This window comes from Paraliobacillus sp. X-1268, assembly GCF_003426095.1.
GTDB lineage: Bacteria > Bacillota > Bacilli > Bacillales > Amphibacillaceae > Paraliobacillus_A > Paraliobacillus_A zengyii.
Window position 1 is genome coordinate 1 of sequence record NZ_QJSK01000016.1, and the last position, 57,671, is coordinate 57,671.

Here is a 57,671-nt window from a genome sequence, read left to right on the forward strand (position 1 = left end):
GCGTTCGTCCTGAGCCAAGATCAAACTCTCCATAAAATGCGAGCTTGCTGCTCAAATACTTAACTAGCTTGTTGTTTCTACTTACTTAACATACTGTGTGTTTCGTTCAGTTTTCAAAGATCAATTTTTCGTTATCCTTTTTCAAGGCAACTTATACATTATAACATCTACATAATGTTACGTCAATACTTTTTTTCGTTCAAACAATCATGTTATAAAAACAATGTTGTTATAGCCAACGTTATTTCGTCAGCTAAATAATTATAACACGGTTTAAAATAAAGTCAACAATGAATTTATTAACTTAAACTTATTTGTTATCACCTCGAAAAAGCAATAGAGTTCAATATACCATACAATCATTTACATTGTAAATAACAAATTAGAATTAATTAAACGATTTTAAGAGATAAGATCTACTTCCTTCTATATAAAACTATACCTCAAAATGATTTGTTAAAAGTACCTACTAGGTATGTATTCCCTAACTTCACTTTTCTTAGTCAGGTTATTTTCTTTTTTTTATAAAAATCAACACACCTATGACAACCATAATACTAAGTAGAGCATATAATACCGTCGAGTAACTTTCCATAATACGAACTATATCATGCCATGATTCACCTACATAAGCACCCAGTCCGACAAGTACACTATTCCAAATCAGAGATCCTAATGTAGTTAATAGAAGAAACGGAATCACTCGCATTTTGGCCAAGCCTGCTGGAATGGATATTAAACTACGAATAAGCGGAACAAAACGACATAAGAAAACACTCCAACCACCATATTTATTAAACCAACCGATTGCCCGATCGACATCAGTTTCTTTTAGACGAAGTATATGACCACGTTTTGCAATGAATTTTTTTAACGTTTCGATGGATATCGACCAACCAATAAAATAGAGTGCGATCGCACCTATCACTGATCCCGCTGTTGATGCAATGATAACTCCCACTACTGACATTGTTGTTGTTATCGTTAAAAAGCCGCCAAATGTAAGAATAACTTCTGATGGAATCGGTGGGAAAATGTTCTCAATTGCAATTAAAAAAGCAATACCTAGATAACCATAACTATTCATTACTGTCATTAACCAGTCTTCCATGCTTATCAATCCCATTCTACAATTACTTTATGTACTCTTTAATCAGTTAAAGCACGTTCCACTTTATTCTACTAATAGATATTCATATTATGCCGGAATTTATATTCTATACATAGTACAAAAATTAGTTGTTTTCCCTTAGAAACCAAAAATCCCTATCCATGTATATAAGGATAGGTAAATTACCATTTTTAGTTTATATCAAAACTGTTTATTTAGATAAACCAACTGTTTGTTTGCTTTTTAATTCTGGAAAAGCATCAAAAATACTCGTAATTAGTTTGTCACAGCCAAACTTTAGTGTATCTGTTGTTGGTAGTTTATGATTTAATTCATACTCTGAAATTGTTGTATTTAGTTCTTCATCCGTCATATTTTCATGATTTATCGTTATTGCGATTACCTTTGATTTAGAGAATGTTTCTATAAGATTTATTTCACTTTCAATCGTGGGCATTTTCTCATAACTGAAGTCACCTGTGCGTTCTCGTTTAGGTGCGTGCTGAACAATAATTGCTCCAGGTCTAGATCCTCTAATAATTCCACCTGAACTAATGTATGCAGGGTGGCTTAACGCGCCCTGGCCTTCAACGATTATGATATCTGGTTTGTCATTATCATAAGCACGCATGATTTGATGTTCAATTTCACCAGTCATAAACTGTGATGGAACAGCATCAATAGCAACGCCATACTTCGCACCTTGTATAATACCAGTTTGTCCGGTTGCAATAAATGCAACATTTAATCCTTTTGATAGCAAGGCATCTTCAAGTAATACAGAAGTAGTTCGCTTACCATTTGCACTATCAGTACCCAGTACTGCAACGACAGGTGTGTTAATATTTAGGATTCGACCTGAAAATAAGTGTAAATCTTTTTTTGCTGCAGGTTTTCTAACGTCAAGAATGGAAATTCCAAATTGTTTCGCCACAGTTGTGAATTCCTTATCATCTGTGAAAAATTCATGTAGTGGATTGATAATATTAATCCCTTTTTCCATTGCTCGTAAAACGATACTTCTTTCATCTTCCTTTAGAAATCCTTCAGATGGAGCAATTCCATATATAAATTGATTCGGTACTTTATCTAATTTTTCGATTGCATCTGTTAAGTTCTCAAATATTGGAATGCCATTTTTTTCTCCAACAAGTATTTCACCTGTATCCATTCCAGTCTTCGTACTATCAATAACACCAACAATCTCAAATTTTCTTGAGCTTCTTACCAGTCCATTGGCTGTCTTTCCATCCTTTGAACCAAAATTACTTTCACAATAAACTATCGCCGTTTCTTTCATAAGACTTTTTCCTCCCTAACATATCTTTCTAATCTATTTAACCTTCTAAAGAAAAAGTCTATATATCTTATTCTCACAAGATATAATTCTGCATTGCACAGTAAGTATAGCATACGCCTGACCCTCTAAGCTATACTATTAGGAAGAAAATGGATGCATTTCAAATTGTTTTTTAAAAACTTTAATTAAAAACTATATTTCCACAAATTCCAACACAACATAAATTAAGTCGAATTACTATCAACTGCGACGTAACAGAATTTCTTGACCCGCTACTCAAGTAAAATTGACTCCCTTTCCGCAGGCACGGCTTCAGCTAACTCGGAAACTAAGAACGTTTCCGAGTGGATCTTCAGCCCGCGCTGTTCCTGCAGGAGTGTCGTCAATTTCACTTGATACGCTAATATCCACCTTCCCATCACTAACAGAGAGTATAAATCTTTACATATAAATGAACTATTATTATTTTCATCTAGTTTAATCCATCTTTTCTGTCCATATTGATATCGTTTATAATTAGATTCCAGCGAAGGAAGCAAATGGTTGAGTCTCCTGTGGGAACAGCACAAACCGAAGATCCTCTATAGAAGCGTTCTTTGCTTCTATAGATAGCTAAGGTTGTGCCCACGGAAAGCGAAACCATTTGCTGACGTAGCGGATAAAGAAGTTTCACTACGTCGCAGTTTCTCTCAAGTCTGAATAGTGAATAGCAACACTGTTTGCGAAAAATCAAAATAAAAAAACTAGTAAATACTAGTTTTCTAAGCGGTAAAACGTTTTTGTGTTGTTGTATAACTGCTGATAGACTTCGCTGATTGGTAATTGCTTCAGTTCGGCAATTTTTGCGATTGATTGATGAATCATTTTCGGATGGGTTTTCTCTTTTGAAACGGGACCTTCGAACGGCCATGGTCCATCTGTTTCAACCATCATTTGATTGAGGGGATAGCTTGTAACAAGTGTTTGTATTTCTTCTTCATAGAGACAATCTGGTGTAATCGAAATAAAATAGCCATTGTCAATCATTCGATCAATTGTATGCTGATCCCCTTTAAACCAATGAAAATGCACATCTTTTAGATTGTGTTTTTCTAACAGATCACAAACAATTGGAGCATCGTCATAGACAGCATGCAAAACAATTGGCTTGTCCAGACGTGCAGCCTGTTTAATAAATTGTTCTAGTAATTCGACATAAGGTTCGTAATCCAAATTAGGTTCTTTCTGCCGTTTATAAAAAGGCAAACCTACTTCGCCGATAGCAACTATCTCATGTTGATACTGTTCTATTTGAGACAGTATCATTTCCAACTCAGTTGAGGTTGGTAAGAATTGTTCTGGATGAAAACCTATTGCCGGCTTAACTCGAGCATCTCTTCTGGCTAGCTTCATTACTTTTTCTGCCGAATGAACATCATTGGAAACACAGATCAGTGCCTCTACTTTCACTTGTTCCAACTCAGCTAGTATTTTCAGACGTTCAGATCTTGCATATAAATCCAAATGAATATGTGCATCAATAATCGGAAACATTAGATTGCCCCCTGCAACTCTTGATAAATAGATTTTTTCCATTGCAAAAATTCTTCCGTCAAAAAAAGATTCGGATCACGCGGACGTTCAAATGGTATGTTGAACTCCTTTTTTATTGTAGCTGGTTTGCTTGATAAAACAATAATCCGATCAGATAAGTAAAGTGCTTCTTCAATGTTATGGGTAACAAAAAGAATTGATTGACGATTCTCTTCCCAAATTTTTAATAGCCATTTCTGCATTTCCAATCGGGTGAATTCATCTAAAGCGGAAAACGGCTCGTCTAAACAAATGAAATCTTGTGGACTTAACAATGCACGAACGAAAGCAACGCGTTGACGCATCCCTCCTGATAACGCATATGGATATGTATCTTCATAACCAGACAGTCCAGCTTTAGCTAACATAGATCGTGCTTTTTGATAATCAGGTTTACCTTGAATCTCTGCACCTAAAACAACATTTTCTAAAATCGTTCGCCATGGAAATAGCGACGGACTTTGTGGTGTATAACTGATTGCTCCGCGTTTACCAGTAATCTTATTTCCATCAAGGTAAAAGTCACCAGTGTCAGGTGTGTACATGCCACCTATCAAATGAAATAGTGTGCTTTTTCCACTTCCAGACGGACCTAGTAAAGAAACGAATTCACCATCTTTGACTGAAAAAGATAGATCAGCTAGCACTTCTTGATCTACAAATGACTTTCCGATTTGTTTAACGACAAGTTCGCTCAATTGTTTTCCTCCTTCACACGTCCTTTAATAAATATCTTTTCTAAGCCAACAATAATTCCAAAGAAGAGCATGCATAAGAGCATAATAAAGAAAATAGCAACAAAAACACGATCCGTTCGAAAAGAGGACTGAGCTAATGTCATATAGACGCCAATTCCCTGATTTGCTCCAAGCCATTCGGAAATAACTGCGCCCATTACACTATAGGTTGCAGCGATTTTTAAGCCCGAAAAAACTGATGGTAGCGCATGTGGTAATTCTAGTTTCGTGAAGATCTGCCGTTTGGATGCACCGGCCATCTGCATGTAATGCAACAATTCGTGACTTGTTTGGCGAAAACCATCTAATGTCGAAACCGCGATTGGAAAGAAACAAACGAGTGTAATGACAATAAGTTTAGGCATTACCCCAAATCCAAACCAAATAACGAGCAGTGGTGCAAGTACGATAATCGGAATGTTTTGCGATAAAATCAATAACGGATAAAAGGCCTTTTTAAAGGTTGGTAATATATGCAAACTAATCGCCACCATAAGTCCCACTGATACGCCAATGGCAAATCCAATTACTGATAATTTCGTTGTAGAGATAAGGTGATGCTGATAGCCACTCCAACCAGCGATTCCTTCTTGAACAATTACAGTTGGTGCCGGTAATAGCCATGCTGGGATATCAAAAAGGTGACTAATCGTTTCCCATAATACGATAAGAACAGCAATGACGATAATTGGACTGATCGTTTTTGTTGTAATTTTTTTCATATTAGAAAGGCGATGTCAAAACTGGCACCGCCATCCCTCCCTTTTACTTAACGATACTTCTCTGTTAATACGTCCATTGATGCACCATCAGGCTTATAATAGACTTTCACTTGCGAAATAATACTCGGACAACCACGGGCAGCCATTTCTACATTCATTTTTTCTATAATTTGAAATAGCTCCGTTAATTCACCTTCCATTGTCGTTTCGAGTGGATTAACTTGGTACCTCACACCAGATGCTTCGATTACTGCGATTGCTGCGTCAACATATGGAATGACATCTTCGCCATTTTTTGTTTTTGGGATAATTTGAATACTTACAAGTGCATTAGCCATTTTTCGAGAGCCTCCCTTTTAATCTTCAGGTAAAAATTCATTCGTAAATGCATCATTCGCATTAAGTTCTGTCTCTAATAAATCATTTTCGTACATCCAATCTGCGTAATTTTCCCACACTTCAACATCTTGGACACCCCATTTAGCTGCGTCATCCTGATATTTTGGTGATAACCATGCTTGACTAGCCTTCACAAGTTCTGGGTCTAAATCAGGTACAGCTTCAATTAAAATATCTGCCGCTTCTTCTGGATTATCTATTGCATAATTATACCCTTTTGCTACAGCCGCTAAGAACTTTTCAACTGTTTCTGGATTCTCATCGATCATCATTTCATTCGTTGTAATGACTGGTGTGTAGTAATCTAATTTCTCTGAGTAATCGGTTAGATACTGCATGTTTAGATCAACACCACGAAGCTCAGCCTCAACACCTGTCCACCCATAATATATCCAAGCAAAATCAATATCACGTTCTACCGCCGTGAAGAAATCAGTATTTCCCATATTGATTATGTTCACATCTTCCACACTAGCGTCTTCTTGTTTCATTAGTGAGTCAATTACTGCTGCCTCAACTGGTGCTCCCCAACCACCATACGTTTTACCGGCATAATCTGCAGGTGATGTAATTTCTTTATCTACTGGAGAAGCAAATCCTGAAGTATTATGCTGAATAACTGCTGCAATAGATACAATCGGTATATCTTGTGTCCGAGCCTCTGTAATTGTTTCCTGTGCACTAATTCCAAAATCAGCTTTTTCCGCTGCTACAACTTGATCTGCACCAGATTCACTTGGCAATGTAATTTCTACATCTAAGCCTTCTTCTTCAAAAAAACCTTCAGCTTGCGCAACATAAAGCCCGGTATGATTTGTATTTGGTGTCCAGTCTAGCACCATCGTTACTTTCTCCAATTCTTGACTAGCTTGTTCGTCATTTGCACACCCTGTAATAATAAATCCAAGTGTAACCAATAAAAATAATACTTTCTTCATCTTAAAATCCCCCTTTTATTTGTGGAGGAACATATCCTTTTTCACGAAAAAAAATACGCTTAGGCATTAGCCTGGGCGCATATATAGTCACTTCTATTCGTGTTCATATATGTTCCCTACGCTGGTCTCAGCCAGATCAGGTTCCAAGGGTCAGTATCTATAACGGATACGATCTCAACCAGCCAAACTGGTCCCCCTACATTGAAACGTGCTATTTAATTAATTACACTACCAACTTTGCCATAGATTCGACTAATATTCAAGTACTATTTCATCATCATTAGTCATTTTTCTTTACTATTCAGTCTATACATAAGCAAATGATTTCATCTTTTCTACTTATTATGGCAGAATAAACATGCAAAGATTAATTAAATAACTGAGGTGTTCTAATGAAAATAGATGTATGGTCTGATTTTGTTTGTCCGTTTTGCTATATTGGGAAACGTCGCCTAGAACAAGCGCTCGAACAATTCCCGCAAAAAGATAGTGTTGAAATAGAATTTAAAAGCTTTGAATTAGATCCAAATGCAGCAGTATATGCAGGTAAGAGCATTCATGAAGCAATTGCTGATAAGTATGGGATGCCAATCGAACAAGCGAAAGAGACAAACGCTGGACTTGGTCAGCAAGCTGAAAGTGTTGGTTTGACATTCCATTTCGAAACAATGAAACCGACTAATACGTTTAACGCGCATCGCTTAGCAAAATATGCCAAAAGTATTGGTAAAGAAGCAATCTTGACAGAGAAACTATTGTATGGTTATTTTACCGATTCTGTTAATCTAAGTGAAACAGATGCATTAGTTAAGATTGCAGAAGATGCTGGGCTAGAGAAAACAAAAGCAATAGAAGTTCTTCAAGATGAAACAGCTTTTGCTAATGACGTACGAGCTGACGAATCATTGGCACAACAATACGGTGTGACTGGTGTACCGTTTTTTGTAATTAACGATAAATATGCAATTTCTGGTGCTCAACCAGTAGAAACATTTAAAGATGCCTTAAATACAGTTTGGGAAGAAGAAAATCCAAAGCCAAAATTTACGGATCTTTCAACTTCTAAAACAGAATTTTGTACTGATGATTCATGTGGCATTCCCGAAGAAAAATAATACGTGAAGGTTTCCGAAAAATCGGAAGCCTTCTTTTTTTATCTATGCTAAAATGAATGTTGCTAAAAACAAGGAGGACATCATAGAATAATGGCAACTTTATTACAGAAAAAACTAGGCTTATTACTAATCATATTAACCTTATTAACTGGCTGTGGTCTTCAAACTGATCTAAACAGGGAAACACAAACAGATTCGGATCTTCCTTCCGCAACTGTGGATCGTGTTGTCGACGGCGATACGGTCCATATTATCTTGGATGGTGAAGAGGAAAGTGTTCGACTTTTACTAGTTGATACACCTGAGACAAAACATCCTAACCTGCCAGTCCAACCCTACGGAGAACAAGCGAGTAAGTTTGCTAAAGAAAAATTGACAGAAGGCACTCAAATTCAGCTCGAATATGATGGTCCAAAGCGAGATAAGTATGACCGACTGTTAGCATATATATGGATAGACGGTGAACTTTTTAATGAAATGTTGTTGGAAGAGGGATTCGCACGTTACGCCTATGAATATGATCCGCCTTACACACATTCCGACCAACTAAAGGAAGCCGAAACTAAAGCAAAAGCAGCTGATCTTAACATCTGGAGTGAGGATGGTTATGTAACTGAAGATGGTTTTACAACAGTCGATATAGATGAAACAAGCTCAGATGTTTACTATCAAAATTGTACGGCAGTAGCTGAAGCAAATGCTAGTCCTATTTCAGAAGGAGATCCTGGTTATGGTACACATTTAGACCGAGATGGCGATGGTATTGGTTGTGAATGACATAAAAAATAGTAAAACACTGTATCTTCAATGGAGATACAGTGCTTTTTCATGAAAACTCTTAGGCTTTATTGCCATTAAAAAATGTTCGTTTCAAATACTTCTCTATTTCTACTATTATAAATACACTTAATCCGACTCCAATCGGAATTAACCAGAGTCCAATATCTAGTGCTGCTGTGGCAAAAATAGTTTGCATAAATGGTAAATACGTAATCGCAAGCTGAAGTAGAATTAAAATCGCACAAACAATAAATGCAATTTTATTCGTGAAAAAGCTTTTGTTTAGCGCAAATCCATGTTCGTTTCTAACATTAAATAAGTAAAACATTTTACCAAATACAACAATATTTAATGTCACTGTATTAGCTACTGCATGTGCATAACCATTATCTACCATTATTGCATTAGCAATCAAACCACCACCAGCTACAAGTGCTGCCACATAAAAGATTCGAAATACATAGTACTTGCTTAACAATTGTGTTCCCTTTTCTCTTGGCTTACGAATCATCACATCTTTTTCAGCAGGTTCATAAACGAATGCAAAAGATATAGTGATGGCCGAAACCATATTAATCCACAATAGTTGAACAGGACTTAACAACATGGAAATTCCCAGCAAAATACTTGCCATAACGATAAATCCTTCTGCTGCACTAGTAGGTAACAGGAATAATATCGTCTTTTTCACATTATCATAAACGCGACGACCTTCTTCTATTGCATCGACAATTGTCTTGAAGTTATCATCTGTCAGAATCATATTCGAGGCATCTTTTGCGACTTCTGTTCCTTTAATTCCCATCGCTACACCTATATCAGCTTTTTTAAGTGCTGGTGCATCGTTAACACCATCTCCGGTCATTGATGTTACTTCACCATTTTCTTGCAATGCTGTAACAATGCGTAATTTATTATCCGGACTTGTACGAGCAAATATAGCATAATCTTTAATAACAGAAGCTAGTTCTTCGTCAGTCATTTTATCGATTTCTTTACCTGTTATTGCTTGGTCATTTGTATGTAGACCAATTTTATTACCAATTGCGAGCGCAGTTTCTGGATGGTCACCTGTAATCATTTTAACTTGGACTCCAGCCGAGTGTGCGGCTTTAACAGCTTTAATTGCTTCTTCACGCGGTGGATCAATAATACCAGCTAACCCTAGAAACGTAATATCTGTGGATAAGTCATCATGTGACAGTGCTTCAACGTCATCAGCTACTTTTTTATAGCCAGCCGCAATGACACGTTGACCTTGTTTAGCCAATTGTTCCATCTGATCTTCCCAATAGTTACGATCAAATCCTTCCATATCTTCGACCATATTAAATAGTTCACCAGGCGCACCTTTAACGAATATATAGCGTCCATCATTTGGAACGTCAGATAGTGTCGCCATGTATTTATAGTCAGAGTCGAATGGAATTTTATCAACTTCTTCTGTTTCTGGTAAAGTTAGCGCTGTTTTTTCTGCTAACGTAATAAAACAGCCATCCGTTGGTTCACCACTAATAGCCCAGCGATCTTCTTCGTCTTTTGTTAAGGAGGATTCATTTGCAGTTTTCGTTGCAAGGAGAAACTTTTCGAGTAGCGGATCTTCTTTATCAGCGTTTGCTTGTATTTCTCCTACAGGTGCGTACCCCTCACCTGAAACTTTATAAGTATTTTCCGCTGTCACAACCGACTTTACAGTCATTTCATTTTTAGTTAAAGTTCCCGTTTTATCTGAGTTAATAACCGTTACTGATCCTAGTGTTTCGACAGAGGGTAAACTTTTTACAATTGCATTTCGTTTCGCCATCTTCTGCACACCAATGGCTAGGATCATTGACATAATGGCAGGCAATCCTTCTGGGATCGATCCTACTACCATTGCGATAACAGATAAGAATAACTCACCTATTTCGTAATCCCGGAAAAAGTATGCAAACGCAAAAAATCCAATTGCTATTATGACAACAGCAATCGTAATATTCTTACCAAAAGTAGCCGTTTGTTTTGTTAATGGTGTCTCCATTTCTTTTACTTCTGTCATGCTTTCATTGATTTTACCAATTTCAGTATCATTACCTGTTTCTACTACGACACCAACACCTGTGCCAGAAGTAACGGATGTACTGGAAAATGCCATATTGATACGGTCTGCTAATACGGTGTCAGCAGGTAAAGCTTCGATTTGTTTTTCTACCGAATCTGATTCACCTGTTAAGGCCGCTTCTTCCATTTTCAAATTATCTGTATCAATAATCCTAAGATCTGCAGGCACCCGATCGCCAGGAAATAAATAAACAATATCACCTTTAACAATCTCTTCTGCATTTATTTCAATTCGTTGACCACCACGTTTGACTGTAGCTTCGGCCGATAACATATTACGGATACTATCTAACGCTTTTTCTGCCTTGTTTTCTTGTAAGTAACCAATTAATGCGTTAACGATCACAACTGTACCGATCACGGCTGAATCAATATACTGGTTAATTAAAAATGTAATTATCGTAGCAGCAATTAGCACATAGATAATTACATCATTAAACTGTTTGATAATTTTCTTTAACGTAGACTCTTTCTTTACCTCATCGAGCTTGTTTTTTCCTTCTTTTTCTAGTCTCGCTTTTGCTTCATCTTTCGTTAAACCTTCATCTATATTCGTATCTAATCTTTTTTTGAGATCTTCTACACCTGTAGCATACCAACTTCGCATAGTTTCATCATCCATCTACGCTTCCCCTCCAAAGTAAGTTCTTCTTAACCGTTCCCAACAAGGAAGGGGAATAAACATTAACTTTTCACGATACTATCGTCCCATTCGCTACTTTTTCGTCTGGACTTAACAATACGACATCATCTGCACCAGGTACACCTCCGATCACAAGCACTTCAGATTTAAAGCCAGCAACACGCATAGCTGGAAAGTTTACTACTGCAACAACTTGTCGACCTACTAATTGTTCTGGTTCATATCTTTTGGTAATTTGTGCAGAAGACTTTTTGATCCCCAGTTCTCCAAAATCAATTTCAAGCTTTATTGCAGGTTTGCGTGCTTCTGGAAATGCATCCGCCTGCAAGACTGTCCCTATCCGTATATCTAATTTATTGAAATCGTCTATTGATGCCATCTGTATTCCTCCGTCAGCTTTTTTATAATTAAATCTACTAAATAATCATAGCCTGCTTCACCGAAATGGAGTCCATCATTTCTTATTCCTTTTAATTTTTGTTGGTATTTCTCACATGCCAACAACTCAGAGAATAAAGCAATATAACCAGCCCCCGTCTTTTCTGCAACATTTCTAACAACAGCTGCATACGTAGCGAGTACAGTATTCGTTCGCGCAAACTGAATCGATTCATCGACAGGGCTAGGTGTGATTAAAATTGTCTTCTTAGGACCAATCGTTCGTACAATTTTAAAAAGGTTCTCTTGATATGTATCTATAGCTATCATTTTGTGAAAAGCCGCGTCATTAGCGCCAAACATAACGGTAACCAAGTCTGGCTCCCTTAAAAGGACATCCGCTTCTAAGCGATTTATTGCGTCTACTGTATTATTACCAGAGATCCCTGCGTTAATAACGTGATAGTTCGCTAACTTTGCTGCTAGCTTAACTGTTAGCATCGGCTCATCGAATCCCTCATGCCTAGCCGTAATACTATCACCGAAGCAAACTAATTTTTTCATTTTCGTATCTTTCAATCAAAAGCGACCTCCATTTCAAAAGTCAGTGAGGTTAACTTATCGATTATATATTGAGCTTGTTCATTATAATCAGCTAAAAGTCTACCATTACATAATGGTGACTTTCGATACATTTTCCGAACCCTTATTGGATAACCTTTTCCTGATTGCTTGGGGTATATTATAATTCTATTTGGTTGATAGCTTACTATATTAATGATTTTATTTGCTTTCGTAGAAGGTGATTTTTTCAATATATTAACTACGTCAGCATCGATCATTCGAGTAAAATCAAATCTATCTGTTTCCGATCCAACTTCTTTCCAATGGCACCGAATCGCTTCAGCTAAAAGACGATCAATCCCAACCATTTTAGGGAATAAGAAAAGTTGATGATCTGCTAAAATTAATTGAAGTAGATAGAGCCCAGTTTCTTCATCGGTCTCTATTCCATGTTGTGAACAAGCGAGCTTTTTTAAAACATTCTTTGGCAGTACATCTAGCTTACCAGCCATATATGTATCTCGTAAGAAGCTATCTAAGTGGTCAATCCCTAAATTATTACCGATACCAGTTAAGGCTGAGTCCATATTTAACAAATTTATTATCTGTTCCGGATCAATGCCTCCATTAATTAAGATAGAGTTGATTTCTTTTTCTTTTATATACTGCACCGTTAACTGATGATGGTTAAAATCTAATATCTTTTCTACAGCATGAGAAAATGGCAAATGACCAATATCATGCAAAATAGCAGCTATACGTAACTCAATATTTTCCGGAAAGAAATAAGCAGTCAATTTCCAGACACCAACTGTATGTTCAAAACGCGAATGAACAACAGAAGATATCAAAGAACCCGCACCAAAATGTGCAAGATGTTTTAGACGCCTTAACGGACGACTTGCAAACAATGCCAGTTCAATGGAAGAGGCTCCCACATCAGGATATAGTGGTTCATGCAACAATACATTTTGATTAGACATTCATGCATCCCCTCTTTTTATAAAAATAATTTATTAATCTCTCTTAACGTACGTACCGCTTATAAAATCATGAATCGCACGTTTATCTTTTAAAAAAGCTACCATGAAAGCACTGATGATTATGGAGACGCCAAATGTAACGATTGAAAGAAGTTGATAACCAACTACCTCACGCAAAAACATATTCCAAAAGGTGACCTGCCCATCATCCGCATAACGTCTTATGTTTATCCGACATATCTTTTTACCAATACTATAGCCACACCATAATACTGGTAAGATAGTTGCATAAGCTGTAATGACTATTTGCCAAGTCCACTCTTGTGTTAAATCAATTGGAATCTTCCCCATTATTAAACCATATACCAAAGCAAAAACAGTAGTGATAATAATGCCATCCAACGCTCTAGCTCCTAATCTTATCCAAAAGCCTGCTGTTTGATGTTCTTTCATGATTCATCATCCCCTTTCTTAAAACAAGTTTTTTTAATTTTAACACATTCACCCATCAATTAAATTATAACTTTTTGATAATATTCAAACATTCATTTGAATAAGAAATACGAATAGTTTATACTATATTCAAATAGACATTTGAATATTTAGGAGGAGCCTTTATAATGGCAAAAAAAGATACGTGTGACATCTATTGTTATGACGAACCAAAAGTTAAACGTATACAAAATGAAATACAAAAAGAAGATATAGCTGGTATTGCTAAGATTTTCAAAGCACTTGCAGATGAAAACAGAGCAAAGATTTCTTTTGCTTTATGCCAAGAGGAAGAATTATGCGTCTGTGACATTGCTAATATTATTGGATCTACTGTCGCAACAGCATCTCACCATTTACGAAGCTTGCATAAGCAAGGAATCGTGACCTATAAAAAAGTTGGGAAATTAGCTTTTTATTCTTTAGATAATGAAGTAATTAAGCAAGTTATGGTTATGGCTTTATCCCATGAAAAGGATGTGCTTGCACATGTCTAAAAACGAAGAAACGACCTATCGTGTCCAAGGATTCACCTGAGCAGGCTGTGCTAAAACGTTCGAAGAGAACGTTCGACACCTGGATGGTGTTTCAAATGCAAAAGTGAACTTTGGTGCTTCTAAACTAACTGTCGAAGGCAATACAACAATAGTAGACTTAGAAAAAGCAGGTGCTTTTGAAAATTTAAAGATACGAAATGAAAATGAAAAACCTGTTAATCAAGAACCTTTTTGGAAGCAAAAAGAAAATCGGAAAGTATATCTATCCGCAATTCTATTGGTAGTTAGTTGGTTTTTAGGTGAGCATTACGGAGAAGCACATGTTATTCCTACAATTGGTTACGCCTCATCGATTATAATTGGTGGATATTCTTTATTTTACAAAGGATTAAAAAATCTAAGCAAGTTAAATTTCGATATGAAAACATTAATGACAATTGCAGTTATCGGTGCCGCACTAATTGGTCAATGGAGTGAAGGTGCGACCGTCGTTATTCTTTTTGCAATCAGTGAAGTATTAGAGCGTTATTCAATGGATAAAGCGCGACAATCGATTGAATCATTAATGAATATTGCACCAAAAGAAGCTTTAATTCGACGCCAGAATGAAGAATTGCTGATCCCTGTTAAAGACATTCAAGTGGATGACATTATGATCGTAAAACCTGGTGATAAGCTCGCAATGGATGGTTCAATAATATATGGCAAGTCAACGGTAAACCAAGCAGCAATTACTGGTGAGAGTGTACCAGTAACGAAATCAATTGATGATGAAGTTTTTGCAGGAACATTGAATGAAGAAGGATTGCTCGAGGTTAAAGTAACAAAACGTGTGGAAGATACGACACTAGCGAAAATCATTCATCTTGTCGAGGAAGCTCAAGCTGAACGTGCACCTTCTCAGGCCTTCGTTGATCGATTCGCGAAATACTATACACCAGCAATTGTCATCCTTGCTTTTCTAATTGCTATTATTCCGCCATTATTTTTTGGAGCTAGTTGGAATGAGTGGGTCTATCAAGGATTAGCTGTGCTTGTTGTTGGTTGTCCATGTGCATTAGTAATCTCTACACCAGTAGCAGTAGTTACTGCAATCGGGAATGCAGCAAAAAGTGGTGTTTTGATTAAAGGTGGGATTCATTTAGAAGAAGCAGGCGCTCTAAAAGCAATAGCTTTTGATAAGACCGGAACATTAACAAAAGGTATCCCAGCTGTAACAGATCTAGATAGTTTTGGCGGAAACGAAAATGACTTACTGACAATCACTGTAGCAATTGAGAAATCATCCCAGCATCCGTTTGCATCTGCAATTATTGGTCAGGCATATGATAAAGGTTTGAACATCAAGGATGTGGTGATCGAGGACTTCCAATCTATTACGGGTAAAGGTGTAAAAGCAAAAGTTAGTAACACATTATATTATGTCGGAAACCCAACTCTTTTTGAAGAACTACACCAAACATTTGATAGTAATATCAAAGCAAAAATCACACATATGCAAACAGAAGGTAAAACTGTCATGTTATTAGGAACAGAGAAAGAAATTTTATTGTTACTTGCAGTAGCAGATGAAGTCAGAGATTCATCAAACGAAGTAATCCAAAAATTAGCTAACTTAGGCATCGAAACGGTTATGTTGACTGGGGATAATCGAAGAACTGCAGCAGCAATAGGTAAACAAATCGGTGTTTCAACTATTCAAGCGGACTTACTTCCTAAAGATAAACTTGATTTCATTAAAAAATTACGCGAAAAACATCAACATGTAGCGATGGTAGGTGATGGCGTGAATGATGCCCCAGCACTTGCTGCATCAACCGTTGGCGTGGCAATGGGCGGTGCTGGAACAGATACAGCGTTAGAAACAGCTGATATCGCCCTCATGTCTGACGACTTACATAAATTACCTTATACGATTAAATTAAGTCGCAAAGCACTAGCCATTATCAAGCAAAATATTACTTTTTCATTAGTAATTAAAGTAATCGCATTGCTGCTCGTTGTTCCAGGTTGGCTAACACTATGGATCGCGATATTTGCTGATATGGGTGCTACATTAATTGTCACATTAAACAGCCTACGCCTATTAAAGATTAAAGATTAAATATTGAAAACGCTTGGGTTGCACTGCATCCCGAGCGTTTTTTTTAGTAGGATTATTTATGTTTTGGATGTTTCATTCGATAGTAAATGGCAGCAAATATATTTGAAAGCAAGAAAAAAGCATTTGATTGTGCGTTGTAGTGCAGATAATCTTCTTCAAAACTCATCTCTTCATACATTTGTGCTTGTGTCTTGCCTTTTTTCTTCTGCTTGTCTTCCAATTCCTTTATTGCAAGATAATAATTGTATTGAATAGGTGTAATCACAAGAGAGAATACAACATATACGCCTAGTATTATCAAAATGTAATTAATTGGAGACACCTACCTTTCTATATGCTTTGATAGTCTTTGTATACTAATTTACGTGTGAATACAGGAAAAGGTTTCATATCTTGAATGGCTCATATAATCAAATTTCTATCAGATATGAGCCGTTAAGCATGATTAATGAGCATTTATCAGCATATATGCGCCCTTAAGCAATTTATATGGGACGTTCCACAAAATATATGCACCCTTCAGCAATTTATATGAGCCGTCCAAACTATTATCAGTTTAATTCTGCTTATTTAAGGCTATAGATACGCATACTAACAAAAATTATGCGGGAGGTGTCAATCATGGAGATCGGTCAAATTATCTGGCTCTTATTTATTGGATTTATTATCTTCACAATTGATAAAAGGCAAGAGAATTTTCCTGTCCCTACTGTATTAGTTCTACTGGGAATTGTGTTATCTTTTATACCTTATTTTTCATCTATCAATGTGACGGCTGACATGATTTATCATATTTTCTTACCAGCACTATTATTTATTTCTGCTTATCAGTTTCCACCAAAAGCATTTAAAGAAAATGCTTGGATTATTTTATTCCTTGCAACTGGTGGATTACTTATTACCGTTGCTGTACTGGGGGTTACGATCTATTTATTAGGTAGCATCTTTACTTCTTTGTCTTTTCTAGCTGCATTAATTGTTGCATCGGTTTTAACACCGACTGACCCTGTATCCGTTGTGCCGATACTAAAAAAATCATCGGGTGATAAAAAAATTGCAACACTTGTAGAAGGGGAATCGATGTTAAATGATGGAACAAGTATTGTTGTCTTTACTGTGCTAACTAGCATGTTTATTGATCAACATGCATTCTCTACCCTTTCCTTTATCGGAGAGTTTTTATTTGTATCAATTGGTGGGGCATTGCTCGGAATTGGTTTTGGCTGGCTTATGAGTAAAGGGGTGCACTATACGCACCATAAGGAATATCAAGTGATGCTCAGTATTGTCTTAGCTTACGGAATTTTTCATATTGCTGAATTTATTGGCGTTTCAGGAGTACTTGCCACCGTATCTGCTGGAATGATGCTAGCATTTGAATATGGTCGCACAATCAAAGAAGCGCATTTTAAAGATGCACTTAACGGATTTTGGAGCATTGTAGAACTTTCCATTCTCTCCTTAATATTCTTAGTAATCGGTATTGAGGCTGCTGGATATCTTATCTTTGATGGATGGATCTTCGCTATTATTATATTTCTTGTTGCACTAGTGATCCGCTTCTTACTTATCCTAGGTACAACAAAGATTTTTCCACGTTGGCGTCATTCGACCAGTATAATGGAATCTTTCCTTATCTCTTGGGCTGGATTGAAAGGAACGATGTCAATTTTCCTTATTCTCACCCTTTATGCGGAAGATACAAATAGTGCCGAACTGGATTGGGTCGTATCTTTATCCTTTGCGGTTGTATTGTTATCCCTAGTGATTCAGAGTTTAGGAATCTATCCATTGTCTAAAAAAGCAAAAGAATAATCACCCACCTAACCCTAGTCTTTAGGTGGGAGCTCTATTACAAAAATCGTTTCGCCATATACGCTTTTCTTTAAAAATAAATCGCCAGCTTGTGCTTTGGCTAAGAGTAAACTATATGGTAAACCAAGCCCTAAACCATGTTCGACATGTTTCTTATCTTCACCTCGATAAAATCGTTCGAAAATAAAAGGTTGTTCTTCTTTTGGAATACCACTCCCATTATCTTTTACCTCTATCAAAATAGTCTCTTTTTGCTGATAAATTTCTACAATTAAATGGCCATCCACATTCCCTTTTATTGCATGTAAACCATTATTCAGTAGATTCGTTATAATCTGTTGCAAGCGAATCGGATCCGCTATAGCACATAGTTGGTTTTCACTAAAATTATACATAAGTTTTTTACCCTTTAATTGTTTCTCATGGACAATTTCCCATTGATAGATAATTTCCTTTACTGTCTGCTTTATATTCAGTTTTTCTGCATTCACTATAATGGAACCAGCTGTGAAACTATTAAAATCCAACAGATCTTCTACCATGTTTTGTAGTCTCTCGGCTTCTTTTAATGCCATTTGTAAAAACTCTTTTTTCCTTCTCTCATCTACTACATCTTCTTGAACTGCTTGAATAAGTGCACTTACTGAAGTAATCGGCGTTTTTAATTCATGGGTCACCCCTGCTAATAGTTCAGATCTAAGTCCTTCTAATTGTTGCAATTTTATTGCCATTTCTTTGAATGATATCACGAGTTGATGTAGTTCTTTTTCTTGAATATTCTCGTTTAAATGAATAGTATAATCTCCGTTGCGCAATTTTTCAGCTGCTACAGCAACTTCTTGAATAGGCTTAGCAAGTTTTTTTGATAAAAAATAAATAACTAACCATCCGAGTATAGCCATACTGACAAGTAACATCGCTAACAGTTGGTATTCTTCCTTATTCATACTAGCAATGCTTTCCATTCGCTGAATAATAATTACTGCACCAATATCCTCTCCGTCGTCTACAATTGGCGAGATTACTGCATAGCTAGTATTATTGTCTCCAAATGGTATCTTCTCTACTACCAATTGATCAGAAATCGCAAGTGTTTCTAGCCAATCTAACTCTTCTGTTCTATTGTCAAAACGATTTGGCATTGGATTAGGAGAGAATAATTCACCATCATTCGTTTTTATATAAACTTGTAATGGTACTTGATTATTTAAAAGGCTTTCCCGTTCTTCTAATATAAAAGGAAGACGCGACAATGTTATTTCTTCACCAGAGGTTTCATCTACAACTCTATCAGCAAGTTCTTGAGCTAGTAATTTTGTTAATTCTAATCTGTTTTCAATCGTATTATGTCTTATCCAAAATATCGACACAAGTCCAATAATGAGTAAACCGATTACTAATGTAACTAAATATCGCTTCGTCCAATAATACAGTAGAGATGGTTTCTTATTCCTTCTATTTAATATAAAATTGGTAACCCATGTTCCGTAACGTTTTAATTTCTCCATAATGTGCATCCCATCCACTTAATAATTTGCGAATTCGTTTCACGGCAAGATCTACAGCACGATTACTTCCTTCGTAATCATACCCCCAAACATTCTCAATCAGTTGCTCTCTTGTAAAAGTTTGGTTTGGATGATGCACTAGAAATAAAAATAAAGCTAGATCCTTTGGTGTGAACTTAATTTCAATTCCCTTTAAAAAAACTTGATTGGAGAGTAGATTGATTTTTAATGTCCCAAACAGTTTAATCTTGTCCGCTCTTTCTAACTGAGGAGAACGACGTAAAACGGCGCTCACTCGTGCGATTACCTCTTCTGCCACAAACGGTTTTGTAATATAGTCATCCGCACCTTCATTAAATCCTTGTATCACACGCTCTGTTCCGGAAATCGCGGTTAGCATAATTACTGGACAAGAATTTTTCTCTCTAATTTTTTTAAGTACAGTCCAACCATTTAATTCAGGTAACATAACATCTAATAATATGAGCGTTGGATTTACTTCATCGACTCCTTGTATCGCCTCCACACCGTCATATGCATAGGCGACATTATATCCTTCTTTTTCTAAATAAGCTCCCAGAACAAGTGAGATTGGTTTTTCATCTTCTACAACTAATATTGTTTTCATTACATAACCTCTTTAGTTAAATTTATTCTAGCAATCTATAAAAATAGAGTTTGACAATACGTTATTGTCAAACTCTACTACTTGAAACTTAACTATGCCTTAAAGCTTCCAAAGGGCTTAAATTGGCTGCTTTATTTGCTGGAAAAATACCAAATCCAATACCAATTACAATTGAAAAACTAACGGAAATTGCGACTGCAACCCATGATATAGCTATGCTCATGTCTAAAATAGAAGACAGGAGTTCTGCACTTCCTATTCCGATTACAACTCCTATAAGTCCACCTAGACTACTTAGGAGTGTAGCTTCAATTAAAAATTGAATAAGAATATCTTTTTTCTTCGCGCCAATTGCTTTTCTAATTCCAATTTCATTCGTCCGTTCCGTTACAGAGACTAGCATAATATTCATAATCCCAATTCCACCAACTAGCAACGAAATACTAGCAATTCCTGCTAATAATAGTGTCATTGTTTCCGTTATAGAAGTTAAGGCGTCTGATACATCTGATTGGTTTCGAACATTATAACTGGAATCATCCCCGCTAAATTGGTTATAAAGAAACTGTTCAATTTTAGCCATTCCTAAATCAACTTCTTCTTCAGATGCCATTTTAACATCAACAGTATTCACTACTGTTTGTTCTAGAAATCGTTGTGCAGTTGAAAACGGAAGTAATACGGTATCATCTACAGAACCTTGTAACTCTTCCCCTTGTTCAGCAAGTACACCAACGACAGTAAATGTATTTCCGTCTATCTTCACATCATTTCCTATTGGATTACTGAAACCAAATAATTCACTTGCTACATTAGATCCTAACAAGATAACCTTATTTCGATTATCTTGATCTATATCAAGTACAAATCGACCAGAACTGACTGAGGCATCTTGAACTTCTAGATAACCCGGTGTTACACCTGTAATAGATACACTATCCATACTAGTTGTTCCATTTGTGATTGTCCCTGTTCCAGATACAGTTGGAGAAACAGCTTCAACTTCATCATATTCAGAAAATGCGAGCACTTCCTCATAATCAACTACCTCTTCTGTCGTTGTGTTCCCTTGTATATTCACGCTCACCATAGTTGTTCCTAAAGAAGAGACATCTTCTGATACAGATGCCGATGCACTTTGTCCGAGGGAAATTAGCGCAATAACAGCTGAAACACCAATAATCACACCTAGCATCGTTAAAAATGTTCTAAGTTTATTTGATACGATATTCTTATATGCAATTTTAATCACCTGACCAAACTTCACAGTATCCGTACCTCCTCTCTTTCAACTACTCGACCATCTTCGATATGAATAACACGCTTTGCTTGATTAGCAATATCCAAGTCATGTGTTATTAAAATAATCGTATGTCCTTGCCTATTCAAATCTTTAATCAAATCCATCACTTCAAGACCAGTTTTACTATCTAACGCACCTGTAGGTTCATCTGCGAGTAAAATTGGCGGATGACCTGCAAGTGCCCTCGCGATAGCAACTCTTTGTTGTTGACCTCCCGATAATTCAGTTGGCCGGTGGCTAGCACGATCTGCTATGTTAACTTTTTCTAACGCATTCCTCACAATTTCTTTCCGTTCATTTTTACTTAATCCACGATATATCAATGGTAATTCTACATTTTCATATGCCGATTGTTTCTTTAATAAATTAAAAGATTGAAAGATAAACCCGATTTTTTGATTACGCACTTCTGCTAATTGCCTTTGCTTTAATCCAAAAACATTCTTACCATCCAAAAAATACTCACCTGTGTCCGGTATATCTAAACAACCAATCATATTCATCAAAGTAGATTTCCCTGAACCAGATGGACCGATGATTGCAATGAAATCACCTTTATTGACTGAGAAACTTACATTATCTAATGCTTTTACTGTCTCTCCGCCAAGTGTATAATGCTTACTTAGGTTGTTAATCTCAACAATCCGTTGATTCTCAATCATTTTCATTGCCTCCTTAATTACCATTTGGTCTCATCCCACCTGCAGGCATTTCGCCACTAGGCCTCTCACCCGTTCCTCCACCAAAACCGCCTTGGAACATTTCTTCCATTGTTGCTTCTCCAGTATCATCAGTTGCTTGCACTGCTTCGATAAGAATTACATCACCTTCACTAAGACCACTAGTAATTTCAGCAACTTCTTCATTTTGCAAACCAACTTCAATCGTTACTTGTTCTGAAGCTAAATCACCTTCTTCTGTCGTTGTTTCACTAGACTCTTCTTCAGCTGATGTATCTTCCATTAACACATAATATTGATCACCTTGTGTTTGAATCGCTTCAATCGGTACAGTTAATACATTCTCTTTACTTTCTGTAGTAATTGTTGCTTCAGCAGTCATTCCCACTTTAATACCTTCTGGTTCATTAATTGTCACTTCGACAGCATATTGCGCAACACTGCTCTCTGAATCATTTGCTTCTTTTGCAACATTTGTAACGATTCCAGTAAAATCATTATCCGTAATCGCACTAACGTCAATTACAGCAGTTTGTCCAACTTCAATTTGTGCAATATCCAATTCATCTATATTCACTACCATTTGCAAGTTATCATAATCCGTTATTTCAATCATTTCTGTTCCCATCGAAACTGTATCTTCAGCTGCAACGTTTAGTATCGTAATCTCACCAGAAAAAGGAGCCTCAATAGCATCGAATGCATCATCTTCAAACGTGATCAATTCATCTCCTTCTTCTACCATATCACCAACTTCTACTAAAACTTCTTCAATTACAGCGTTATTGTCATCAAACGTAATTGTTTGTTCATTCATTGTTAAAATACTACCTGTACCACTAATATTAACTTCCACATTACCAAGCTCAGCAACCGCAGTTTGTGTTGTTGCCATTGCATTGTTTTCTATTTCTTCATTACTATTAATAAAACCGTATGTCGTTGTTCCTCCAGCAATAACAAGCACAATAATCACTAGTACAATAATCCACTTCTTCATTTTTTCCATCCTTTCTTCAATAGAAAATTATTTTATTTAATTTGTTACAAAAAATAGCATAGTCCTTTAAGATGTCAAAAAGAAGTCAACGTAAAATATTTACAAAACAATAGTAAAAGTAAATCTTTTCAATAAAAAAAGCTAAGGAACGCTACTTAGTAACGTTTCTTAGCTGACAATCTTCTTAAAATATTAATACTTCACTAAGTTTGCTTGCACATAATGATAAACAAGCTGTTCCGTTTGCTCTAAAGATGATTCGTGTGTACGCTCATAGGCATGAGAAGAATCAATACCAGGCCCAATTAAACCGTGGACTATGTCATGACCAGATCCAATTGCTGCAGAGGCATCTGAACCATAAAATGGATAGATATCAACTTTGTAACCAATTTTATTTACCTCACACAAACCAATTAAGTTTTTTCTCAAACCATAGTGATATGGACCACTTGAGTCTTTTGCACAAATGGAAACCGTATATTCATCTGTTGTCTGTCCATCACCCATCGCACCCATATCAACTGCTAAGTATTCGACTGTTTCTGGTGTGATATTAGAATTTCCACCATATCCGATTTCTTCATTATTGGAAATTAAGAAATGTGTCGTATAAGGAAGCTTGATCTCCTCTTCTTTCAGCCGTTTAATAAGCTGTAGTAAAATAGCTACGCTTGCTTTATCATCTAAATGTCGTGATTTAATGAAACCATTATCCGTTACTTCAACACGTGGATCGAGTGAAATAAAATCACCCACCTCAATCCCAATTGCGCGAACATCATCTTCACTTTCTACTTTTGCATCAATTCTGACTTCCATATTCTCTTGATTCCGTTCTACCTTTCCAGCATCTTTGTAGACGTGAACAGAAGTTTCATGCATCAAAATAGTTCCTGTGATAATTGCTCCACTAGAAGTTTCTATTTCACAGTATTCACCTTCCATTGCATTAAAACGAAAGCCACCAATTAAATCTAACTTTAATCGTCCATTTGGTTTAATTTCTTTGACCATTGCGCCAAGTGTATCAACATGAGCCGTCAACATACGGTGTTCTTTATCATTTACACCAGGAATCGTGGCAATTAATCCACCTTTACGATTGCGTTTTGTTTGCACCTGTAAATCTTGCAGTAAATTCTCGACAAATCCGATAACATTTTTTGTATTACCTGATGGGCTTGGGATGGACACAAGCTCTTTTATTAACAGTTTCGTTTCTGTTATATTTGGATATGTATTCAATTCATTCACCTCTCCAATTCTTCTTTACTATTATTGTAGCTGTATTAAGTAGTAGTAACAACCTCTTTCTATCTATTGAATTCCACGGTAAATCTTCTAAAACTCCTACAAATATACCTTTTTAATTAATCTGAATATTGCTACGATTAAAGTGTATTAGTATTAAAAATGACAAGGAGGAGATAATATGCAGCATTTCGTTCGTCTTAGTGAATTCAAAGTATTAAAACAGATGGAAGAAACGACTGAAACACCTAAGGGCGTGACATTAATTCAAGCTCCAGAAATATGGAATCAAACAAAAGGAGAAGGTGTTACAATAGCGATACTAGATACTGGATGCGATCCTACCCATCCAGAATTAAAAGATCGTATTATCGGTGGACGGAATTTCACCGAAGATGATGAAGGGAATCCAGAGGCATTTAATGATTATAACGGACATGGTACACATGTGGCTGGAACCATTGCAGCTGAACAAAACGAGCAAGGAGTAGTAGGAGTTGCTCCAAAAGCAGACCTCCTCATAATTAAAGTTCTTGATAAGGATGGGAGTGGAAACTATCAATGGATTATTGATGGGATTCAATACGCAATTAATCAAGGAGTTGACATCATTTCCATGTCTATTGGCGGTCCAACCGAAGTTCCAGCATTGCACACTGTTATAAAAAAAGCCGTAACGGAACATAACATTCCAGTTGTCTGTGCTGCAGGAAATGAAGGAGATGGAAAGGAAGAAACTGTGGAACGCGCTTATCCAGGTTCTTACAATGAAGTTATTAGTGTTGGTGCAGTTAATTTAAATAGAAGATCATCTGATTTCTCAAATACCAATAGAGAAGTAGACCTTGTTGCACCAGGCGAAGAAATCACATCAACTTATTTGAATGGTACCTACGCAACCCTTTCTGGCACTTCAATGGCAACTCCACATATAGCAGGCGCTCTAGCTCTGATCAAAAATATTACCACAACTAGTTTTGAAAGAGAACTTACCGAAGCAGAACTCTATGCCCAATTAATTAGGCGAACACTACCGCTCGGATATTCAGCTAAATTTGAAGGAAACGGTCTAGTTTATCTCACTTTATTAGACTATTTAGATTCGATATTTGATAATTTAAAGACAAAATCATTCGCAATAATGAACGATTAAAAAATATCATCTCGGCACGATACCGAGATGATATTTTTTAATACTGTTTCTCCATGTCTATTATCTGTTGATATAAGTATCGGTTAACAGGTGTTGCAATATTATGTTTTTCCCCTAAGCGAATGACAGTTCCAGAGAATAGTTCAACCTCACTGTACCGCTTTGCTTCTGTATCTTGACGCAAAGAAGGTTTACCTTCTGGATTTAAGGTGGATAAGATATCTAACCAGTAAGTCAAATCTGCTTCCGTTAAATAGACGCCTTCTTTTTCTGATAGTGTCATTACTTCGCGCATCGCAGCGATCATCGTGTCACGTGCTGCCCCGTCTTCATGTATCCCTTTAAAGTTTGTTTGATAGACAGCAACAGTTTGGTTTACACCAACGTTTAGCATAAACTTTCCCCATTGTCGCTGGATCATGTCGTCAACTACCTGATAAGGTAAATCAACTTGATCAAAAAAGTGAGCAACTGTATCTATTTTTTCCTGACTTCCTTCACCGAAACAAAGCATGCCTTTATTCTGATAAGTTAACTTATTTCCTTCTTTAATAGCATCCATACCTTGTGCTACACAATACAATACCTTTTCATGACCTAGCACGTTTCCAATTTCTGCTTCGCTTGAGATACCATTTAATGCCGATAAAATGATTGTATCCTTACCAACTTGGTTATAAACAGCATTAATAGCTTTTGACAAACCACTATATTTTACAGTAAAAATAATTAAATCAGCTGGTGTTACGGACTCTTCTGGTGTTACATAATGGAAATCACAATATTCTCCATTACAATACACACCCTCCGATTGATAGCGGTCAATTCGCTTTTGATCGGCAATTATTCTTACATTCTCCCTTGGTAATCTCTTCGTAAAATGCGCAGCATACATAATACCTAACGCACCTAAACCAATAATCGAAACCGTTTTAATTTGCACTGCAGTTTCATCCTCCTTAGAACTACTTCTGTTATACTTAACATAATTATAACGTAAAAAGGAGCAATCAACCATGCAACAACTACAATTTGAATCAGCTTGGGATAAGACAATAGCTGATCAAGACCGAAAAAGAATCGAAAGAATATTCTCAGAAACAAAGCACCATCAAGATAATGCGATAACATTAGCACCAGTAACCGTTGCTAAAAATCATAAAGGAGAATTGTTAGTAACGGTATTAATTCATAATTTTACGAAAGAGTCTTTTCATTTTCACGGTAAAACACTTCAATACACAGAAAAGAAGCAAATCAAGGGCAAGCATACCTTCAATTCTCCGACTTCAACTGTTGCCGAACAAACCAGTATGCCATGGACATTTATTTTCCCAACAAACAGTTTACAAGCGGATTGCTTATTTAAAGATGGTGTGGTAGAAATTATTAATTGATTTCAGCTACACTAATTCATCAAAAAGGCGCTCAACAGAAATGTTGAACGTCTTTTTAATTTACTTGATCATTTTTTTAATTGTTGATTCATCAATTTTCTTACCACTTACTAACATTTTGACTATATTATCTTCTGTTTCTTTTGTTACTCTTTTCCCAGCCAATTGACTAACTTGTTTAATTAACTGCCTTATAGTTTTCTCATCTTTAAGGTTCTTCCCACTGTATGCACCAGCAACCTTAGCAATACTCTTCATATCTACTCCGGTCTTTTTTTCTACATTTTTGAACATGTCTTGACTCATAGAATCCCTCCTTTACATATTAACTTATGAAAAACAATACGTAAGGCTTGGATTAATGAACCATAATAAACAAATTTACTTTTTTGTATAGTCTCAACTATAAAGAGAATATTATTAATTAAGATTTTTATAAAAAAGGAGCTAACATCATGTCTATTTCCACACTATCCATCAGGCTAGTTATAGCCTTTGCAACCTTATTAATTTTAACAAGAATGACGGGGAGAAAAGAAATATCACAAATGACTTTTTTTAACTTTGTCTCTGGAATAGCAATTGGCACAATAGGTGCCTCACTCGCAATTGATCAAACGCTAAGTATTCGAAATGGCGTGTACGCTTTAGCTGTGTGGAGCGCGATAACTATAGTTATTGGCATCATTGACCTTAAGTCAACAAAATTTCGTTATGCAGTTGCAGGACAGCCTCGAGTTGTGATTAAAGAAGGTAAAATAATGGAAGAAGAATTAAGAAAGGTTCGTCTAGACATAGACGCTTTAAATGTATTGCTACGTAAGAAAAATATTTTTGCAATAAATGATGTCGATTATGCTATTTTTGAAACTGACGGAAGCCTCTCTGTAGATAAGAAGGAAAAAGTAAAACCTTTGGCAAAGACGGATCTTCAAATTCAAAATAAAGCAAATGTGTTTCCGACTCCAACGATGATCGTATCCGATGGTAAAATAGATAACAATAATTTAGAAAAACTTCATTTAAATAAAGATTGGGTAATGAAACAATTAGAAAGTGCTGGTGTGGGTTCTATTGATGAGGTCTTTTATGCTGCTGTACAGAAGGATGGAACATTGTACATCGATAACACGAACGATACTGTGCATTGATAGCTTAAAAAATTCAGCCAAAAAAATCCGTAAGTTTTGTATCATCACTTACGGATTAATTACTAGATTAGTCTTTCATATAGTAACGGGTAGCTAGCAATATGACTCCAACAGGCAGTAATTTACTAGCGATTCGGAATCCTTTTGCGACAGACCCATATGTAGAAATGGCCTTTCCCTTTTGACTATCTTTTAATGCATGTCTTGCTTCATCTTTGGGATTTGTTTTAGGTAACGCATCCATAAATGAAATCTGATTCGACGTCTCTGCCACATCAAAAAATTCTGTTTTAACTGGACCAGGACAAACCGCAGTAACAGTAATGTTTTTTTCTCTCAACTCTTCGTTTAATGCGCGACTGTAAGAAAGAACAAAAGCTTTGGTAGCTGCATATATTCCAAAGTTCGGTTGCGGAGCAAAAGCCGCACTTGAAGCAATTTGAATGATTTTGCCTCCAGATAAAATATAAGGTAAGACAGTGCTTGTGACAGCTGTCATAGCTTCAACATTCAGCCGAACCATACCTACCTCTTCATCTAATGGAAGGGAACCGATTTTCCCGAATTTACCATAACCTGCCGCATTAACTAACAATTTTACATTTGATTTCGTAATTTCTAATTCTGTTTTTAAGGTTTCAATACTCTCTGGACGAGCCACATCTAAAGGGAGTATTTTTAACTTAATGAAAACTTCTTTAGCTAATTCGACTAATCTATCTTCTCTTCGGGCAACCACCCATACTTCTTCAATAGCAGGATAATCACGATCAATACGTTTAACTATTTCCCTGCCAATACCTGATGAAGCTCCTGTCACAATAGCAATTGAACCCATATTATTTCATTCCTTTCTTCACCTTATTTTTTGCAGTACAAAAAAGTAGGATATTCCATGTTGAATGTTTTTTATATCCATTACACCCATTAATGTCGTCTCATCAACTTTCCTAAATACATCGATAATTGCTTTCGCATCGTAAACCATACTGGCACTTGGTTTACCCCGATAATCAGTTATTCGAAGCCTTGCACTACTTTTCTCCGTTGAAAAAAAGGGACGTACCATTTTCATTCCGATAGAGATTGCTTTTAAAGGAACTTTATCAAATGGCAGGTTTAATGGAAGCAATGCTGGATTCCCGGTAAACAATGTACCATCTGGTTTCTGAAAAACTAACGGATAGACAGATTCAGGATTTTCAAACCGCTTCCCATACCAACCGGCTGCTGTTAATAACCCTTCGAGTGGATGACCTGTCGTAATTTCCGATCCTTTCCACAATCCCCACATCGTTTCGAAATTAACCACTTCAAGTGCATCAAATAATTGAAATGCAGCTTCCTGCGATGCTCCATCTCTAAGCATTTGTTGTAAATCTTCTTTATTGCTCACACTACTCCACCTTTCTGTAAAAGCCATTTGTGTGGGCAAGTCTTTTCAATGAGGTGAGTAATCGTATTCCCACAGCTTTAGACTGTTCTTTGTTTCTATTTCAGTCGTTTTGCTTTTTTTGCTGCTTCTCTTAGCAAATATTCAATATGGGTATTAACACTTCGTAAATCGTCTTGTGCCCACTTTTCTAATATTTCATAAAGTGCTGGATCGATCCTGAGTGGATATTGCTTTTTTTTAGCCATTAAATCAGTCCTATTTAGTTATATAGTGATCCAGTGTTGATGACAGGTTGTGTACCTCTGTCAGATACAATGGCGATCATCAAATTATTCGCCATAACTGCCTTACGCTCCTCATCTAACTCGAAGTCCTTTTCTAACCTCTCAATAGCTGATTGTACCATTCCAATTGCACCCTCAACAATCTTTTCACGTGCCGCAATAATAGCAGCAGCTTGTTGGCGTTGCAACATTGCAGAAGCGATCTCCGGTGCATAAGCCAGATGTGTGAGCCGTGCTTCAATTACTTCGACACCTGCTGCTTTAAGTCGCTCTTGCACTTCCTCTAATAATTCTTGCGAAACTTTTACTGAATCACCACGTAAGGAATGTTCTTCATTATTCTCTCGATCATATGGATAGCGACTTGCGATATATCGAAGCGCAGATTCACTTTGTGTTTCAAGAAATTTAGTATAACTATTTACATCAAATGCAGCTTTTGCAGTGTCTAAAACTTTGTATACAATAACAGCGGCAATTTCAATCGGATTTCCATCTACATCATTTACTTTTAATTTTGGTGTATTGAAATTAAAAACCTTAATACTAATAACCTGTGTCGTGATTAATGGTGTTGTCCACCATAAACCACTTTCCCTAAGTGTTCCTAAATATCTACCGAAAAATAACACCACTCTTGTTTCATTAGGCTTTACTAAAACAATACCAGTGCTCATAATAAGTGCAACAAGTATCAATATAATGCTTACTACAATCATTGCCGAACTAGGATTCACATCTGTTAGTTCGCTAACTAACAGAAAGACTCCTCCTGCTAGAATAGCTGTCATTACCACGATAGCTAAAAAACCGTTTGAAACACTTGCTTTTTTTTCCGTCATATATAAACTCCTCTACAAATTAATGATATTAATGTGATATCACTATTATATCATACTTGTTAGGGATTTTGTTTTTAAATATTACTTTAACACATAAAAAATAAGTACAATCGTTCGCTGTTATGAGCTTGGAGTCTCTATATAGATTGACAATATTTAAAACAATATTTAAAAATATTGTTGTTTATGACTGAATTACTTAAACTACGACGTAGCGTTCCTTGCGTCGAAATTATCATCAAATGTGACGAAACAGAATCATCTAACCCGCTGCTCAAGTGAAATTGACTCCCTTTCCGCAGGCACGGAAAGCGAAGTTTATTTCCAAAGCGGCATGTTATGTCACAGTTTCTATCAAGTTCGTCAGATGAAATGCAGATGTATTCGAAATCAGCACAAAGTAAACTGGATTGCGAGGCTTCTCAAGTTTACCAAGACATATTTTCCTGTTTCACTCTGAGAAAGTTTATTTAGTACAAATAAAAGCACCGCAAATGTGCGATGCTTTCTAACCATTATTCTTCTTCTAATTCATTTACCTTCACACTTTGTTTAATATCGGGATTATCAAGAGGATGGACTGTTGCATTTCCAGTTCCTTGATCGACATGTTCAATATAGACTTTTCCACCATTATAATTAACGCCTACCATTTCTGGTGAAGACACGATTTCTTGTGCTCTTTTTTCATCCATAAGTATAACCTCCTATTTCATCTATATAATTCTCCTATAAAATTAAATTATACATTCTTATTCAAAATATAGATGACGATGTATTTTACATCCAGGGTTAAAAGCTACTTCACATTGTGGACAAGTTGAATTTCCACCTAAATACGTTTCAATGGAAATAGTCTTACCACAAACACCACACAAAATTGCTTCCGTATCAAATTCCTCTTCAGTCCACAATATTGCATGATGATCCGCTTTCTCCTGGTGGCATTTATAACAGGGATAATACGTCTGACAACACTTAAACTTAATCGCAATAACATCCTCAATTTGATGATAATGTGAACAGCGTGTTTGACTATCAATAACGTTCCCCTCAACATGATGTCCGTGGATAATCATTATTCAACCTACTCCTTTGTCAGCTCAAGCGTACTCATAATCTCTATGTCTTTTAAAGCTTGTGAAGCTAATTGATCCGCTTCTCGATTCTCTTTTCTAGAAACCGCTCTATATGCTGGCGTGATTCCTAACTTGTCTAATTTATTTTCAATTCGATCAGCCCATCTGTTTAACTCTTCCTCCACACATGGCCATTCTCCATTTAATTGCTTAATTACCACTTGCGAATCACCTACAAAGACAACAGGTAAATGGTGTACACCTAATCCTTCTAATTCTTTTACACACATATGAAAAGCTGCGTATTCTGCTTCGTTATTTGTATTTAATTCTTCTACTAATGCGTTTTTACGTAATCGAAATGATTTTTTATTTTGTTGATAATATATGACACAGCCTAAACCAGACCTATTCGTGTTATGATCAAAACCACCATCAAAATAAACCTTCACATCATGTGGCTCTGTTTCAATTTCTTCTAAGTATTTTTTCATTTCTTTCATTGTCCAACTAATATCTCGTTCATCAATAAATTCTATCGCTTTGATCCGACCCGTTCTATCGAAATCATCTGCAATTAACATTGCTTTTGCAGCACGCATTTGATCTGAACTAAATCTCGTTTCTGTTCCTTTTGCTGTTCGATAGGTTAACTCCATTCTGACGTTCACAGTAGAACCACCTTTTTATTTTTACTGTTCCCATTCTTTGTTAAAACATCCTTAGCTTCTGTACTATTTTACCATATGCAAAAGACATGGAAAATGAATTGTTGTATAGGAAACGCATTTTATTTAAAACTATAAATGCTCCTGATAATAAATACGAAAGGATGATTAATCCCATGGGTATGATGAATAAAGCTTTAACAATAGGTGCGGCAAGTGCAGCAGTTTACGGTATTAGAAAAGGTATGCAAAACGGTACACTTCAACAGTTACCAGAAAAAATTAGCAATGCATTTAACAATTCACAATCCCAAGTTCAACCAACGAATGCGGTCCAAACAATAGCCGAACAAGAAGCCAAAAATAACAATGCACATTTTGAAGCATGGTAATAACTAACAAGAAGCACCTACCATAAATAGTAGGTGCTTCTTTATAATGCTTCTATAGTTCATCGCCATTGCTTTCTAATTCTTTTTATAGTAATATTCTTTTAACCATTCATTAAACAAGTCATAATCCGTTTGAACTCGTTCTTTATAAAACTTAGACCAAACGACCATATCTTTTTTAAAACCAGCTTTATCATTACCAATGGCTTTTAAAATCTCATCTTCACCGTGATAATCTAGAATACCGTGTTCAATATCTGCATCAGCACGTGCATGAATCTTCGCGGATATTTTCCCCATCGTTTTTAACGTTTGTTTCATTTTTTTAAAGTCATGAAGTTCAGCAGTATCTAAATCCTTTTCATACGCGGATCGTTCTCTTACATAAAAATGACGGTTTTGCATGGTAAAGTAACCTAAGTATGGATCTGCTTTATGATGCATTGATTGTTGGGTGTTAATTACACGTTTTCCTTGATGATTATTTTCTTCCCAAAATGTTTCATTATACGCACAGAAGTATGCAGGGACTGGTGTACGGGCTTCCTTTGCTTCTAAGATAATGTCTTCCTCTTGACCCGCAATTAATATATAAAAGCGTTTCAACCCTACAGAACCAATTCCTGCTCCACTTTTTTTAACAATATCTTTTATTTGGTAATGCTCTTTTCCTTTAAAAACATTATGCTTTATACTATCTAAATAGTGATCCCATACTTTAATAATTTCCTTATACTCATTATTTGTCACATCATCAAATTTTGTTTTTTTACGATCAAACTTGCGCTCGCCATCTTCATTTAAATATGTTTGCTTGTCAAGTGCATGTGTTTCTTTTCTATCCATTAAGCTGTCTAATGTCGTTGAAATCGCACCCTTCGTATTCTCTGTTGTAAATTGTCTTGTAACTGGGTCTTTTTCAGCTTCAGCAAATTTTTTCAGTTCTTTATAATAAGCTTTCAAATAAATTTCTACAAGCTTGTCATGCTCCTCTTCATCAATCCCTTGCTCGTCTGCAATCAATCGAATACTTACGACCATGCGTAACACATCATATAAGTAAGAACCGAAATAGCCTTCATCAAAATCATCTACATCAAAGATGATCGCTTGATCCTCATTTTGAAAAGCGCTAAAGTTGTTAAAATGTAAATCACCCATTATCCATGCAGGTTTATCATCAGTCGTATGATAAGAAAAAGGGATTTTAGTTACATCATAATAGAATAAATAGATACTCCCACGGAAAAAACTATACGCATCTTTTTTCATTTTCGTATATTTGACGCGTCGATTAGCCTTACTTAAATGCATAATTTGCTCATCAAACTGTTCCATAATTTCGTGTATAGTTTGTTTTCGCAAATAATTATTTGTATTTCTAATATGTTGTTTCACGCCTTGTACCATCTATTAATCCTCCTAATTTCTGATAATAATATAAACCATGTACAATAGATAAAAAACAGCTAAAATGACGCCTTCTAGTTTTCCAACTTTAAAATGCGTCCGTGAGAAAACAAGCAATAATATTGTCATTACGATCATAATAAGTACATCAAGTACTAGTTTATTTTCTACAGCTAATGGCGAGATAATCGATGCAGATCCTAAAACAAAGAATACATTAAATATATTACTGCCTATGATGTTTCCTAAGGCAATCTCACTTTGTTTTTTGATTGCTGCAGTAATGGATGTAATTAATTCTGGTAGAGATGTACCGATTGCTACAATCGTTAATCCTACCAATGTTTCACTCATGCCAAACAATAGGGCAATTTCTGTTGCATTTGTTACAACTAGTTCTCCACCAAAGATTATCGCTAAGAGGCCACCAACTGTAAGTATAATATTCTTTGTCCATGATGGTTTCTCTCCGGTATTCGTTTGTTCCTGTTTTGCCTTGTCACGGCTTTTACGTGCTACTTCAAAAATGTAGTACAAAAACACAGCAAAGAACAATAACAAGACAAAACCGTCACCTCTAGTAATATAGTTAGAACCCATTGATTGTAAGGTTATATCACTAATGAGAATCAATAAAGCAACACTCGCTAACATTGCAAATGGTATTTCTTTTCTGATTGTTTCATTTTCTACTTGTAATGGATTTAATAGTGCTGTTATACCAACAACAATCGTTATATTAAAGATATTACTTCCGACCACATTCCCCATTGCTACACCTGCATTACCCTCTAAAGCTGAAACAATACTCACTGTAGCTTCTGGTGAGCTTGTTCCAAATGCGACAATCGTCAAACCGATTAACAAAGGGGAAACATGTAACGTCTGGGCTATTTTTGAAGCACCATCAACAAAGAAGTCAGCACCTTTTATTAATAAGACAAATCCTATAATAAGTAGTAAGTAAGTCATTTCTATTTCCCTTCAAATACAAACATTAAAATTAGTTTATACCATTTTCGTTTAATTTAAGCTTTATTATTACAGTTTTCCACTAAAGAACGAGTCTGAAACATTTAGGTTATGCAAAAGCTTTTATCTTGCTTGATAGTCTTTTAAAAGTCTGTTTTCTAAAAGTTTTTTTATCAAGGAATTATAAACTGCTCCATTTCTGTGGGAAGAACCCGGTCTGAAAATCCACTACAAAGGCCTAAGTGCCTTTTTTACATTGCGAAATTTGAGTCTCACAATCAAAAAAAAGAAATTAACTTCACCCTTCATTGGTAATCATCAGTGCGTTTCATCTGACGCACTTGAGATAAACTCTACGGTAATAGCGGCATAGAATTCTTGTTATTTGTAATTAAAATAGAAGTTAGCAAAAATTAAATGAACTGCATACAAAGAAGCATCTCGTTTTTTTGAATAGCTATTCGAATTAGTTTGTAATACAGGAAATCGTTAAAGGTGGTCTAATGGAACCCTATACAAATAGTTCAGGCACAGCAGCACCGAGGCTGTATCACAAATAACAGCAGAGTAAGCGAAATAGTTGAAACTCCTGCAGCAATAGTTCGCATTTTCCCTACTAGAATAGCACTCATTTACTTCTGTCACTAGACAGACTTTAAAAGTAAAACGTTATCTGCTGGTAATAAAATTTTATTATGCTTATTACAACAGTTATTCACACTATACGGATTGATTGTAGCGTAGGGCAGTCGACTCCTGCGGGAACAGCACGGGCTGAAGATCCACTTCGTAAAGCATTTTGTGCTTTACGAAGTTAGCTGAAGCCGTGCCCGCGGAAAGCGACTGCCTGTAGCGGAAATCAACAGGGCAGTTACCTCAGAGTCTATGGTTATTCAGTAATAAACATTTTTTAAAAGTTTCTAGCTTCATCCAAACTTAAATGCCTGTTTCACGCTTCGAAAGTTGCATTTATTATTATATTCCGTTTGCGAAGTCTTCAATCAAATCATGTGTTTTTTGAACTTCTTCGTCTGGAACTTGCAAGTACCAAATACCATCAATTGTCGTACCCTCTCCAGTAATCTGATAGGTTTCAATATCCTTGCGCGCACCTCTATAGTCTGTAACCATTGCACTCATATCTGAGAAGTCCATGTTTGTACTCACATTTTCACCTAGAACCGATAGAATCTCATTAATCTTACTTACCCCACTAAAACTCGCACCTTTACTAATAACACCTTCAATAACTTGTCGTTGTCTTTCATTTCGTCCGACATCTCCTTGAGGGTCATCTTTTCGCATTCTAACATAAGCCAATGCTTCTCTGCCGTCTAACTCCTGTTCACCTTCTGGAAACTCATAACTACCATTTGTAAATGCCAGTGTATTTGTTACCGATACACCATTAACCGAATCTACGAGTTGTTGTAGACCTTCCATATTTACACGTACATAATAATCAATTTCAATATCTAAAAAGTTTTCAACCGTGTCCACCGACATATTACTACCACCAAATGCATAAGAGTGATTGATTTTATCCACTGTTCCATGACCGATAATTTCCGTTCTTGTATCCCGTGGAATGCTTACCATTTGCATGCGCTCATTACTCGGATCTAGTGTTAACACAATCATTGTGTCAGAACGACCTCTATCATTTTCGCGTTCATCGACGCCTAACAATAAAATATTAAGTGGTGAATTGCTTGCCATCTTCTCCTTCGTTACATCATTATCAATAGCCGTAACAGATTCATGAAGATCATTATTTACGGTATCTTTTACATTCATATAGAATGAAATAAGATATCCACCACCTATTAATACAAACAACCCAACAACTAGCAATGTTATTTTCCACCATCTATTTTTTTTATTCTTTTGTCTTTTTTCTTTTCGACCCAACCCAAGCACCTCTTCTAATAATAGTATTTAAATCATTTAACTAACTGATATAACGCTTTTTTAACATTTGACATTGTTCGTAATGTTCCATTACTTAGACTAGCTTCTATTGATTTTCTAGCTAATTCAGGTCTAAAACCTGTAAAGATTAAAGTTAAGCCTAGTAATTGCATGATTTCATCTATTCTGTAGATAAACTGTACTGCCACTTCGTCTATATTATAAATACCAGAGAGATCAATAATTAAATAGTCCAAATCATATCCTTGTATTTTCTCAGGAATGATCTCGATTAGTTCCTCTGTCCTAACCTCATTCAAATCTCCAATGAGCGGAATAACTGCAATCCCATCATGCACAGGTACAATAGGTGTCCCTACGTCACGCATCATTTTTTCAAGCTCTGCTTCAGCTTCTCTTTGTGGTGTTAAATCTCTGATCGTAGATTGAATTGCTTCGAGTTCACCGTACATTACTGGATGACAAAACAACTCAACATCAACAGTTGTTCCATCTGCACGATAGATCGTTGTTTCAACTAGTTCACTAACCGTTCGTTCCTCTGTTCCCTTACGTATTCGCTCTACAATATAATCTCTATATTTCTCCGTAAAAACATCAACCACATTTGCTCCGATAAGATCGTTTTGGTTTGCTTTTAAGAACTTGGCACCTGGTTCATTTATGTATAAAACCTTCTGATTTGAATGAATAATCGTCGTCTCCAGGGCGTACTCAACAACTTGATGATACAGTTCTACTTTTTCTTTGTCGGATAAATTATGATTCGACTGTTTCACCAATTATGTTCCCTCCTTCAACTTATTCCTATTTCATAATACACCTTTTGCACCTTATTTAAAAGGTAGCATTTCACTAGTAAAAGCTTCCTGTGCACCTAAACCAACTGCTAACAGAACAATTGCTTCATTGATTTTCCATACGTAATAGAGATGATGCGTTAAGTCATTTTTGTTTTTTTCTTCACTTAAAGTAAGTCTTTCGATTCGCTCTCTTTGCTCCGTTAAATGATACACAACTCCTTGGTGTTGATTGCCACTAATTAATTCACTTAATAATTCCATGTTATGTTGTAGCTTTTCTTCCATTTCCCTAAAGTCAGCCTTGATTTCTTCTGGAAAATAAAATTCATTCTGATAAGAGGATGCAACGAGATGTTTTGCATAATAATTGATTGCTGTAAAAAGCGTTATCCAACGAGGGATTTTCTTATCAACCATACTACCAGGGCGTTGAAGTAATGATTGGGCAGCATTTTTTATTACTTGTAAGTTGAGATCCATATCAAATGCATTACCTGAGAGACCTTTAACATTAACGTCTTCTCTAAAGCCCCTCACATAATCTATTAGAAATGGATTTAATATCGTTAAATAATCGACAAAAGATTGGGCTACCTTATCAACCGTTTTAGTAGGAAATATAAAAGTAGATACACCAAGCGCTATAATGGCACCACATATCGTATCAATTACCCGTATACCTAATAATTGATAACTAATTCCACCAAGGATAATATCATACATAAAAGCAATCAGAATCGTCATAAATAAACTCATTAGTGTATAAGAAACCGTCAAGAAATAAAAAGTAAAGAAGACAACAATAAATAATAAGGCAACCTCTATTTGCGTATGGCCAGATACAAGTTGTGCAAGTAGAAAACCAATGATCGCACCACATATTGTTCCTAATGAGCGTTGAAGCCCTTTAATATACGTTCGACCAACTGATTCTGTCCCAAGTAACACAAGAAAAACGGTAAGAATAACCCAATAAGGTTGAATGGGCGAAATCCAGTGACCAACCAAAAGTGCTAATATACTTGCCACCATCGCTTGATAAGCTTTTTTTGTAGTCGGCTTTAACCCGTCCTCTTTTAGATCAGTCGCTGTAAGCTTACTGTCTATTTCTGTGTCTATCTTCCCCTCATTAATAGCAAGCTGCTCGTAACGTAGCGATTCTTGAATTGTTGCAGCACTTGTTACGACATGATTTGCAATTGATTCGATTCTCCGGATTAAATACAACCATTTTCTAGTTTCTTTTTCCTCCGTCTCCATTTGTAAGTCTTTTAAAATAAGAGAGAGTCCTTGTACCGCATTTTCTGCTTCCTTTAAATGTTCTGTTGTATAATTTTGTGCTAAAACTTCAGCGTCCCTAATGGTTTTGACTACCCAAACAAGCATCCGCTTTACTTCTTCCATTTCTAGTCCTTCTGCTTTTTTTAACTGTTTGATAGAATCTGTCAATGTTTCAATCAGCATTGCTGTATCAAAAACATATAATCGTAAATGCGTCGCTTTAAGTCCTGGCCATATACTCGCAACATCTTGTTCTTTAAGATCACCTGATACATTCTGTGCATATTCACTCAATTTGCGAACATTCTTCTCCAAACTATTTATCCGCCTCTTACTATTTATCGGATCTTCCATTAAATTAATTAAAATACTTAGTGTCAAATTAGCTTGAATATGGTACGAGCGCATGCTTCTCCTTAAGACATGAGCCGAATCTTTAAATATAATGAAATTTGCTAGGAATGCACTCATCACACCAACACATATAGCTACATAAAACCAGCCAAATTGATTTGGTGTAAGTTGTAATACAGAAGATATATAAATAGTCATAAAACTTACCATACCTAGCGAAAAATAACGCGACCCAAATTTAGAAAAGTAAAACGCCCCAAAAATAATACACACCATCGCTATCCCAACATAATAAGGATTGTCTGCTAGATATGTACCAATTGTAATGCTAACAGAAGCTGAAACAGCTAATAATAATGTTGTGAATTGCTTCTTTTTCTTTGTATCGTCCATCACAACCATTATGCCAATCATTCCTAGCATACCCGCGACAATAACTGGCGTAAATAAAGTACTATTTGAAACACGTAAAATTAGCAGCATCGTCATTATTGCAATCATTAAACTTGTCGTTGCCTTAAAAGCTTGTTGCAACCTCTTTCTTCCTGGATCAGAGGCAATTAATCTCCCAACCCACGCATGTTGTATATGTAAATGTTTCATTTTTATCAACCTTTATCAGTGTTTTTCAAACTGCTCTTTTTAATATAGTAACATAGAGCATAATGATAGGATAAATTATGATCGCAATCAAAAGATGGGCTTTAATCGCTTCCTTAATCGCTATACGCTTGTTTTTACCGTATCGTCTTTACTTTTTAGGTTGAATATAGAACTACTTATAATTCTGTAACAAAAATTACCTCAACTCCTTTTTAATTTTTTTCTTCCTAGCTCTATCACTTTAGTCAAATCACCTTTATAATAAAAAAGCATTAACTATAAGAGAAAAGGTGTTTACATTATGAGTTTACTTACAGTTTCAAATTTAAGTCACGGATTTGGTGACAGAGCAATCTTCGAAGATGTCTCATTTCGTTTATTAGCAGGAGAGCATATCGGTCTTATCGGAGCCAATGGCGAGGGTAAATCGACATTTATGAATATTATTACCGGAAAGCTAGAGCCAGACGCTGGCACAGTAGAATGGACGAAGCATACCCGAGTTGGTTATTTAGACCAACATACTTCATTAAATAAAGGAATGACGATTCGCGATGTACTAAGAACCGCCTTCCAGTATCTATATGACTTAGAAGAAGAGATGAATGGTTTATTCGGCAAAATGGGAGAAGTTGGTCCAGAAGATCTTGAGAAACTTCTTGAAGAAACCGGTCGAATGCAGGATGCGCTCACAAACAATGATTTCTACATGATCGATGCAAAAGTGGAAGAAATTGCGAACGGCCTTGGATTAGATGAATTTGGTTTAGAAACTGACGTACACGATTTGAGTGGTGGGCAGCGTACAAAAGTACTGCTTGCTAAGCTATTACTTGAAAAACCAGACATTTTACTACTAGATGAGCCGACAAACTATCTCGATGTTGAACATATTGAGTGGTTGCGCAATTATTTACTAAACTATGATCATGCATTTATTTTAATTTCACACGATCTTCCATTTTTAAATAGTGTTGTTACATTAATTTATCACATGGAAAATCAGCAAGTAACACGTTATCCAGGTGGCTATGATGAATTCTTACGTGTTTATGACATGAGAAAACAACAACTCGCATCAGCACATAAAAAACAACAAAAGGAAATTGCAAACCTTAAAGACTTTGTTGCACGGAATAAGGCTAATGCTGCTACAAGTAAGATGGCTACCTCTCGTCAGAAAAAACTCGACAAGATGGAAGTAATTGAACTAGACGCTGAAAAACCAAAACCGCATTTTCGTTTTAAACCGGCTCGAACATCTGGAAAATATTTATTCGAAACAAATGAACTTGTAATTGGTTATGATGAACCTCTATCTCGCGCACTTAATTTAGCGATGGAACGCGGACAAAAACTAGCTTTATCTGGAGCAAACGGAATTGGTAAAACTACTTTATTACGCAGTATCCTTGGAGAAATCAAACCAGTATCAGGCAGTGTTCAATTAGGCGAGCACTTGCATATAGGTTATTTTGAGCAAGAGCCAAATGACGTGAGCCAAAAAACATGTCTAGATGAGATATGGGATGAGTTCCCGCACCTAACGCAACAAGAAGTACGCTCTTCTTTAGCGAAATGTGGTTTAACAAGAAAACATATTGAAAGTAAAATAAAAGTTTTAAGTGGTGGCGAAAAGGCTAAAGTAAGATTGTGCAAGTTAATAAATAAAGAAACCAACTTACTTGTGCTAGATGAGCCAACAAACCACTTAGACCGTGATGCCAAAGACGAGTTAAAGCGCGCATTAAGTGATTACAAAGGTAGTGTCTTACTTATCTCACACGAACCTGATTTCTATCAAGATCTTGTTACAGACATTTGGAACTGTGAAGATTGGACAACAATGGTGTTTTAGTACAATTAATACTTGTTTACATTAACGAAACACATTTGATTTTGTTTGATATATTTGTTATAATGAGTTGGTTTTAAAATTATTGAGGGGGAAATTTTTTTGTCAATTGAAATAGGTAGCAAGGTTCAAGGTAAAGTAACTGGTATCACTAATTTTGGAGCATTCGTAGAATTACCCGGTGGCACAACAGGACTTGTGCATATCAGTGAAGTAGCAGATAGCTATGTAAAAGACGTGAATGATCACCTTAAAGTAGGGGACCAAATTGAAGTTAAAGTAATTAGTGAGAAGGATGGAAAAATTGCCTTGTCTATTAAAAAGGCAATCGATAAACCCGAAGGTCAAAGCGCTTCTTACACACGTCGACCGCGTCAAGGCGGAAACGACAGAAATGGTAAAAACGGTCGCGCAAAGAGTAATTTTAAGCCTAAAGAAAGCTTTGAAGACAAAATGGCAAGCTTCTTAAAGAGTAGTGAAGAAAATCTTTCTACCCTAAAACGCAGCAAGGAATCAAAACAAGGCGGTAGAGGGGGAAGACGTGGCTAACCTAAATTTAATTGGATTAACATATAGATAAAGACAAGCCACAAAGATGATGGCTTGTCTTTTTTACGTTCTATTTTAATTCATTATTCTGCTATACTTACTTTTAATTGTTTATTCTTAACAGTCGTGTGCTCCATTGCTTGTAACACTAATGAGCCTTTACCATTTAAAATATCTACATAGGATAAACTATCTTTAATCGTTATAATACCTATATCCTCAGACTCTACACCAGGAATACTCGTAATCGTTCCAACAAAATCGAGTGCACGAATCTTTTTCTTCTTCCCGCCATTAAATTGCAGTTTCATAATATCTTTATTGATACGCTCTGTCTTATTATTTTTCACAATACGACGGTTATTCATTTTTTCTTTAAAAGCTTTTATATTTTTTACAATTTCTTGTTCACTTGGCGCATCCATTACTGGTAATTTAAAGCCAATATAGCGTTCGATAGAGCCAAGATATTTTCCTTGATTAGGCGTACCAAAAGTAATTGCTTTCCCCTTGTTACCAGCACGACCAGTTCGTCCAGTTCGGTGAACATAACTTTCTTTCTCTAACGGGATATCATAGTTAATAATTAGTGTTATATTATCAACATCAATACCTCGAGCTGCTACATCAGTTGCTATGAGATAACGGAAATTCCCTAATTTAAAACCTTCCATAATAGCAAAACGATCTTTTTGTTCTAAACCACCATGAAGTCTTTCACACGAATAGCCTTCCGCTTCTAATTCGGTATAGATTGTATCAACATGCTCTTTTGTTTTACAAAAAATGATACAACTCTCCGTATTCTCAGCAACTGTTACATCTTTAAGTAAGGCGAGTTTATCATCCTCTCTAACCTCGATATAGCGGTGTTCAATTGTACTCGTTGTAATACCATTTGTCTCAATTTCGATATTGACTGGGTCAATCATGTACTTGTAGCATAACTTCTCAACATCTTGAGGTAATGTCGCTGAAAACACCATTGTCACTCTATTTTTAGGAAGTTGTTTAATAATAGATTCTACCTTGTCAATAAAGCCCATGTGAAGCATTTCATCCGCTTCATCAATTACTAAATATTTCACTTCATCCAAATTCAATGTTTCTCGGTCAATATGATCAATCACACGTCCTGGTGTACCAACAACGATATGTGTTTTTTGTTTTAACTCTTCTTTTTGTCTGGCGATAGGTTCTTTCCCATAAACCGCTACAGCTTTAATACGCTTAAACCTTCCAATATTCGTAATATCATCGCGTACTTGAACAGCAAGCTCACGTGTTGGTGTAAGTACTAATACTTGTGGATTCTTCACTTCCCATTCGATCTGTTCACAGATTGGTATCGCAAATGCTGCTGTCTTTCCACTACCTGTCTCGGATCTCACGACAAGATCTTTGTTCTCTAATGCAGTTGGAATTACTTTATCTTGCACTTCTGTAGGCGTCTTATATTTCAAAACACCAAGTGCGCGCGTGATCTCTTCACTTAATTCATAATCTTTGAAATTTCTTTCATTCATGTATTAACCTCACCTTTTTGTATGTTCGACTTCTATATAGGATTCTCTAAAGAGAATTAGCATATGCAAAATCGGAATATATTCATTATAACTTGAAAAAATAGAGAAAACTCGTTTTTAGTAGAATTATCTTTAAGAAAGTAGTATTTTTCAAAATACAAGTGTTATAATATGAACTGCATCTTAAAAAATGACCCATTACAAGCAGATTGCTGTTGGTACAAAAATTCATACATTCTGACTCACAGAATATTCTAACCCGCTTCTCAAGCAAAATCGGCTCCCTTTCCGCAGGCACGGCTTCAGCTAACTCGGATAAGCAAAGGGCGCTTTCCGAGTGGATCTTCAGTCCGCGCTGTTCCTGCAGGAGTGTCGCCAATTTCACTTGATACGCTAGATTTTTTTCTAAGTAGCACCAATTTGCAAAAAAGTAAGAGAGCTTATTTTTCTCTGATATGTAATTTTTAATTAACGAAAAAATTATTTTAATCTAGCGACGGAAATATACGTAGACTCCTGTGGGAACAGCACGGGCTGAAGATCCACTTAGTAAAGCGCCCTTTGCTTTACTAAGTTAGCTGAAGCCGTGCCCACGGAAAGCGAAGTATGTTTCCAAAGCGGTATGTTACATCACATTTTCAATCAATTGTATCGTTAATAGCAACTTAGTTTTATGAAAAGAATCAAAAAAAACAATCTATATGGAGGTACCATGCTTACATTTGAAGAAAAACTTGCAATTATTGAATCTTACCCTATGTTAAAACGCAAAGATGTATCGCTTGGTCGTGTCAATTTTCAATTTGAAGAAAGTGTAATCAACAAGGAAAATGTTGTCTATCATTTACATCCGAACGGCAATGGCTATGTTTTCGCAGAGCTAATTGATGAAGATTATAACTTAGATAATAATGGAATGGTTAATATCCGTGATTTTAACGAAAAAGCATTGCGCAAAGTTATTAACCAAGCAATTGATTCACTATCTGAACAAGAACCATTTGAAGAAACATGGATTAACGCAGAAAACCAAACATTGAAAATTATTAATGACTTCGACTCATGGAACATTTATGCAGGTGATTTACTAGACGCTACTTACGCTACTTATAACGGCGCAATTAATTATCTAGAACAAGAAGGTTTTAGACGCCGTTAAAACTAGACCCCTATTACACAATAGGGGTCTAGTTTTTTTAATCTTCGTCTTTAACATCCACACTTTCTGGAATAGGTTCATCAAATATTTCTTGTACCAACTGTCTATAATTTTCGATTTGTTCAAAATGCGTATTGAATTGCTCATCATTAACCAAATACTTCTCACCATCGTGTAACGCTCGAATTTGTTTTTGATATATAAGTTGTCTCACTTGTGCTTCGTCTACTTCCAAATAATCAGCTGTTTCTTTAATCGTCAAATACACACTTATCACCCTATCTTCTATCTAGATTTATTGAAAAAAGATTTAGGTACATCAGCTTCAAAACGTACATCTTCTCCCGTTATCGGATGTGTAAAAGCCAGCACTTTTGCATGCAAACCAAGTCTGCCAATTTCATTTGTTTTAGCACCATATTTTTTGTCTCCAACTACCGGAAAGCCAATGTCCTCCATATGTGCTCTAATTTGATTTTTTCTACCTGTTTCAAGTTCTACTTGCAGTAATGAAAACTTCGAATTAGTTGCAAGTGTTTTATAATGCGTTACTGCTTTTTGACCGCCATTTGGTTCCTTGTTTGAGTGCATCTTATGCGTTTTACTCTCTTTTAACCATGTAGAAATCGTACCCTCTTCTTTCTTCACTTTACCTTCTACAAGTGCAATATAGGTTCTTTCTTTGACCACATCTTTCCAGTTATCCTGCAATTTATGCTTCACTTCTTCAGTCTTTGCAAATAACATCACACCTGATGTATCTCGATCAAGTCGGTGCACAATAAAAATCCTATTCTTCGGATTTTTCTGACGGACATGTGCTGTAAGCTGTCGATAAGCTGTTAGTTCATTTTCGTTTGGTGCAGAAACGGATAGTAATCCTTCCTTCTTATTAACAACAATCACAGCATCATCTTCATACATAATCGTCAGCCCTATAAGTGCTTGTTTTTCAACAGCCTGTTTTAGTATGGTAACTGTTTGTCCTTGATCAAGCTGTAAGTTAAAGGCTGTTTGAACCTCATCATCTACTAATACTTGACCGCGGGCTAGAACAGCTTTTACATGATTTCTTCCTCGATCGATTACTTGCAAAAGAAATGGCAACAATTCTATTCTTTCCTTTACTGTGTACTGTTGTCCATTCTCTGATTCATTTCTTTTCTTCGCCATCATTTCCCAACTTCCTTATGTACAATATATTCTTCTCATTATACCATTTTTTATAGCTGACGTGACCCCACTGTTTATTTTCAATACAATCCTTATTTTTATCCACTCCGGTTAAAAATATGTCCATGTAATTTTGCTTCCTTTTCAGTTACTTTCTTGGTCCTTCGTATACTTTTTGTGCCTATGTTCTTTTAAAGTGCGTACTTATATTGTCATAAATAACGTACTAAAATGAATCTGTACAAATAAAACAAAGGGAGTCGTTTATAAATGGAACTACAATTAGCATTAGATTTAGTGAATACAGAAGAAGGAATTAAACTTGTAAAAGAAGTCGAAGAATACATTGACATAGTAGAGATTGGTACACCAATAATTATTAATGAAGGTCTTCATGCGGTAAAAGCTATGAAAGAGGCATTTCCATCATTGAAAGTATTGGCTGATCTTAAAGTTATGGATGCTGGTGGATATGAAGTAATGAAAGCTTCTGAAGCAGGTGCAGACATTATTACTATTCTTGGTGCAACAAATGACGCAACTATCACTGGTGCAGTTGAAGAAGCTAAAAAGCACGGCAATAAAATTCTAATTGATATGATGAATGTACCAAACATTGAACAACGCGCAAAAGAAATTGATGCACTTGGAGTTGATTATATTTGCGTACACACAGGTTATGATTTGCAGGCAGCAGGTGAGAACTCATTTGCACAACTTATGACCATCAAAGGCGTGGTTAAAAACGCGAAGACTGCTGTAGCTGGTGGCATTAAACTAGAAACACTACCAGAAGTAATTAAAGCAAACCCAGATCTTATTATTGTTGGTGGCGGCATTACTGGTGTAGATGACAAAGCAGCAGTAGCAAAAGAAATGCAACAACTAATTAAAGGGTAATCCATTATGCAAACGACTGGATACTTTAAGAAAATCATTAAGGAATTAGAGCAGGGAATCGAAGTCATATCAGATGAACAGGTCGAAAATCTAGTTACTGGTATTCTTAATGCGAACAAAGTTTTTGTCGCTGGTGGTGGTCGGTCAGGTTTAGCAGCTAAATCTTTTGCGATGCGAATGATGCACGTTGGACTATACCCTTACGTAGTAGGTGAAACGATCACACCAAACTTCGAAAAAGGTGATATGCTTATTATTAATTCTGGATCTGGAGAAACGAAAAACGTTGTTTCTATTGCTGAAAAGGCTCAAGCAATTGGTGGAGAAATTGTTGCTCTAACAACAAATCTAGATTCTACTATTGCACAACTAGCTGATCTTGCTATACAAATGCCTGGCTCACCTAAAGATCAAACAACAGGTAATTATCAAACCATTCAACCAATGGGTTCGCTATTTGAACAGTCCCTCTTCTTGTTGTTCGATGCCGTTATCCTTCGGTTCATGGAAAGAAAAGGTTTAGATTCTGCTAACATGTATGGTCGCCATGCTAATTTAGAATAGACAATACAAAGAGGCCGTGAAGTTTTCATTAACTTTCACGGCTTTTTTGAGCGAATTACTTTTTTATACTAAGAAAGCCACTTATAATAAGGGAACGATTAAAATTGTTCTAATATGGAGGGATTAATAGTGGCACGGATTGAAAACAAGGTTTTTAACTGTGAGAAGGAATTAACACTTCATATCATAGGTGGTAAATGGAAAATGCTCATTTTGTGGCATTTAGGGAAAACAGGAACAAAACGCTTTGGTGAGTTAAGAAAATTAATACCTGGTATCACTCAAAGAATGTTAACCAATCAATTAAGAGAATTAGAGGAAGATGAAATTATTCATCGTGAAGTCTATCCTGTCGTTCCACCTAAAGTAGAATACTCCTTAACCAAAAATGGTGAAAGTCTCATGCCTATCTTAGATTCGATGTATAATTGGGGAAGAAATTATATCGACACTGTACTAAATGAAGAAATAGAAGTAAAAGAATCCATCAAATAATAAAAAGGTTATAACCACTCATCAAATGGTTATAACCTTTTTAATTAAGATATGCTTTTATCTTTAATCACTTGCTTCATATGATCGATAAATGCATCTAGATTCATTTCTATTGATGTATCTACCCCATATTGTCTAACATTAACTGTTTGATTTTGCTTTTCTTTGTCACCTATAACAAGCACATAGGGGACCTTTTTCATTTGTGCTTCTCTCATTTTATAGCCTAGCTTTTCTTCTCTTAGATCCCATTCTACTCTTAACTCTGTTTGTTTCAATTGATTTATTATTTCTTCTAGATAACTTCCATGCACAATTAGAATCTGGTTTTGCTCATTTCCTTTTCAATTTCAGGAATAAATTAAAAGAAGTCAATCCCTAAAAATTGGTAGCACGCATAATCGTTATGCGATACAATTAGCTAAGAATATCAAAGAAGTGTGGTGGCTATTTTGTTTAAAATTTTGTTAATAGAAGATGATCGAACGTTATGCAAGGAAATTAAAGATAGATTAGCAGCTTGGTCTTATGATGTCTATCATATAACTAATTTTGAGACTATCATGCAAGAATTCTCAGATGTGAATCCTGATTTAGTTATTATCGATATTCAATTACCTAAATTTGACGGATTCCACTGGTGTCGGATGATCAGAACCCATTCAAGTGTGCCGATTATTTTTCTTTCTTCACGTGATCATCCAACTGATATGGTGATGTCGATGCAACTCGGAGCTGATGATTATATCCAAAAACCTTTTCATTTTGACGTACTAATTGCAAAAATACAAGCAATACTTCGGCGTGTTTATAATTATAATACGGAGCACATTGCATTAAAAACATGGGCAGGTGCAACCGTAGATTTTCAAAAAAACTCGATTACTAATTCTCTAGGAATGATTGAACTTAGCAAAAATGAAATTTATATATTGAAACTACTGATTGAGCATAAGAATAAGATAGTAAGTCGAGATCAATTGATCCAGAGCTTATGGAACGACAGTCGTTTTATTAGTGATAATACGCTAACGGTGAATGTAAATCGATTAAGAAAGCGGTTAGATGAATTACAACTGGGTAAATGTATTGAAACCAAAGTAGGACAAGGTTACATTGCTTTGGAAGAGGAAAATCATTATGATTAAACTATATGTAATAGAAAAACGAAGCTGGATTTTTTTCTTTTTATTCTTGCAATTACTTAGTATTTTTATTGCCTTTATCGATACATCTATCCCACTTCGATCAATGATGTATAGTAACTTTCTATCTTTTATTAGTTTTCTTGTTTTTTTAATTAGCCGTTTTCAAAAAGAAACACAATTCTATAAAAGTTTAATAGAACGCGAAAGTAATCTTGATATTACTGGAATGGCTAAGGCTAAAAGTCCTTTTCAAGAAATTGTCGCAGATAGTATGACAACACAAACAGCTGTCATGGAACAAGTAGCTTCTGAGAACTTAATCAGATTAGAACAAGAAAAAGATGAGCTATTAGCATGGATTCATGAAGTTAAAACGCCATTAACTGCAATGCATCTAATGATTGATCGACTTGATAATGATTCCATAAAAGCAAATTTAACCTTTGAATGGCTACGAATTCATCTCTTACTTGATCAGCAATTACATCAAAAACGGATAGCTTTTATTGAGAACGATTTATATATCGAAAAGATAGCATTAGAGGAAATTATTTTTCAAGAAATCAAAACATTGCAATCTTGGTGTATCCAAAAAGGGTTAGGTTTTGACGTAGATCTAAAGATTGCTACATTAGAAAGTGATGCAAAATGGCTTGCGTTTATAGTTAGACAATTATTAACAAACGCTGTTAAGTATAGTCATGATTCCGATATTACAATCAAGAGTTATTCTCAAGTTGGGCAAACCATTTTAGAAGTAAAAGATTGCGGACGTGGCATTGATCCGAAAGATATAGCACGTGTATTTGACAAAGGATTTACATCCACAACGAATCATCGGGATAGTGCAGCAACAGGTATGGGGTTATATTTAACGAAAATTGTTGCGAAAGAATTAAAACTAGCTATTTCTGTTTGTTCAGATCTCGGGAAAGGAACCTCATTTACGTTAACCTTTCCAAAGCAAAATGATTTCATCTCAATCACAAGCATGTGACAGTATTGTCACATGCTTGCTTTTATTGTTCGGCTAATCGAGGGAAAGACAGCTAGAATTGCCTTAAACTAAAGCTAATGTAGAAAAAGGAGTGAATACTAATGTCAATTTTACAAGCAACTAAAATCCATAAAAGTTATGGGAATAAATTCAATAAACAAGATGTATTAAAAGGGTTGGATATCAGCATTGAAACGGCAGAATTCGTCAGCATCATGGGGCCATCTGGATCAGGTAAAACAACGTTACTAAATGTTCTATCCTCGATTGATAAGGTTAGCAACGGTTCAATTAGCGTGGTAGGAAAAGACATAACGCGCATGAAAGAGAAAGAACTTGCTGCTTTCAGAAAAACACATTTAGGATTTATCTTTCAAGAGTACAATTTATTAGATACGCTAACTGTGAAAGAAAACATATTATTACCATTATCGATTAGCAAGACGTCAAAAAAAGAAGCAAATCAAAAGTTTAAAGCAGTTGCAACAGAGCTAGGCCTTTTTGATTTGGAGAAGAGTTACCCAAATCAAATCTCAGGCGGACAAAAACAACGTACTTCTGCTGCACGTGCTTTCATCCATGAACCAAGTATTATTTTTGCAGATGAACCAACTGGCGCACTTGATTCTAAATCCGCTTCTGATCTGTTAAACAAACTAAGCGAGTTAAATCAAAAACGAAAAGCAACGATTGTGATGGTCACACATGATATGACAGCCGCAAGTTTTAGTAGCCGGGTTATTTTCATTAAAGATGGTCAAATGCATACACAATTAACAAAGGGTGAGCAAACTAGACAAGAATTCTATCAAGACATCATGAAGACTCAAGGGGTATTAGGCGGGGTTTCCTATGAGCATTAAACATCTCATCTTTCAAAGTCTTAAAAAGAACATAAAGCATTATTACCTTTATGTTTTTGCACTCATTTTTAGTGTCGGCTTATATTTTGCCTTTGTTACCTTGCAATATGACCCTGCAATGGATGAAACCTCTGGAACTATAAAGGGTGGAGCTGCTATTAAAGCCGCGTCCGTACTTCTCTTTATTATTATTTCAATTTTTCTTCTATACGCTAATAAAATCTTTATCAAACGCCGTAGCAAAGAAATTGGCCTCTTTCAGTTAATTGGGATGACAAAAAATAAAGTGTTTCAAATCCTTGTGACAGAAAATGCGCTTATATACTTTGGTTCATTAATCATCGGTACATTTGTAGGTTTTGCTTTTTCAAAACTAGCGATGATGATTCTGTTCCGAATTACTGCAGTCGATGATATAGCAAGTCTTCATTTCTCTATTGAGGCGTTCGTGCAAACAATCATTGTCTTTAGTGTGATCTTCCTATTTATATTATTGATGAACTATATTTTCATTAAAAGACAAAGTATACTCACGTTATTTAATACACAATCATCAACAGAAAATAAGATAAAAAAAATATCCGTATTGGAAATTGTCATTGGAATTGTTGGCATTACACTAATTCTGTTGGGGTACTATATCTCATCGAAACTATTTGACGGAGATTTTGTTACAATGAATACGTTATTTCTGACTATGATTATTATCCTTGTATCTGTCATTCTAGGAACTTACCTATTTTACAAAGGTTCTGTAACATTTATTTTAAACGCTATTCGAAAAGGGAAAGATGGCTACTTAACAGTTAATCAGGTGCTATCTTTATCATCGTTAATGTTTCGAATGAAATCAAACGCATTGTTATTAACGATAATTACCACTGTATCCGCTCTAGCAATTGGTTTATTATCGTTAAGCTATATCGCCTACTATTCTGCTGAAAAAAATGCAGAAAACAGTGTAGCGGCTGATTTTGCAATAACTGATCAAAATGATGCCAAGGTATTTATGCTTGCATTAGATAAGAACAATATAGCATATAGTGATCGAACAACCGAGGTTTTAGAAGTTAATGTCAACGTAGAGAATATACTTGATACGCAACTTGATGAGGTGAATTCCGATCCGAACATGATCTTACCTGTTGTTAGTGATCAAGATGTCGATGGTATCAATGTATCTTCTGAGGAAACTATTTTTACTGGTTACAGTGCTGTAATGTCTAGCCTAATATCATTTAAAGATTCCGGTGATATCACAATAACTGGACAAAAGGAAACAATTAAGCAAAGCTTTACAGGGTTGCAAGACAAATTCGTCCTATCCAATCACTTTACACATGGTGGTTTGCCAGTTGTAATTGTTGACGAGAGCATATTCTTAAAGTTACAAACTGATATTAATCCAGATATCCAAGACAACTCCTCTATTTATATTGGTATTGATATCCAAGACAAATCAGACGTAACGAAAGCAAATGATATCTTTATGGAAGAGTTTTCTTCCAATGATGATTATCCATATGATTCTCGATACAATATAGCCAATAATCAAAAACAAAATATGGGACTTACTATGTTTATTGTTGGCTTTTTGGGATTAGCTTTTCTGATCACTTCTGGATGTATTCTTTATTTCAAACAAATGGATGAAGGTGAGGAAGAAAAGTCTAACTACACTATTTTAAGAAAGTTAGGTTTTACACAAGGAGATTTGTTAAAAGGAATCCAGCTTAAACAACTATTTAACTTTGGAATACCCTTAGTAGTTGGTTTATCACATAGTTATTTCGCAGTTCAATCCGGATGGTTTTTCTTTGGTACAGAATTATGGACGCCAATGATTATGGTAATAATCGCATATACAGCTTTGTATTCTATTTTTGGATTACTTTCCGTCCTTTATTATAAGAGTATCATTAGTGACGCTCTTTAATACAAAATCAGTAAAAGACTCCAACCCTTAATGGTTTGGAGCCTTTTTCAAATTCAAACTGGCTTGTTATGAGACCTATTCCATCTATCAATACAAACATATAAACCAATTAAGAAAACGATGAATAAAATTGAAACATACCAAGGGAAATCTGTAATTGCTTCGCCAAAGGCAGTATATATAATAGCAGGTAAAATAAGTCCTAAAACAGAATAATACATGTATTCCCTAAAAGTCTTGGTCATCTCCATTAAATAAAACGAAAGTAAGTGAAAATGGATAAATGGCATAAGTCTTAGTACCATAACTTGCGCAACAGACATCGTCCGTTCACGAAATATTTTCTTTTTTAAACGCGTAAGGTTTTTCTTGAATTTCGGGAATCGATTAACTAATTTATAAGAAATGAGACTCATTAAAGAGAGACCAATAAATGATAAAATTGCACCTTCAATAAATCCGAATAACACGCCACCAGCGATACAAATAACAATAACCGGTATGAAAAAAATTGGTCGAAGTACATGTAAAAGAACAAAAAGAACCGGAGCCAACCATCCTGCTCCATCAATAAATATTTCAAGGGATTGATCAAATTGATCCATCATGCCCCTCCTATCATAAAACGTACTAAGAATGAAGAATAACGCATAACGTAGCTGATTGCAATAGGCGTCGTAAACAAAAGGCTACCAAATAAACAAAGTGCCCACAATAAGTGAGCACAGACAATTAAAGAACGTAATTAATAGAAGTAACAGCTTATAATACATTCACTAGATAAGTTTCGACATAAGAGGGTCTAGGGAATATTTGTGGCTTCTGCTTATCTAGCCCTTTTTCAGTTCCACGTTTCTTATGTGCGTGATTATATGCATTTGATTGTTTCCAATTTTGAAAGTCTTCCTCTGTTTCCCATAATGTAAGAATGACATACGTATCAGAATTAAGTGGTCGACAGACTCTAATACCTGCAAATCCTGGCTCATTTTCAATTTTTCGAGCCCGATTTTGAAATCTTTGTTCAAATTCAGCTTTACCATCTTCCGTTACAGGAATATTATTACACACAGCATACGTATTATCCTTAAGATCAAGTTCCGCGTCAAGAACGTGATAAGCCTTATCATTCTCACCTAGTTCTTCAATCAACGTTTCCGTTTCAAGTAAGTAGAGCGATTTATCTCGCGCTTTCATCTCAAAAACATGATCGTCAGCCTCTCGGTTAGATGCATTTGCTAAAAAATATATGTACATAGCGAACTACTCCTTTACCACTATATTTATGATGTAGCAATAGTATACGCCCAAAATAGGAAATACTTAAACATTATGCTTAAACTCCTTATCTATTTTAAAAATTAATTTGCTATGAAACGCGTTTCATAGCTTAAACTATATATGCATCAGTTTAAAAAAGCTGAAATTCCAATTGGCGCAACACATTTAGCATGTGGCGTAACAAAAGAAATTTCAGCTTTTAACATTTTAATGTCCCGTACTGGGATTGAACCAGTGACCCCTTGCCTGTCAAGCAAGTGCTCTCCCGCTGAGCTAACGAGACGTACTATTTTAATAGTCCTCACTACCAATTTATATCATAATACTGTACGTTGGTGTTTGTCAATATCCAACTATTTTGTGCCTGATATATGCTTGACATCATGCTGCAATAATCGTACCTATCCCTTCTAATACACCCATCTTCCTCCAAAAAAACACATATAGTAAACATTTCCTTCTTAACTAGAAACCTAGACCAATTCTACCCTTTCAAGTAAATTAGATTAATAGTAATATTTTGGTTCATGAAAATATATGTTACAACTGGTAGCCTTCTAATAGAGCAATAGATTACAAGGAGGGCTACAAATGAATAAAATAAAAAAGCTAGCAATAACTTTTGGTTTATCATTGGGGCTATTAACAATCCCATCTATAGTTGAAGCATCATCCTATACGGTTAAATCTGGTGATTCGTTATGGAAAATTGCAAATAACTATGGTGTTTCTCTTGCAAGCTTACAACAATCTAATAACAGTATTGGAACTATGATTTACCCAGGTCAATCTATCATAATTCCATCTACTCTTTCTAGTAGTGATCAGGATTTAATGGCAAGAATGGTGCAAGCTGAAGCTAAGGGTGAATCATATGCAGGTAAAGTTGCGGTTGCAACAGTCATTTTAAATCGTGTCGATCATAAAGATTTCCCAAATACAGTAAGTGGTGTTATATATGAACGCTCAGCTGGTGGCTACTACGCGTTTACACCAGTCCAAAATGGTACGATCAATCAAGCTGCAGATGCCGAATCAAAACGTGCAGTCAAAGAAGCACTTGCATATCGAGGACAAGGAAAAGGCTCGATTTATTTTTATAATCCAAGAACAGCAGAAAGTAACTGGATTCTATCTCGAGAAGTAACTATTACAATAGGTAATCATCGCTTCGCAAAATAACTCCACAAACGACGTATAAACAATAAAAACACCTTAATCTGGATAAGCTGGATTAAGGTGTTTTTAATTAGATTGTATATCGTTTTAATAAATCACTTAGTTCCTGATTCAAGTCAGTTAGTTTTTCTGCAGAATTTGCAACATTTGCAATCGCATTAATTTGCTCATCCACAGAAGATGTTATTTCTTCAACAGATGCAGCAGTTTCTTCAGATACACTAGATGCATTCTCAATACCTTCACTAATTTTTTGACTAGTTGATGTTGTCTTATCTATCTCACCATCTAGTACTAGTAATGCAGATCCAATCTCCTTAATGGACATCGATAGTTGATTAAACTTACTTTGTGTTTGTAAAACATCTTCATTTAGTTTTTGTGATGTTTGGGTTATGCTTCCTACTGTTTCAACTGTCTTTTCTGTTTCACTCGTAATAGCTGTTACAACTTCTCGAACCTGATATGTTGCATCCTTCGATTGCTCAGCCAATTTACGAATCTCATCGGCAACTACGGCAAATCCTTTACCATGTTCACCTGCTCTAGCTGCTTCAATACTCGCATTAAGCGCTAAAAGGTTCGTTTCCCCTGCTATACTTTCAATCGTTTCCATAATATGGAATATTTCTTTTGTTTTCTCATACAAGTTCTTAATATCCGTACTTATTTCTTCTGATGAAGTCAATGATTCAGCGTTAGACTGTTGTAATTGACCAACAATTGCTATCCCCTCTGTAGAAACTTCCTCAGCATTTGTTGTAACATTTTTCATTTGCTTACTTTGATCATTCATTGCATAAATTGCTTTCGTTAGAATTTCTACGCGGTAATTAATGTCCTCAAGGTCATTTGCTTGTTCCTGCGTACCTGTCGCAACCTCAGAGACAGCATTACCGATTTCTTCACTACTAGCTGATGTTTCTTCAGACACTGCTGATAAATCATTAGCCGAATCTATTAGATGATCACTCGTATTTTGTACGTTCTCTATTAATTCACGTAACTGCAGTGACATTTTATTAAAAGCCAGTGCTAGCTGTCCAATTTCATCGTTTGATTCAGGTAGATTCGTTACTTGTACGTTGCCATCAGCTATTTGTGTAGATGCTTCTGCCACATCTTTTAACATAGCTACTTTCTTACGTATCGCTACATAAAAAATAAGTGAGCTTATCAGAATAATAGCTACTGTCGCACCCAAAATAACATATCTTAAAACGTCCAACTCTTCATAAAATTCATCTTCGAATACAGCTATACCAACTGTCCAATCCCACGCTTCAAAATATTGAACATAAGCCGTTTTATCTCGAAACGAACCATCTGACTGCTGATCAGAATATGTTACAAAGTGATCTTCTTCATTACCTGCAACTCCACCTGCTACAATACGCGCACGATTACTGCTATTTTGTTCATCAGCAGGAGCACCGCCTATTTTGGATGGATGAATCTGCAATACTAGATCCGCGTCATATGCTAAGACATAGCCATTTTCTTTATAAGTGAAGTGTGAATTTTCATACGCATACTCACCATCTTCAAGTGGACCGTTTAATATAATTCGTGCCTTATCTTTTGCTTCATCTAAAGATAAATCACCAGCTTCCACTTCCTCATTTAGCAATTCTAGTGAAGCGTATGCCCCTTCCACTATACTTTGCAAATCTCTTTTTCCTGCATCTAAAAGCTGACTTTTAGCC

At 35.8% G+C, this 57,671-nt stretch carries 60 protein-coding genes, 1 tRNA gene and 1 riboswitch (1 of these 62 running past the window's edge); of the genes, 20 read left to right on the forward strand and 41 right to left on the reverse strand.

Going from position 1 to position 57,671, the window contains the following annotated elements:
- Positions 1–508 precede the first annotated feature (508 nt).
- From D2K62_RS14360 to D2K62_RS14395, 7 genes are all read right to left on the reverse strand, one after another.
- Entirely contained in the window at positions 509–1,111 is a 603-nt protein-coding gene (locus D2K62_RS14360) for a DedA family protein (protein ID WP_117161633.1), read from the reverse strand.
- 211 nt (positions 1,112–1,322) lie between these two features.
- The gene (locus D2K62_RS14365; protein ID WP_117161634.1) at positions 1,323–2,411 is read right to left on the reverse strand and encodes an N-acetyltransferase DgcN family protein; all 1,089 of its coding nucleotides are present in this window, start codon (positions 2,409–2,411) and stop codon (positions 1,323–1,325) included.
- Positions 2,412–3,164: 753 nt separating this feature from the next.
- Positions 3,165–3,944, reverse strand: a complete 780-nt coding sequence (locus D2K62_RS14375; RefSeq protein WP_112180221.1) for a TatD family hydrolase — start codon at positions 3,942–3,944, stop codon at positions 3,165–3,167.
- Complete coding sequence (locus D2K62_RS14380; RefSeq protein WP_112180220.1) at positions 3,944–4,681, reverse strand: ABC transporter ATP-binding protein; 738 nt, start codon at positions 4,679–4,681, stop codon at positions 3,944–3,946. The genes D2K62_RS14375 and D2K62_RS14380 overlap by 1 nt, the downstream gene beginning before the upstream one ends.
- A complete protein-coding gene (locus D2K62_RS14385; RefSeq protein ID WP_117161636.1) occupies positions 4,678–5,442 on the reverse strand; it encodes an ABC transporter permease in 765 nt (254 codons plus the stop codon). Before D2K62_RS14385 ends, D2K62_RS14380 begins: the two co-directional genes overlap by 4 nt.
- A 47-nt stretch (positions 5,443–5,489) precedes the next feature.
- Positions 5,490–5,780 (reverse strand): thiamine-binding protein, encoded by a 291-nt coding sequence (locus D2K62_RS14390; protein WP_117161637.1) that lies wholly within the window; start codon positions 5,778–5,780, stop codon positions 5,490–5,492.
- An 18-nt stretch (positions 5,781–5,798) separates the two neighbouring features.
- Entirely contained in the window at positions 5,799–6,779 is a 981-nt protein-coding gene (locus tag D2K62_RS14395) for an ABC transporter substrate-binding protein (protein WP_112180217.1), read from the reverse strand.
- Between the two features lie 96 nt (positions 6,780–6,875).
- Positions 6,876–6,987: riboswitch (TPP riboswitch) on the reverse strand.
- 184 nt (positions 6,988–7,171) lie between these two features.
- Between D2K62_RS14395 and D2K62_RS14400 the strand changes: the two genes are divergently transcribed.
- Complete coding sequence (locus tag D2K62_RS14400; protein ID WP_112180216.1) at positions 7,172–7,894, forward strand: DsbA family oxidoreductase; 723 nt, start codon at positions 7,172–7,174, stop codon at positions 7,892–7,894.
- Positions 7,895–7,984: 90 nt separating this feature from the next.
- The gene (locus D2K62_RS14405; protein WP_117161638.1) at positions 7,985–8,671 is read left to right on the forward strand and encodes a thermonuclease family protein; all 687 of its coding nucleotides are present in this window, start codon (positions 7,985–7,987) and stop codon (positions 8,669–8,671) included.
- Positions 8,672–8,732: 61 nt separating this feature from the next.
- Here the strand turns inward: D2K62_RS14405 and D2K62_RS14410 are convergent, their stop codons facing one another.
- The 5 genes from D2K62_RS14410 to D2K62_RS14430 form a co-directional block, all read right to left on the reverse strand.
- Positions 8,733–11,396 carry a cation-transporting P-type ATPase gene (locus tag D2K62_RS14410; protein ID WP_117161639.1) on the reverse strand — a complete coding sequence of 888 codons (2,664 nt, stop codon included), beginning with the start codon at positions 11,394–11,396 and terminating at the stop codon, positions 8,733–8,735.
- Between the two features lie 70 nt (positions 11,397–11,466).
- Complete coding sequence (gene csaA, locus D2K62_RS14415) at positions 11,467–11,796, reverse strand: chaperone CsaA (RefSeq protein WP_112180213.1); 330 nt, start codon at positions 11,794–11,796, stop codon at positions 11,467–11,469.
- On the reverse strand, positions 11,784–12,374 hold the full coding sequence (locus D2K62_RS14420) for a DUF459 domain-containing protein (protein ID WP_232828023.1): 591 nt from the start codon (positions 12,372–12,374) through the stop codon (positions 11,784–11,786). Before D2K62_RS14420 ends, csaA begins: the two co-directional genes overlap by 13 nt.
- A complete protein-coding gene (locus D2K62_RS14425) occupies positions 12,371–13,342 on the reverse strand; it encodes an HD domain-containing protein (protein WP_112180212.1) in 972 nt (323 codons plus the stop codon). The genes D2K62_RS14420 and D2K62_RS14425 overlap by 4 nt, the downstream gene beginning before the upstream one ends.
- A gap of 33 nt (positions 13,343–13,375) precedes the next feature.
- Complete coding sequence (locus tag D2K62_RS14430; protein ID WP_112180211.1) at positions 13,376–13,795, reverse strand: RDD family protein; 420 nt, start codon at positions 13,793–13,795, stop codon at positions 13,376–13,378.
- Positions 13,796–13,962: 167 nt separating this feature from the next.
- Here D2K62_RS14430 and D2K62_RS14435 point away from each other — a divergent pair, with 167 nt between their 5' ends.
- Both D2K62_RS14435 and D2K62_RS14440 read left to right on the forward strand, forming a co-directional pair.
- Positions 13,963–14,331: an ArsR/SmtB family transcription factor gene (locus D2K62_RS14435; protein WP_112180210.1), complete on the forward strand. Its 369-nt coding sequence runs from the start codon at positions 13,963–13,965 to the stop codon at positions 14,329–14,331.
- Positions 14,312–16,435 carry a heavy metal translocating P-type ATPase gene (locus D2K62_RS14440; protein ID WP_198671308.1) on the forward strand — a complete coding sequence of 708 codons (2,124 nt, stop codon included), beginning with the start codon at positions 14,312–14,314 and terminating at the stop codon, positions 16,433–16,435. Before D2K62_RS14435 ends, D2K62_RS14440 begins: the two co-directional genes overlap by 20 nt.
- Before the next feature lie 52 nt (positions 16,436–16,487).
- On the opposite strand, the gene D2K62_RS14445 is transcribed toward D2K62_RS14440, so the two are convergent.
- Positions 16,488–16,757 carry a DUF3949 domain-containing protein gene (locus D2K62_RS14445; RefSeq protein ID WP_232824309.1) on the reverse strand — a complete coding sequence of 90 codons (270 nt, stop codon included), beginning with the start codon at positions 16,755–16,757 and terminating at the stop codon, positions 16,488–16,490.
- A gap of 299 nt (positions 16,758–17,056) precedes the next feature.
- Here D2K62_RS14445 and D2K62_RS14450 point away from each other — a divergent pair, with 299 nt between their 5' ends.
- Positions 17,057–18,250: a cation:proton antiporter gene (locus D2K62_RS14450; RefSeq protein WP_112180208.1), complete on the forward strand. Its 1,194-nt coding sequence runs from the start codon at positions 17,057–17,059 to the stop codon at positions 18,248–18,250.
- A gap of 14 nt (positions 18,251–18,264) precedes the next feature.
- Here the strand turns inward: D2K62_RS14450 and D2K62_RS14455 are convergent, their stop codons facing one another.
- From D2K62_RS14455 to D2K62_RS14480, 6 genes are all read right to left on the reverse strand, one after another.
- Positions 18,265–19,758: a sensor histidine kinase gene (locus D2K62_RS14455; RefSeq protein ID WP_198671309.1), complete on the reverse strand. Its 1,494-nt coding sequence runs from the start codon at positions 19,756–19,758 to the stop codon at positions 18,265–18,267.
- Positions 19,706–20,386 carry a response regulator transcription factor gene (locus D2K62_RS14460; protein ID WP_117161642.1) on the reverse strand — a complete coding sequence of 227 codons (681 nt, stop codon included), beginning with the start codon at positions 20,384–20,386 and terminating at the stop codon, positions 19,706–19,708. Before D2K62_RS14460 ends, D2K62_RS14455 begins: the two co-directional genes overlap by 53 nt.
- An 88-nt stretch (positions 20,387–20,474) precedes the next feature.
- Positions 20,475–21,653 carry an ABC transporter permease gene (locus D2K62_RS14465; protein ID WP_117161643.1) on the reverse strand — a complete coding sequence of 393 codons (1,179 nt, stop codon included), beginning with the start codon at positions 21,651–21,653 and terminating at the stop codon, positions 20,475–20,477.
- The gene (locus tag D2K62_RS14470; RefSeq protein ID WP_117161653.1) at positions 21,650–22,351 is read right to left on the reverse strand and encodes an ABC transporter ATP-binding protein; all 702 of its coding nucleotides are present in this window, start codon (positions 22,349–22,351) and stop codon (positions 21,650–21,652) included. The genes D2K62_RS14465 and D2K62_RS14470 overlap by 4 nt, the downstream gene beginning before the upstream one ends.
- 13 nt (positions 22,352–22,364) lie before the next feature.
- A complete protein-coding gene (locus tag D2K62_RS14475; protein WP_157967404.1) occupies positions 22,365–23,369 on the reverse strand; it encodes an efflux RND transporter periplasmic adaptor subunit in 1,005 nt (334 codons plus the stop codon).
- 192 nt (positions 23,370–23,561) lie between these two features.
- Complete coding sequence (locus tag D2K62_RS14480; RefSeq protein WP_198671310.1) at positions 23,562–24,617, reverse strand: M42 family metallopeptidase; 1,056 nt, start codon at positions 24,615–24,617, stop codon at positions 23,562–23,564.
- 187 nt (positions 24,618–24,804) lie between these two features.
- On the opposite strand from D2K62_RS14480, the gene D2K62_RS14485 reads away from it, so the two are divergent.
- The gene (locus D2K62_RS14485) at positions 24,805–25,776 is read left to right on the forward strand and encodes a S8 family peptidase (RefSeq protein ID WP_117161644.1); all 972 of its coding nucleotides are present in this window, start codon (positions 24,805–24,807) and stop codon (positions 25,774–25,776) included.
- 37 nt (positions 25,777–25,813) lie between these two features.
- Here the strand turns inward: D2K62_RS14485 and D2K62_RS14490 are convergent, their stop codons facing one another.
- Positions 25,814–26,719: a ketopantoate reductase family protein gene (locus D2K62_RS14490; RefSeq protein ID WP_112180202.1), complete on the reverse strand. Its 906-nt coding sequence runs from the start codon at positions 26,717–26,719 to the stop codon at positions 25,814–25,816.
- A gap of 73 nt (positions 26,720–26,792) precedes the next feature.
- Between D2K62_RS14490 and D2K62_RS14495 the strand changes: the two genes are divergently transcribed.
- Positions 26,793–27,173, forward strand: coding sequence for an SLAP domain-containing protein (locus D2K62_RS14495; protein WP_112180201.1), 381 nt, complete (start codon positions 26,793–26,795; stop codon positions 27,171–27,173).
- Positions 27,174–27,233: 60 nt separating this feature from the next.
- Here D2K62_RS14495 and D2K62_RS14500 read toward each other — a convergent pair whose 3' ends face one another.
- The gene (locus D2K62_RS14500) at positions 27,234–27,479 is read right to left on the reverse strand and encodes a stage VI sporulation protein F (RefSeq protein WP_112180200.1); all 246 of its coding nucleotides are present in this window, start codon (positions 27,477–27,479) and stop codon (positions 27,234–27,236) included.
- A 149-nt stretch (positions 27,480–27,628) separates the two neighbouring features.
- Between D2K62_RS14500 and D2K62_RS14505 the strand changes: the two genes are divergently transcribed.
- The gene (locus D2K62_RS14505; RefSeq protein ID WP_112180199.1) at positions 27,629–28,324 is read left to right on the forward strand and encodes a DUF421 domain-containing protein; all 696 of its coding nucleotides are present in this window, start codon (positions 27,629–27,631) and stop codon (positions 28,322–28,324) included.
- Between the two features lie 67 nt (positions 28,325–28,391).
- Here the strand turns inward: D2K62_RS14505 and D2K62_RS14510 are convergent, their stop codons facing one another.
- The 7 genes from D2K62_RS14510 to D2K62_RS14540 form a co-directional block, all read right to left on the reverse strand.
- Positions 28,392–29,162, reverse strand: a complete 771-nt coding sequence (locus D2K62_RS14510; RefSeq protein WP_117161645.1) for an SDR family NAD(P)-dependent oxidoreductase — start codon at positions 29,160–29,162, stop codon at positions 28,392–28,394.
- A gap of 18 nt (positions 29,163–29,180) precedes the next feature.
- Positions 29,181–29,720 (reverse strand): DUF4334 domain-containing protein, encoded by a 540-nt coding sequence (locus D2K62_RS14515; RefSeq protein WP_232824311.1) that lies wholly within the window; start codon positions 29,718–29,720, stop codon positions 29,181–29,183.
- 95 nt (positions 29,721–29,815) lie between these two features.
- A complete protein-coding gene (locus D2K62_RS14520; RefSeq protein ID WP_112180196.1) occupies positions 29,816–29,965 on the reverse strand; it encodes a type II toxin-antitoxin system antitoxin in 150 nt (49 codons plus the stop codon).
- Positions 29,966–29,979: 14 nt separating this feature from the next.
- Complete coding sequence (locus D2K62_RS14525) at positions 29,980–30,846, reverse strand: SPFH domain-containing protein (protein WP_117161646.1); 867 nt, start codon at positions 30,844–30,846, stop codon at positions 29,980–29,982.
- Between the two features lie 515 nt (positions 30,847–31,361).
- Entirely contained in the window at positions 31,362–31,541 is a 180-nt protein-coding gene (locus D2K62_RS14530) for an H-type small acid-soluble spore protein (RefSeq protein ID WP_112180194.1), read from the reverse strand.
- A gap of 57 nt (positions 31,542–31,598) precedes the next feature.
- Complete coding sequence (locus D2K62_RS14535; RefSeq protein ID WP_112180193.1) at positions 31,599–31,925, reverse strand: CHY zinc finger protein; 327 nt, start codon at positions 31,923–31,925, stop codon at positions 31,599–31,601.
- Between the two features lie 8 nt (positions 31,926–31,933).
- Entirely contained in the window at positions 31,934–32,596 is a 663-nt protein-coding gene (locus D2K62_RS14540; RefSeq protein WP_112180192.1) for a ribonuclease H family protein, read from the reverse strand.
- A 173-nt stretch (positions 32,597–32,769) separates the two neighbouring features.
- Here D2K62_RS14540 and D2K62_RS14545 point away from each other — a divergent pair, with 173 nt between their 5' ends.
- Entirely contained in the window at positions 32,770–32,985 is a 216-nt protein-coding gene (locus tag D2K62_RS14545; protein ID WP_112180191.1) for a hypothetical protein, read from the forward strand.
- Positions 32,986–33,060: 75 nt separating this feature from the next.
- Here the strand turns inward: D2K62_RS14545 and D2K62_RS14550 are convergent, their stop codons facing one another.
- The 5 genes from D2K62_RS14550 to D2K62_RS14570 all read right to left on the reverse strand — a co-directional run bounded on the left by D2K62_RS14550 (position 33,061) and on the right by D2K62_RS14570 (position 40,340).
- Positions 33,061–34,395, reverse strand: coding sequence for a DUF2252 domain-containing protein (locus D2K62_RS14550; protein WP_117161647.1), 1,335 nt, complete (start codon positions 34,393–34,395; stop codon positions 33,061–33,063).
- 12 nt (positions 34,396–34,407) lie between these two features.
- Positions 34,408–35,367 (reverse strand): calcium/sodium antiporter, encoded by a 960-nt coding sequence (locus tag D2K62_RS14555; protein ID WP_117161648.1) that lies wholly within the window; start codon positions 35,365–35,367, stop codon positions 34,408–34,410.
- Positions 35,368–36,342: 975 nt separating this feature from the next.
- Entirely contained in the window at positions 36,343–37,278 is a 936-nt protein-coding gene (locus tag D2K62_RS14560; RefSeq protein WP_117149555.1) for an LCP family glycopolymer transferase, read from the reverse strand.
- A gap of 32 nt (positions 37,279–37,310) precedes the next feature.
- Positions 37,311–38,078, reverse strand: a complete 768-nt coding sequence (locus D2K62_RS14565) for a PAS domain S-box protein (protein WP_232828025.1) — start codon at positions 38,076–38,078, stop codon at positions 37,311–37,313.
- Between the two features lie 54 nt (positions 38,079–38,132).
- Positions 38,133–40,340: an FUSC family protein gene (locus D2K62_RS14570; RefSeq protein WP_117161650.1), complete on the reverse strand. Its 2,208-nt coding sequence runs from the start codon at positions 40,338–40,340 to the stop codon at positions 38,133–38,135.
- A gap of 301 nt (positions 40,341–40,641) precedes the next feature.
- On the opposite strand from D2K62_RS14570, the gene D2K62_RS14575 reads away from it, so the two are divergent.
- Together D2K62_RS14575 and D2K62_RS14580 are read left to right on the forward strand one after the other, a co-directional pair.
- Positions 40,642–42,198 carry an ABC-F family ATP-binding cassette domain-containing protein gene (locus D2K62_RS14575; protein WP_112180183.1) on the forward strand — a complete coding sequence of 519 codons (1,557 nt, stop codon included), beginning with the start codon at positions 40,642–40,644 and terminating at the stop codon, positions 42,196–42,198.
- Between the two features lie 99 nt (positions 42,199–42,297).
- Positions 42,298–42,744: a S1 domain-containing RNA-binding protein gene (locus D2K62_RS14580; RefSeq protein WP_112180182.1), complete on the forward strand. Its 447-nt coding sequence runs from the start codon at positions 42,298–42,300 to the stop codon at positions 42,742–42,744.
- Between the two features lie 83 nt (positions 42,745–42,827).
- Here the strand turns inward: D2K62_RS14580 and D2K62_RS14585 are convergent, their stop codons facing one another.
- On the reverse strand, positions 42,828–44,270 hold the full coding sequence (locus D2K62_RS14585) for a DEAD/DEAH box helicase (RefSeq protein WP_117161651.1): 1,443 nt from the start codon (positions 44,268–44,270) through the stop codon (positions 42,828–42,830).
- 712 nt (positions 44,271–44,982) lie between these two features.
- On the opposite strand from D2K62_RS14585, the gene D2K62_RS14590 reads away from it, so the two are divergent.
- Positions 44,983–45,429 (forward strand): hypothetical protein, encoded by a 447-nt coding sequence (locus tag D2K62_RS14590; RefSeq protein WP_112180180.1) that lies wholly within the window; start codon positions 44,983–44,985, stop codon positions 45,427–45,429.
- Between the two features lie 37 nt (positions 45,430–45,466).
- On the opposite strand, the gene D2K62_RS14595 is transcribed toward D2K62_RS14590, so the two are convergent.
- Both D2K62_RS14595 and D2K62_RS14600 read right to left on the reverse strand, forming a co-directional pair.
- Positions 45,467–45,697: an excisionase family DNA-binding protein gene (locus D2K62_RS14595; protein WP_112180179.1), complete on the reverse strand. Its 231-nt coding sequence runs from the start codon at positions 45,695–45,697 to the stop codon at positions 45,467–45,469.
- Positions 45,698–45,714: 17 nt separating this feature from the next.
- Positions 45,715–46,602, reverse strand: a complete 888-nt coding sequence (locus D2K62_RS14600) for an RluA family pseudouridine synthase (protein WP_117149557.1) — start codon at positions 46,600–46,602, stop codon at positions 45,715–45,717.
- Positions 46,603–46,872: 270 nt separating this feature from the next.
- On the opposite strand from D2K62_RS14600, the gene hxlA reads away from it, so the two are divergent.
- The 3 genes from hxlA (at position 46,873) to D2K62_RS14615 (ending at position 48,561) form a co-directional block, all read left to right on the forward strand.
- Entirely contained in the window at positions 46,873–47,502 is a 630-nt protein-coding gene (gene hxlA, locus D2K62_RS14605) for a 3-hexulose-6-phosphate synthase (protein ID WP_112180177.1), read from the forward strand.
- 6 nt (positions 47,503–47,508) lie between these two features.
- Positions 47,509–48,066 (forward strand): 6-phospho-3-hexuloisomerase, encoded by a 558-nt coding sequence (gene hxlB / locus D2K62_RS14610; protein ID WP_117149552.1) that lies wholly within the window; start codon positions 47,509–47,511, stop codon positions 48,064–48,066.
- A gap of 129 nt (positions 48,067–48,195) precedes the next feature.
- Positions 48,196–48,561, forward strand: coding sequence for a winged helix-turn-helix transcriptional regulator (locus D2K62_RS14615; protein WP_112180175.1), 366 nt, complete (start codon positions 48,196–48,198; stop codon positions 48,559–48,561).
- Between the two features lie 44 nt (positions 48,562–48,605).
- Here the strand turns inward: D2K62_RS14615 and D2K62_RS14620 are convergent, their stop codons facing one another.
- A complete protein-coding gene (locus D2K62_RS14620; RefSeq protein WP_232824302.1) occupies positions 48,606–48,875 on the reverse strand; it encodes a His/Gly/Thr/Pro-type tRNA ligase C-terminal domain-containing protein in 270 nt (89 codons plus the stop codon).
- A gap of 138 nt (positions 48,876–49,013) precedes the next feature.
- Here D2K62_RS14620 and D2K62_RS14625 point away from each other — a divergent pair, with 138 nt between their 5' ends.
- The 4 genes from D2K62_RS14625 (at position 49,014) to D2K62_RS14640 (ending at position 53,505) form a co-directional block, all read left to right on the forward strand.
- The gene (locus D2K62_RS14625) at positions 49,014–49,709 is read left to right on the forward strand and encodes a response regulator transcription factor (RefSeq protein WP_117149550.1); all 696 of its coding nucleotides are present in this window, start codon (positions 49,014–49,016) and stop codon (positions 49,707–49,709) included.
- Complete coding sequence (locus D2K62_RS14630) at positions 49,702–50,706, forward strand: sensor histidine kinase (RefSeq protein ID WP_117149549.1); 1,005 nt, start codon at positions 49,702–49,704, stop codon at positions 50,704–50,706. The genes D2K62_RS14625 and D2K62_RS14630 overlap by 8 nt, the downstream gene beginning before the upstream one ends.
- A gap of 101 nt (positions 50,707–50,807) precedes the next feature.
- On the forward strand, positions 50,808–51,569 hold the full coding sequence (locus D2K62_RS14635) for an ABC transporter ATP-binding protein (protein ID WP_117149548.1): 762 nt from the start codon (positions 50,808–50,810) through the stop codon (positions 51,567–51,569).
- The gene (locus D2K62_RS14640) at positions 51,559–53,505 is read left to right on the forward strand and encodes an ABC transporter permease (RefSeq protein WP_117149547.1); all 1,947 of its coding nucleotides are present in this window, start codon (positions 51,559–51,561) and stop codon (positions 53,503–53,505) included. The genes D2K62_RS14635 and D2K62_RS14640 overlap by 11 nt, the downstream gene beginning before the upstream one ends.
- A gap of 53 nt (positions 53,506–53,558) precedes the next feature.
- On the opposite strand, the gene D2K62_RS14645 is transcribed toward D2K62_RS14640, so the two are convergent.
- The 3 genes from D2K62_RS14645 to D2K62_RS14655 form a co-directional block, all read right to left on the reverse strand.
- Positions 53,559–54,110 (reverse strand): TVP38/TMEM64 family protein, encoded by a 552-nt coding sequence (locus tag D2K62_RS14645; RefSeq protein ID WP_112180174.1) that lies wholly within the window; start codon positions 54,108–54,110, stop codon positions 53,559–53,561.
- Positions 54,111–54,267: 157 nt separating this feature from the next.
- Positions 54,268–54,762: an antibiotic biosynthesis monooxygenase family protein gene (locus D2K62_RS14650; protein ID WP_112180173.1), complete on the reverse strand. Its 495-nt coding sequence runs from the start codon at positions 54,760–54,762 to the stop codon at positions 54,268–54,270.
- 235 nt (positions 54,763–54,997) lie between these two features.
- Positions 54,998–55,069 (reverse strand) — tRNA-Val (locus D2K62_RS14655).
- 308 nt (positions 55,070–55,377) lie between these two features.
- On the opposite strand from D2K62_RS14655, the gene D2K62_RS14660 reads away from it, so the two are divergent.
- Complete coding sequence (locus D2K62_RS14660; protein ID WP_112180172.1) at positions 55,378–55,968, forward strand: cell wall hydrolase; 591 nt, start codon at positions 55,378–55,380, stop codon at positions 55,966–55,968.
- Positions 55,969–56,035: 67 nt separating this feature from the next.
- Here the strand turns inward: D2K62_RS14660 and D2K62_RS14665 are convergent, their stop codons facing one another.
- Positions 56,036–57,671, reverse strand: partial view of a methyl-accepting chemotaxis protein gene (locus tag D2K62_RS14665; protein ID WP_117149546.1) — the 3' portion only. The gene runs 110 nt beyond the window's last position; only the last 1,636 of its 1,746 coding nucleotides appear in the window; its start codon lies beyond the right edge, outside the window — the gene reads right to left on this strand; the stop codon is at positions 56,036–56,038.

Coding starts and splice junctions, on each gene's coding strand:
- D2K62_RS14535 (WP_112180193.1), bottom strand. CDS start 31,925: ATGATTATCCACGGACATCATGTTGAGGGGAACGTTATTGATAGTCAA.
- D2K62_RS14650 (WP_112180173.1), bottom strand. CDS start 54,762: ATGTACATATATTTTTTAGCAAATGCATCTAACCGAGAGGCTGACGAT.
- hxlA (WP_112180177.1), top strand. CDS start 46,873: ATGGAACTACAATTAGCATTAGATTTAGTGAATACAGAAGAAGGAATT.
- D2K62_RS14660 (WP_112180172.1), top strand. CDS start 55,378: ATGAATAAAATAAAAAAGCTAGCAATAACTTTTGGTTTATCATTGGGG.
- D2K62_RS14590 (WP_112180180.1), top strand. CDS start 44,983: ATGCTTACATTTGAAGAAAAACTTGCAATTATTGAATCTTACCCTATG.
- D2K62_RS14495 (WP_112180201.1), top strand. CDS start 26,793: ATGCAACAACTACAATTTGAATCAGCTTGGGATAAGACAATAGCTGAT.
- D2K62_RS14575 (WP_112180183.1), top strand. CDS start 40,642: ATGAGTTTACTTACAGTTTCAAATTTAAGTCACGGATTTGGTGACAGA.
- D2K62_RS14360 (WP_117161633.1), bottom strand. CDS start 1,111: ATGGAAGACTGGTTAATGACAGTAATGAATAGTTATGGTTATCTAGGT.
- D2K62_RS14505 (WP_112180199.1), top strand. CDS start 27,629: ATGTCTATTTCCACACTATCCATCAGGCTAGTTATAGCCTTTGCAACC.
- D2K62_RS14640 (WP_117149547.1), top strand. CDS start 51,559: ATGAGCATTAAACATCTCATCTTTCAAAGTCTTAAAAAGAACATAAAG.
- D2K62_RS14570 (WP_117161650.1), bottom strand. CDS start 40,340: ATGAAACATTTACATATACAACATGCGTGGGTTGGGAGATTAATTGCC.
- D2K62_RS14600 (WP_117149557.1), bottom strand. CDS start 46,602: ATGGCGAAGAAAAGAAATGAATCAGAGAATGGACAACAGTACACAGTA.
- csaA (WP_112180213.1), bottom strand. CDS start 11,796: ATGGCATCAATAGACGATTTCAATAAATTAGATATACGGATAGGGACA.
- D2K62_RS14585 (WP_117161651.1), bottom strand. CDS start 44,270: ATGAATGAAAGAAATTTCAAAGATTATGAATTAAGTGAAGAGATCACG.
- D2K62_RS14365 (WP_117161634.1), bottom strand. CDS start 2,411: ATGAAAGAAACGGCGATAGTTTATTGTGAAAGTAATTTTGGTTCAAAG.
- D2K62_RS14460 (WP_117161642.1), bottom strand. CDS start 20,386: ATGAAAACAATATTAGTTGTAGAAGATGAAAAACCAATCTCACTTGTT.
- D2K62_RS14635 (WP_117149548.1), top strand. CDS start 50,808: ATGTCAATTTTACAAGCAACTAAAATCCATAAAAGTTATGGGAATAAA.
- D2K62_RS14475 (WP_157967404.1), bottom strand. CDS start 23,369: ATGAAGAAGTGGATTATTGTACTAGTGATTATTGTGCTTGTTATTGCT.
- D2K62_RS14485 (WP_117161644.1), top strand. CDS start 24,805: ATGCAGCATTTCGTTCGTCTTAGTGAATTCAAAGTATTAAAACAGATG.
- D2K62_RS14530 (WP_112180194.1), bottom strand. CDS start 31,541: ATGGATGAAAAAAGAGCACAAGAAATCGTGTCTTCACCAGAAATGGTA.
- D2K62_RS14450 (WP_112180208.1), top strand. CDS start 17,057: ATGGAGATCGGTCAAATTATCTGGCTCTTATTTATTGGATTTATTATC.
- D2K62_RS14545 (WP_112180191.1), top strand. CDS start 32,770: ATGGGTATGATGAATAAAGCTTTAACAATAGGTGCGGCAAGTGCAGCA.
- D2K62_RS14435 (WP_112180210.1), top strand. CDS start 13,963: ATGGCAAAAAAAGATACGTGTGACATCTATTGTTATGACGAACCAAAA.
- hxlB (WP_117149552.1), top strand. CDS start 47,509: ATGCAAACGACTGGATACTTTAAGAAAATCATTAAGGAATTAGAGCAG.
- D2K62_RS14555 (WP_117161648.1), bottom strand. CDS start 35,367: ATGACTTACTTACTACTTATTATAGGATTTGTCTTATTAATAAAAGGT.
- D2K62_RS14470 (WP_117161653.1), bottom strand. CDS start 22,351: ATGATTGAGAATCAACGGATTGTTGAGATTAACAACCTAAGTAAGCAT.
- D2K62_RS14390 (WP_117161637.1), bottom strand. CDS start 5,780: ATGGCTAATGCACTTGTAAGTATTCAAATTATCCCAAAAACAAAAAAT.
- D2K62_RS14385 (WP_117161636.1), bottom strand. CDS start 5,442: ATGAAAAAAATTACAACAAAAACGATCAGTCCAATTATCGTCATTGCT.
- D2K62_RS14550 (WP_117161647.1), bottom strand. CDS start 34,395: ATGGTACAAGGCGTGAAACAACATATTAGAAATACAAATAATTATTTG.
- D2K62_RS14425 (WP_112180212.1), bottom strand. CDS start 13,342: ATGTCTAATCAAAATGTATTGTTGCATGAACCACTATATCCTGATGTG.
- D2K62_RS14645 (WP_112180174.1), bottom strand. CDS start 54,110: ATGGATCAATTTGATCAATCCCTTGAAATATTTATTGATGGAGCAGGA.
- D2K62_RS14520 (WP_112180196.1), bottom strand. CDS start 29,965: ATGGCTAAAAAAAAGCAATATCCACTCAGGATCGATCCAGCACTTTAT.
- D2K62_RS14630 (WP_117149549.1), top strand. CDS start 49,702: ATGATTAAACTATATGTAATAGAAAAACGAAGCTGGATTTTTTTCTTT.
- D2K62_RS14455 (WP_198671309.1), bottom strand. CDS start 19,758: ATGGAGAAATTAAAACGTTACGGAACATGGGTTACCAATTTTATATTA.
- D2K62_RS14525 (WP_117161646.1), bottom strand. CDS start 30,846: ATGACGGAAAAAAAAGCAAGTGTTTCAAACGGTTTTTTAGCTATCGTG.
- D2K62_RS14430 (WP_112180211.1), bottom strand. CDS start 13,795: ATGAAAGAACATCAAACAGCAGGCTTTTGGATAAGATTAGGAGCTAGA.
- D2K62_RS14405 (WP_117161638.1), top strand. CDS start 7,985: ATGGCAACTTTATTACAGAAAAAACTAGGCTTATTACTAATCATATTA.
- D2K62_RS14500 (WP_112180200.1), bottom strand. CDS start 27,479: ATGAGTCAAGACATGTTCAAAAATGTAGAAAAAAAGACCGGAGTAGAT.
- D2K62_RS14395 (WP_112180217.1), bottom strand. CDS start 6,779: ATGAAGAAAGTATTATTTTTATTGGTTACACTTGGATTTATTATTACA.
- D2K62_RS14410 (WP_117161639.1), bottom strand. CDS start 11,396: ATGGATGATGAAACTATGCGAAGTTGGTATGCTACAGGTGTAGAAGAT.
- D2K62_RS14375 (WP_112180221.1), bottom strand. CDS start 3,944: ATGTTTCCGATTATTGATGCACATATTCATTTGGATTTATATGCAAGA.
- D2K62_RS14400 (WP_112180216.1), top strand. CDS start 7,172: ATGAAAATAGATGTATGGTCTGATTTTGTTTGTCCGTTTTGCTATATT.
- D2K62_RS14510 (WP_117161645.1), bottom strand. CDS start 29,162: ATGGGTTCAATTGCTATTGTGACAGGAGCTTCATCAGGTATTGGCAGG.